Here is a 55,380-nt window from a genome sequence, read left to right as displayed (position 1 = left end):
CGGGTTGATGCCGGTTGCCGGCGGCCTTACCTGGCGTACCGACAGCCGCCTGACTCTGGCTACGCCGTTGCGCCTGACGGCAGCCCAGGCCCAGGCCTTCGTCAGCGCGCTGAGCTGCCCGGCTACCCTGGTATTGGCCGAACACGGCCTGCTGGTACAGCGTGACGGCCTGGATACCTTGCTGGCGCAGGCGGCGATCAATATCGAGCGGCTGCCGGGTGGCCACCACCTGCACCTGGATGACGAGCAGGGTGCGCAACTCGTAGCAGACTGTTTCAATCCATTCCTGAGCGCGCCTTGACGGCCCGTTGCAACTGGGGAAAGGTGTCGGGCACTGCCATGGAGATCTGCATGACCGACCTGTATACCGTCGCGCCGGATGCGCTGCCCGCTGAATTCGCCTGCCCGTTGATTCCTCTCGTTGCTGGGGTAAGTGGGGCTGCATGCGTCTGAGCTATCTGCTTGCGCTGATGGTGTTCAGCCCGCTGGCCAGTGCAGACCTGGCGGGCAGTAGTGATCTCGATGTGTTGCCGCGTTTCCCCGGTGCCGAGATCGTCCGTTTCAACCAGCAGGCCGAGCAGGAGCGGGTATACCCGCAAGGCACCGTGCGCCGTATCAGCGGGCGCCTGCGTTACGAGCGTGAAGTACTGGTGCAAGGCGCGCTGACCGCTGTCACCTACGAATTGCCGCGCACCCACAGCGCCAACGAAGTATTTTCCGCTGCCCGCGAAGCCCTGCAGGACAAGGACGCGCAACTGCTCTACTGGTGCCAGGGCCGTGAGTGCGGCTCCAGCAGCCTGTGGGCCAATTCGGTGTTCGGCAATTCCACCCTGTACGGTTCCGACGACCAGCAGGCCTACGCCTTGTTGCGTCTCGCCGAACCACGCCAGGACAGCCTCGTGGCCTTGTACAGCATCACCCGGGGCAATCGCCGTGCTTACCTGCATGCCGAGCTGCTGAAGGCCGACGAGGCCCTGGCGAAAGTGCTGCCAACCCCTGCCACCCTGTCGCGGCAGCTCAAGAGCACCGGCGAGCTGCGCCTTCCCGAGCAGGATGAGCCACGTCCGCAATGGATCGAATTGCTGGCGCGCAGCCTCAACCTGGACAGCACCTTGCGCGTCAGCCTGTCCGGCGCGAACGCCGAAGCCTGGCGTGAGGCGCTGATCGAGGCGCGGGTAAGGGCGGCGCGCCTGGAGGTCGGCGAAAGCAGCGGCGACGGTTTGCGTATCGACGTGCTACGTTGAGCGCACCCGTTCTGCGGGCTTGAGTCTGGCTTCCTGGAAATACTGAAAAATGCCGAATAACGACCGCTTGCTGGTGCAGATCCTGCTACTGGGGTTGCTGGGTGCCAGCCTCTGGGTGCTGGCGCCGTTCTGGTCGGCGCTGTTCTGGGCCGCAGTGCTGTCTTTCGCCAGTTGGCCGGTCATGCGCTGGCTGACGCGTTTGCTCAAAGGCCGTCAGTCGGTCGCCGCCGGTTTGCTGACCGGCGTGTGGATCGTGGCTGTGGCGGTGCCGCTGGTGATGCTCGGCTTCAACCTCGCCGATCATATTCGTGATGCCACCGCGATGATCAAGGGCTTCCAAGTCGAGGGCCTGCCGCCGCCGCCTGCCTGGCTGGCGTCCGTGCCGCTGGTCGGCGATCGTCTGGTGAGCATCTGGCAGACCCTGGATCAGCAGGGCTCGGCGCTGTTTGCCACGGTGCAGCCCTATCTCGGCCAGGTCGGTAATTTCCTGCTGGTGCGCAGTGCCAAGATCGGCGGCGGCATTCTCGAACTGGCCCTTAGCCTGATCCTGGTGTTCTTCTTCTACCGGGATGGCCCGCGCCTGGCGGCATTCGTCGAGAGCCTGCTCGAACGGCTGATCGGCGACCGCGCCCAGCATTACCTCGAGCTGGTCGCCGGAACGGTGCAACGGGTGGTCAACGGGGTCATCGGTACCGCCGTGGCGCAGGCGCTGCTCGCCTACATCGGGTTCATGATCGCCGGCATACCGGGCGCCTTGCTGCTGGGGCTGCTGACCTTCGCCTGCAGCCTGATCATGGTGCCGCCACTGGTCTGGGGCCCGGCGGTGGGCTGGCTGATCTGGCAGGGCGAGATCGGCATGGCGATCTTCCTCGGCGTTTGGGGCTTCTTCATCATCAGTGGCGTGGACAACATCCTCAAGCCCTACCTGATCAGTCGCGGCGGCAACCTGCCGCTGGTGGTGGTGCTGCTTGGCGTGTTCGGCGGCATCCTGGCCTTCGGCTTCATGGGCCTGTTCCTGGGGCCGACCTTGCTGGCCGTGGCCTACAGCCTGCTCAGCGACTGGGTGGCGCACAAGGCACCGGCCGGGCTGCCGTCTCGCGAAGAGCGACGGCCACCGTTGTGAATCGCCTCAGCGGTCGCCGCGTTCGTATCGGTCGAGGGTGTCGCGGGCGATCTGCCGGCCCAGCATGATCAGCTCCGGTGCCTTGTAGAACTCGAAGAAGCGGCATACCCGCTTGGGCACGTTGATCAGGATGTCCGGCGGATAGCCGGCGATCTTGTATTGCGAGAGCGAGGTCTGCATCACCTCGAAGCTCTGGTTGATCAGCTCCAGCAGCGAAGCCGGTCCGGCCATATGGGCGACTCGCGAGCCGCTGGCCGATTTGGGCGCGCTGTCGCCCTGGGGCGCGGCCGCCGGTTGCTGGCCATGGGGATCCGCCGGCTCCTGCAACCACAGATCGGGTTGCCGCGGCACTGCCGGTTCGGTTACTTCCAGCAGTAGCGGATCGTCCTCGCCGCCCTTGCGGCGCAGCGATGGCAGGTGCGAACCCAACGAGGTCATGATCTGATCGAAACGCCCCTTAAGGGCGGCAGGGCGTTCGATGACGGGCAACTGGTAGTGCTGTTGATGTGCCGAGTTGAGGTTGACGGCGATGATCAGGTCGCAGTGGCTGGATACCACAGGCACGATCGGCAGTGGATTGAGCAGGCCGCCGTCGACCAGCATGCGCTTGCCCTGAATCACCGGCGTGAACAGGCTGGGAATCGCTGCCGAGGCGCGCATCGCCTGGTGCAGGCAGCCTTCCTGGAACCAGATCTCCTGCTGGTTGGTGAGGTCGGTGGCCACGGCGGTGAAAGGAATGTCGAGCGCCTCTATATTGATCTCGCCGACGATTTCGCGGATTCGCCCGAAGACCTTTTCCCCGCGTATGGCGCCCAGGCGAAAACTGACGTCCAGCAGGCGCAGCACGTCCAGGTAGTCCAGGCTCTGGGTCCAGTCGCTGTAGTCCTTCAACTTGCCGGCTGCGTAGATGCCGCCGACCACCGCACCCATCGAGCAGCCCGCTATACAGCCGATCTGGTAGCCGCGTGCCTCGAGCTCCTCGATCACGCCGATGTGCGCATAGCCGCGCGCGCCTCCCGAACCCAGTACGAGGGCCACTTTCCTGTTCATTCAATTCTCCCTGATCCACAGCGGTTTACTGCGCATTTTGCGCCGTGCAGCACGCCGATAGTGGCACTTTTTCTCTAGCCTATCGTCATAAACAACACCGGTAACCTGATTGCCGGCCAACCTCTGGAGTATGCGACATGAAAGCCTGGATTCTCTTACCAATTGCGCTGTTGGCGGGCTGCTCTGCGACCACTTCGTACCGCGACAGCTGCGCGACCCAACTCGATGCCGCCTGGCAGGAGCTCGACCTGGCCAAAGCCGAGGGCTTTGCCGGTACGGTGAGCTATTCCAAGGCGGCCTCGCTGATGACCGCCGCGAAAACCCAGCAGCAATTCGAGGCCTATCGCGGTTGCACCAACAAGTCGGAGAAGGCCCGATTCTATATTCGCGAGTCCCGGGCGGGTCGCTAACTGCACATTGGGTTAAGCTTGCGGCAGCCTGAATGCCGGAGATTGCAATGCTGCTCGATTTCGCTGACCTGACGCCGCTGGACCGATACCGCTGGCTTGCCTCGACCGTCACGCCCAGGCCCATCGCCTGGGTGTCCAGTATCTCGGCGGAGGGCGTGACCAACCTGGCGCCCTTCAGTTTTTTTCAGGTGATCAGCGACGAGCCGGCCACCTTGCTGGTGAATATCGGAATGCGTGACGACGGTGCGCTTAAGGACACCTTGCGCAATGCCCAGGAAACCGGCGAGCTGGTCATCCACCTGGTGTCCTTCGCGCAATCCGAGGCGATGAACGCCAGCGCGGCGATCCTGCCGCGCAGTACCAGCGAATTCGTCCATTGCGGTATCGATTCGATCGCCGCCACCCGGGTTGCTCCGCCTCGTGTACGGGGCGCGGCGGTGGCATTCGAATGCCGGGTCGCACAGATCATGGGTTACCCGCAACAACAGCCCAACCACCACCTGATCTTCGCCGAGGTGCTGCTGGCGCATATCAGTGACGAGGTGCTCAACGAGAAAGGGCGGATCGATCCGCAGCGCCTCGACCTGGTCGGGCGTCTAGGCGGCACCGCCTATAGCCGGACACGCGATACCTTCGACCTGCAGCGCCCGCTCTGAGCTCCCAGCAACCGCTTATACGCCAGTGTTCGTCCGCTCTGGGATGGGCGGCGCGATGGCTTCACGGTCAACCTGCTAGCAGCATTCCGACAGTCAACTCGGCAATCGTGGTTGGCCTGCCGCAGGCTTTGCTGCTCGCTACCGTCAGGCTGGTCTCCGGTCAGACGATGCCCCTGCTTGCGCCGACCATCTCAGTGAAGTCTCGGCGTTCGTCGGCAGGCCATCCGCAAGCCGCGAGGTAGCCTGTTGCCAGACAAGGTAGGCCAGAAGGGGGCGAGACGGAGGATGCTGCAGACTTCCCGCAGACCGATGGCAGCAATGTCCATGCGATGATGTCTTTGCGCTACTGTCCTGCTAAGGTTTATCCGGCAATCGGCGATATCCTGAAAACGACGCTGCTTTAGCTAAAACCACCTGCCAGCCCGTTACTGGCTTGTCGCCATCAACGCGCTGTTTCACTGTTGCTTCCTGCGGGCGTTTGCCCAACTCGAGGGGGTCGGCAATGGTTTCTCTACGCTCACTGGCCAGTCTCGCCACAGCGGTCAAATTGTCCCTGGGGTTTGGCGTGGTGCTACTGCTTACCCTGGTGGTGGCCGCCACCGGTTTCTTCGCCCTGCATGACGTGGGCGCCAGGTTCTCGCTGCTCGAACGCTTCAGCGACATCAATGACCGAGTCGCGCAAATGCGCCGCACCGAGCAGGCGTTCATCATCACTGGCGATGCCGCGCACACGCAGCACCTGCACGAACAGGCCCAGGCCATTCGCGAGCAGGTCGAACAACTGGGCGAGGAGGTTACCGGCAGCGAGCATGATGGCTTGCAGCAGGTCGACGGCGACATTGCCGGGTACGTGCAGGCGTTCGACCGCTATGTGTCGCAAAGCGACAACATGCGTCTGGCGCTGGATGCCGCGAAGTGGCTGGTAGTGGGCGCTGCCAACAGCCTGGATCTGCTCAAGGATGGGCTGGCCGAGGACGGCGTGTATGCGCTCAAGGAGAGTCAGGGCAACCAGGGCGCCGATGCAATCACTCAGGCCGGACAGATTGGCAAGGTTCACGTCCTGCTTCTGCAGGCGCTGGAACAGGCGCGGGTACTGCTGGAAAACAGCCGCACCAGTGGTGAAGTACCGACAGCCACTATCCAGGAGGCGCTCGATGCCCAGAGCCAGGCCGCCGCACTGCGCGACGCCCTGGCTGATCCGGGATCGCGTGCGGTACTTGCCGAGGTGGTGGGCAATATCGACTCCTTCAACCAGCGGTTGCAGGAGTACACCGGGCTGTTGCAGCAACAAGGGGTGGAGCATGCACAGTTGCTCGAGCGCGCCGACCAGGTGGTTGCCCGGGTCGGCCAGATCTACGGTGCGCAGAAGGAAGCCGTGCACAAACGCGTGCGCAGCAGCGTGCAGCTGATCCTCGCCGCCGCCGCCGCCGCATTGCTGGTCGGCCTGCTGGCAACCCTGATCATCGCCCGGGTGATCGTGCGTCCGCTAAAGCAGGTGACCGTGGTGGCCCAGCGCATCGCCGCCGGGGATCTGAGCACCGAAATCGAGGTTCAACGCAGTGACGAGATCGGCCAGCTGCTGCTGGCCATGCAGGGCATGTCAAGGGATCTGCGCAGCATGGTCGCCCGCCTGCAGAATGGCGTGGCACAGCTGTCCACCTCGGCGCAGACGCTTTCGTCTGTCACCGAGCAGGCCCGCCAGGCGGTCAACGGCCAGAAGGAGGAAACCGATCAGGTCGCAACGGCGATCACCCAGATGACCGCGACCGTGCATGAGGTGGCGCAGAATGCCGAGCAGGCTGCAGCCTCTACCACCCAGGCCGACTCGCGGGTCGCCGCGGGCAGTGCGGTGGTACGGGAAACACTGCAGCGCATCGAGCAATTGGTCGCGGCCATGGCGGTGACGCGCCAGGGCATCGAACAGCTCAGCCAGGACACCCGGCATATCGATGCGGTGCTGGAGGTCATCAAGAGCGTGGCGCAGCAAACCAACCTGCTGGCGCTCAATGCGGCGATCGAAGCCGCGCGGGCGGGCGAGCAGGGGCGCGGCTTCGCGGTGGTTGCCGACGAAGTGCGCGCCTTGGCCAGGCGTACCCAGCAGTCCACCGAGGAAATCGAAGGCCTGCTTGGCGTGCTGCGCGCAGGCGCCAGTCGATCGGTCAGCGATATGCGCCAGAGCGACGGGCTGGTCGAGCAGGTGGTGCAGGATGCCCGGCATACCCAGCAGGCCCTGACCGGTATCACCGAAGCCGTGTCGGTGATCCACGGCATGAACCAGCAGATAGCCGCCGCGGCCGAGGAGCAGACCGCCGTGGCCGAAGATATCAGCCGCAGCGTGACGTCGATCCGCGACCTAGGTGAGGAATCGGCGGCGGCGATGGACAAGAATGCCGATTCCAGCCAGCAGTTGGCCGAACTTGGTCGTGAGTTGCAGGGCATGGCCGGACATTTTCGGCTTTAACGAAAACTGACGAGCCGATCGCAATTCTTTCCCAGGGCCCCGGCGCCAGGCACAGTTTCGTCAGCAAACATTACGTAACGCTTTGCCCGCTGCGATCAGGTCAGTAGCATCGAGCCACTTGCATGAGGAGTGGACGATGCACACGAAACTGGACGCCTGCCTGGATACCATCAACCAGGTGCTGCTCGGCAAGGAGGCGCAGGTGCGCCTGGCCCTGACCTGTCTGCTGGCCCGCGGTCATCTGTTGATCGAGGATCTGCCCGGCATGGGCAAGACCACCCTCAGCCACGCCCTGGCCAAGGTGCTGGGGCTGAGCTTCCAGCGCATCCAGTTCACTTCCGACCTGCTGCCGGGCGATATTCTCGGCACTTCGGTATTCGACAAGGACAGCGGGCAGTTCCTGTTCCACCCCGGCCCGGTATTCGCCGAGCTGGTGCTGGCGGACGAGATCAACCGCGCCACGCCGAAAAGCCAGAGTGCCTTGCTCGAGGCCATGGAGGAGGGCCAGGTCACCATCGAGGGCGCGACCCGGCCATTGCCGGATCCCTTTTTCGTCATCGCCACCCAGAACCCGATCACCCAAAGCGGCACCTTTGCGCTGCCCGAATCTCAGCTTGATCGCTTCCTGATGCGCCTGTCGCTCGGCTATCCGGCCCGCGCGGCGGAGAAAGCCTTGCTGCTGGGTGAGCCTCGCCGCTCGGTACTGCCGACACTGGACGCGGTACTCAATCACGCCGAACTGGCGAAGCTGCAGGCCGAAGTGCCCAAGGTGCGCGTCAGCGATGCGCTGGTCGATTACGTGCTGCGCCTGGTCGAAGCCACACGTACCCAGCCGCAGTTCTCCTGGGGCCTGTCGCCGCGCGGCAGCCTGGCGCTGCTGGCGGCAGCGCGCGCCTGGGCGCTGCTGGCCGAGCGTGACTACGTCATCCCCGAGGACGTGCAGGCCGTCCTGCCGTCAGTGGCCGGGCACCGCTTGCGTGATCAGGCAGACCCTGCCGGCCACGGCGGTGGCGCCCTGGTGCAGTGGCTGCTGCGCGAGGTGCCGGTACTTTGACCGGTGCTTTCAGGCAACACTGGAATCGCTGGTTGGCCAGGCGGATTCCGGCGGCCTCCAGCGTTCAGCTCAACCAGCGGCGGATCTTCATCCTGCCGACCCGGGTGGGCGTGGCGTTTCTGTTCGCCTTGCTGGTGATGTTGCTCGCCGCCATCAACTACCAGAACAGCCTGGCCTACGGGCTGACCTTCCTGCTTGGCTCGGTCTTCGTGGTGACCATCCTGCACACCTACCGCAACCTGGCCGGGCTGGTGCTGCATGCCGGTAGCGTCGGCGCAGTGTTCGCCGGCGAAGCGGCGCGCCTGCGGGTGCGCCTGGAAAGTCGCAGCCGGGCCCACGAGGCCATCGCGCTGGGTTGGCCACCGGCCGACCTGCAGCAGCAGGATGTTGCCGCGCAAGGCTCTGTGGAGTGCGAGCTGGGCCTGCAAACCGAGCGCCGCGGTTGGCTTCACCCCGGGCGCCTGCGGGTGGAGAGCCGCTTTCCCCTGGGGTTGCTGGTCGCCTGGAGCCATGTCGATCTCGATCAGGCGGTGTTGGTCTACCCGCGGCCACTGGAGGGCGAGCTGCCGCTGGCGCGCGGCGGCAGCGAGGACGACGAGCAGGCGGGGCTGATCAGCCAGGGGCGGGGCAGCGATGACTTCCAGGGGCTGCGAACCTACCAGCCGGGGGATTCGCGCCGGCGCCTGCACTGGAAGGCCTATTCGCGAGGCCAGGGTCTGCTGGTCAAGGACTTTGCCGCTCAGACGGGCCGTGACCTGCTGCTGGATTTCGACGTGCTCAGCGGCGATCGGGAAAGTCGGCTGTCGCTGCTCTGCCACTGGGTGCTGGTGCTCTCCGAACGTCAGCAGCCGTTCGCCCTGCAGCTGCCGAACGAGTCGCTGCCGGTGGCCATCGGTGAGCGCCACCGCGAGCAGTGCCTGCGTGCGCTGGCGCTGCATGGCGGTGGTGCATGAGCACCGTCGCGGGTATCCCGCGCATCAGCCTGACCTGGCTACTGGTCGCCCAGGCACTGGTGATTCTGCCGCACGTCTCTCACCTGCCGGGGTGGGTGATTGGCCTGTGGCTGGGCTGTGCGCTGTGGCGCGTCCAGATCTTGCGCATGCGTGCCGGCTACCCCAGCCTCGTCGTGCGCATCGGGTTGATCGCTCTGGCGGCGGCTGGGGTGTTTCTGTCCCGCGGCACCCTGGTCGGGCTGGATGGCGGGGTGGTGCTGCTGGTGGCAGCGTTCACCCTCAAGTTGCTGGAAATGCGTACTCGCCGCGACGCGCTGGTGGTGATCTTTCTTGGCTTCTTCGTGGTTGTCACCGCCTATCTGTTCGATGACGGCATGCTCGTGGCGATTTTCAGCCTGTTGCCGGTGTGTGCCTTGCTCGCCGCGTTGATCGGCTTGCAGCAGAGCGGCACGGCGACCCGGCCCTGGCGCACGCTGCGTCTGTCGGCCAGCCTGCTACTGCAGGCGCTGCCGCTGATGCTCCTGCTGTTCCTGTTCTTCCCGCGCCTCGGGCCACTGTGGTCGTTGCCGGTGCCCAACGAACGCGGCGCGGTCACCGGGCTAGCCGATAGCATGGCGCCCGGCGATATCGCCGAGCTGACCCGTTCCAGCGAGCTGGCCTTTCGCGCCAGTTTCGAGGGCCGGGTGCCGGCACGCAACGAGCTGTACTGGCGAGCGCTGACGCTCGATCATTTCGATGGCCGGCGCTGGTCGCAATCGGCGGGTGAGCAGTTTTCGCCGGCGCCGCAATGGCAACCGCGCGGCGAGGCGCTGCATTACAGTGTGGTGATGCAGCCGACCACGCGGCCATGGCTGTTCGCCCTCGACGTCGCCCGCATCGACTTGCAGGGCACGCGGCAAATGGGTGATTTCCGTCTGCAGCGCAATCGCCCGGTGGATCGAGCGCTGCTTTACGACGTCAGCTCCTGGCCTGACGCGCTACGCGAGCCGCAGGCGCCGCCCGACAGGATGCAGGCATTGCTGCGCCTGCCCCGTGAGGGCGATGCGCGCAGCCGCGCCTGGGCCCAGGAACTGCGCAGCCGGTATCCGCAGGATGAGCAGTTGGTCGAGGCGCTGCTCAGCCATTTCAATCACCAGCCCTACGTCTATACCCTGACGCCGACCCCCTTGGGTGACGACTCCATCGACCAGTTCCTGTTCGATACCCGCAGCGGCTTTTGCGCCCACTACGCCGGCGCCATGACCTTCGTGCTGCGCGCGGCCGGCATCCCCAGTCGCGTGGTGGCCGGCTACCAGGGCGGCGAACTCAGTGGCAATGGCAGCTACGTGCAGGTTCGTCAGTTCGACGCCCATGCCTGGGTCGAGTATTGGCAGCCGGGCAAGGGCTGGACGAGCGTGGATCCGACCTTTCAGGTCGCCCCCGAGCGTATCGAGCAAGGGCTCGAACAAGCACTGGCAGGTGAGCAGAGTTTTCTTGCCGACTCGCCCTTTTCACCGTTGCGCTATCGCAATCTGACCTGGCTCAACGAGCTGCGTCTGGCCTGGGACGACCTCAATTACGGTTGGCAGCGCTGGGTGCTGGGCTACCAGGGCGCCCAGCAGTTCGAGCTGTTGCAGCGCTGGTTCGGCCAGGTCGACGCAGGGCGGCTGATCCTCGCGCTGGTGGGCGGTGGCGGGTTATTGCTTGGCCTGCTGTCGCTGTGGCTGTTCAAACCATGGCGGGTCGAGCGCGACCCCTTGCTGCGCCTCTTTCAACGTTTCGAGCAGCTGTTGGCCCAGCATGGCGTGCGACGCCATGCTGGGGAGGGGCCACGGGCCTTCGCCCAGCGCGCTGGCGAAGCATTGCCCGCCCAGGCACAGACCATTCTGGCCTTCGTGCAGGCCTTCGAAACGCAGCGTTACGCGGGGCAGAACATTTCCCCCCGGGCGCTGCTCCAACAGCTGAACGCGCTGCGCCGCCAATTGCCCTGGCGCTGGAGCCGATCCCCTTGAACGGTTATTCAGGAGTTCCGTGATGAGTGGTTTTGTCGGTACGTTGCGCAGCGAAGTGCTGCGCCTGGAGGTTGCGCTCTATGCTTGCCGCGAGCGTCTGCAGGCGCAGACCGATGACGAGGCGCTGCATGATCTGCGGGTCTGTCTGCGCCGTTTGCGGAGCCTGCTCAAGCCGCTCAAGGGCGCTGCCGGGAGTGATCCGTTGCAGAACCGAGCAGCCGAGCTCGGGCGCCTGACAGGTCCATTGCGGGACCTGGAGGTGCTGATCGGCACCTTGCGCGCCGGCGGTGAGCATGCCGCCGCGCAGCGACGCCTGGCGCAGCGCCGCAAGGGTGATGCACTGGTGCTGAATAGCCGCGCGTTGCCTGCCCTGTTCCGCGCCCTCGACGAGTGGCCTCGGGAGCTGGCTGCCCAGCAGGCGAGTGGTGAACTCGAGGATTTGCACAAGAAGGTCCGACGCTACCTGCGCAAGCAGCTTGCCAAGCTGGTCGAGGCCCTGGGCGATGCCGAGCATGATCGCCACCGCGTGCGCCTGCTGATCAAGCGTGTGCGTTACACAGCCGAGGCTTATCCGCAGCTTTCAGCGCTGTCGGCTGCGCAATTGAAGCTGCTCAAGAAAGGTCAGGCGGTGCTCGGTGATTGGCACGACCACCTGCAGTGGCTGGCGACCGCCGAGCGCGAGCCCGATCTGCGCGGCTTCATCCCCGCCTGGCGCGATTCGATGCAGGCCGCCGAGTGCTCGGCGCAGGCCATCCAGGCACGCCTGCTGGCAGCGCTCGAGCCCCGACAATGACCGATCTGCCGCATGCGCCGGGCTCGCAGTAGCGCGGCTCGTCTCTTACCATCCATACGATGACAAGGGAGGTGAGCATGGATTTCTTCGAGCTACTGGAGCAGGTGCAGCGCACACCCGAGGCGCTGTCGATTCCGCCTGACTGGGGCCAGGGCCGTGCCAGCTTCGGCGGCGTGGTGGCGGCGTTGATCTATGCCGTGATGCGCGGCAAGGTACCGGCTGACCGCCAACCGCGGTCGTTGGCGATCACCTTCGTCGCGCCGGTGACGCCGGGGATCGCCACCAGCTTCGAGGCCGAGGTGTTGCGTGCGGGCTCGTCGGTCAGCCAGGTGCTGGGGCGTGCCGTGCAGAATGGCCAGGTGGTGGCGTTGATACAGGGCAGTTTCGGTACGCCGCGCAGCTCCTCGATCAGCGTGCCGGCGCTGCCGGCACCCGTGATAAAGGCGCCCGAGCAAAGCCAGGAGTTACCCTACATCCCCCAGGTTACCCCGGAATTCACCCGTCATCTGGTGCTGCGCTGGGGCCTGGGCGGCCTGCCATTCAGCGGTAACCCGTCACGGGAGATGGGCGGCTGGGTGCGTTTTCGCGACCAGCAGCGCGTCGAAATCCTCGATGAAGCGCACCTGCTTGGTCTGGTCGATGCCTGGCCGCCGGCAGTGCTATCGCTGCTCGACAAGCCAGCACCCGGCAGTTCGCTGACCTGGACCATCGAATTTATCCAGCCGCTGGGCAAGATTTCATCCGAGCAGTGGTGCCTGTACCGCGCCGAGATCGAACACGCCCGGGATGGCTATGGGCACGTGGCCGCGGCCCTGTGGAGTGCCGAAGGCCAGTTGCTGGCCATCAGCCGTCAGACGGTAACGGTTTTCGACTGATCGCTGCCCAGCAGCGCCTGTCGCGCCAAAGCGTAGGCGGCAATCGCGCCCAGGCCTGACAGCACCAGGGCCAGGGCGCCAGAACCGCTGCCCGCGAGAACCAGAGATACCAGGAGCAGGGGCATGGCGATGGCCAGCATCGGCAGGTCGAGCGTTTCGTTGTGGTGGGCGAGGGTGGCGGCTTGCGTGCTCATGGACGGTCTCCTGCATCAGATGGAGCCAGTCTATGGCGCACGCTGCGCTGCGGCGAATTGAACCGCCCTATACCGCAGATAGGGTTTCTACTATCTGACCAGGCTGGCAGGCCTCAGGGTTTGAGCTGGCGGATGGCTTTCGACAACTCACCGGCCAGCTCTGCCAACTGGCTGCTGGTGGTAGCCGACGCCACTGTCTGCTGGACGGTCTGCTCGGTAACGTCGCGGATGCCGATCACCGAACGGGTCATTTCCTCGGCTACCTGGCTCTGCTGCTGCGCCGCGACGGCGATCTGCGTATTGCTCTCGCGCATCTGCGCCACCGCGCCGGTGATCGCCGCCAGCGCATCGCCGGCCTCGTGGGCGGCGCGCACGCAATCGTCGGCCTTTAGCGTGCTTTCCTGCATGAACTCCACCGCATCACGGGTGCCCGCCTGCAACGTACCGATCATGCTGGTGATCTCGTCGGTGGAGTCCTGCACCCGTTTGGCCAGGTTGCGCACTTCATCGGCCACCACGGCGAAACCGCGGCCCATCTCGCCGGCCCGCGCCGCCTCGATGGCCGCATTGAGGGCCAGCAGGTTGGTCTGTTCGGCAATGCCGTGGATGACGTTCACCACGCTGCTGATTTTCTGGCTGTCGGCTGCCACCTGCTCGATCATGGTCGCTGTCTGTTGCACCCCACTGGAAAGCCCGGTGATGGAGTCGACGACGCGCGTGACCACGCTTCGTCCGGCCCCGGCCAACTGGTCGGCAGTCTGCGACTGGTCGCGTGTGCTGGCGGCATGCTCGGCGATATGGTGAACGGTGGTGGACATCTCGTTGATCGCGGTGGCGGCCTGATCCGTCTCACTCTGCTGGCCGAGCATGCCCTGGCGAACGTCCTTCATGCTTTGCGCCAGACGCGCCGTGCCCTCGTCGAGCCGAGAAGCGGCCTGGATGACGGCGCCGACCACCCGCTGATAACCGTCCTGCATGGCATTGAAAGCGCTGGCCATCTGGCCGACCTCATCGCGGCTCTGCAGAGGCACGCGGGCCGACAGGTCGCCGTGCTTCTCGACATGCAACATGACGTCCTTCAAGGTGTTGAGGTGGGTGAGCAGGAAGCGGATCAGCAGTTGCGAGGCGGCGAGCAGGACCAGCATCAGCACGGCGACCGCCAGGGCATAGCTGCCAGCCCGCTCGGTGAATACCTGGGCCAGACTGCGGCCGACGGCGAGTACGGCGACGCGCTGGTCGGCAGCGCGCTCGACGATCTGCGCGCCGAGCAGCGGATCGCTGCCAAACAGACCGTCGTGTTCGAGCGCGACCCAGCCGCGCCCGTTGCTCAGCGCTGCGGCATCGGCATCGCCGGGCAGCCTGGGCGTTTCCCCGGGCTTGAAGGCGATCAAGCCGGCGCTGGCAGGCAGTGCCTGGGCGGCTGGCCAGGCAGCGACCAGCTGCGCGTGTTTCTGGACATCGGCGCGGGCCGCCTCGGCAAAGGTGTCCTGCTCCTGAAGCATGGCGAACAGCACGAGCAGCAGGGTGGTGACGAAGGCGACGGCGTTCACCGCCCAGAACTTGTGTTTCAGAGATATATCGCGAATCCAGACGGGCATGTTTTTTTGCTCTCGACATGAATGGAATGCTGGCAAGGCGCCATTATTCTTTCACGGGCAAAGTGACCATCCCTTGATATGAGTCAAAGGCAGTCGACGAGTTGGCTACCCTGGCTCCGAAGCAGCGCGGTTGCAGACAGGTTAACGGCGTCGATCAGCCTGGCTTGAGGACTCGCGTGCATTTTCCTGGTCCTCGTCGCTCGGCTCGGCGATGGCCGGCAGGTCAAAGAATGCCCGGGCACATGCAGTGCTTTGCCTGGCCACCTGTTCCGGCGACTCCTGGCGGTGCAGGGCAACCTCGCGCAGCACGTGCGGTAGGAAAGCGGGTTCGTTGCGTCCGTTCTTCGGTTTTGGCCGCAAGGTGCGTGGCAGTAGATAAGGCGCGTCGCTTTCCAGCATCAAGCGGCCAGCCGGAATATCCCGGACCAGTGGGTGCAAGTGCGCGCCACGACGTTCATCGCAGATCCAGCCGGTGATGCCGATATGCAGATCCAGATCCAGGTAGTCGAACAATGCCCGTTGCTCGCCGGTGAAACAGTGCACCACCGCTGCCGGCAGGCGATCACGGTAATCCCGCAGGATCTGCACGAAGCGCGGGTGTGCATCGCGCTCGTGCAGGAACACCGGCAACTGCAGGTCGGCCGCCAGGCTCAACTGCTCTTCCAGGGCCTTTTCCTGCAGCGGGCGTGGTGAGAAGTCGCGGTTGAAGTCCAGGCCACACTCGCCTACTGCCTTCACCGGGGGCTCGGCAAGGATGGCACGCAGGCGCCGGGTGTCGTCACTGTTCCAGTTTCTGGCGTCATGCGGGTGCACGCCGGCCGTGCTGAAAAGTCGGTCACCCTGCGGGTCCAATTGCTGGCACAGGCTCAGGGCGTGATCGCTTTCGGCCAGGCTGGTGCCGGTCAACACCAGCTGGCAAACGCCTGCGCTAAAGGCGCGTTCGAGCAATGCCGGGCGCTGCTCGTCGAAGCTTGCATGGGTCAGATTGACGCCGATGTCGATGAGTTGCATGGTGTGACCCTGTGAAACTGGAGTTGCGCAGCATAACAGAGCTTGTTGTAGCGAATAAAAATGCAAAAATTACAAAAACTTGTGGCTGATTCATGAAGTAAACAAGCAACTGATGGTGTCAGAACGATGGCTATGCCACGCTTGACCCTCCACTTGTGAATCACCGCCTCCGGCTGTCAGCCGGCTTCCGCTATTGGAGCATCGATATTGCGCGTCCTCTTTATCCTGTGCCTGCTGCTTTCGCTGCCGTTGCCGGCAGTGGCGCGCATTGCCGGCCCGGTGGAGGTGAGCAAACCCGCCGCGGTGCGGGATCTGCCCGGCATTCGCAACAGTGGGGAGCTGCGAGTGCTGGTCAACCAGAGCCGTAACAGCTCTGGTGAAGTCAAAGGGCAGAGTATCGGCGTCGAATACCAGCGCCTGCGGGCCCTGGAGCAATACCTCAATCGCAATGCCCGGGATGGCCGCAACCTGCGTCTCAGCATCATTCCCAAAGCCAAGGATCAATTGCTCGCCGCCCTGCAGCGCGGCGAGGGGGATCTTGTGGCGCCCGGCGAGCTGCTTGGTAACCCGGGCGGCGGTAACCTGCTCGCCAGTGAGGCAATACGCCGTGACGTACCGGTGGTGATCGTCGCCCGCCAGGGCAACCGCCGTTATCAGCGCTTGGAGCAACTGGCCGGGCGCAGCCTGTCGTTGCCGGCTGGGAGCATTGCCAAGGACGCGCTGCACGAGATCAATCGCAAGCTCGTAGCACGCAAGCTGCAGCCCATCGTAGTCGAATGGGTGGATCCGACCCTGGCGGTCGAAGACGTGCTGGAAATGGTTCAGGCCGGAATTTTCGACTTCACCGCCGTTGAGCTGCACATCGCCGAGCGTTGGGCCAAGGTGATGCCCAAGCTGCGCATCGACCGCCATCTGGTGCTCGACGATCAGGGCGATATGCGCTGGTACATGCGGCGCGATGCGCCGCTGCTGAGCGCCAGTGTCGACCGTTTCCTGGAGAGCTATCGGGTACCCGACGACCAGGATGCTGCCTTCCAGCGCGTTTACCGGCGCCTATACAAGGTGCATTCGCCCATGGGCCGTGCCGAACGCCAACGTCTGGAACGCGTGCGGCCGGTGCTGCAGCGCTATGCCGAGCAAAACGACTTCGACTGGCTGGCGCTGGCGGCTCTGGCCTTCAAGGAGTCGACGCTCAATCCCACGGCACGGGGCAGCAGCGGGGCGACCGGGTTGATGCAGATAACGCCGGCGGCGGCGCGTAGCGTGGGCATCAACGACATTTCCAGGGTCGAGAACAACGTGCAGGCCAGTGCCAAGTATCTCGCCAAGATCCGCCGTGGCTTCTTCAACAGCCCGCGGCTTAACGAGCGCGAGCGCATGGCGTTCGTGCTGGCGGGCTATAACCTTGGCCCGCAGCGGGTACAGAGCCTGCGTGCCGAGGCGCGGCGACGCGGTCTCAATCCGGACCAGTGGTTCTTTCAGGTCGAGCGCGTAGCCATGGAAGAACTCGGCATGGGGGTGGTCAGCTACGTCAATGCCGTCAACAAGTACTACCTAGCCTATGCGCGTGAGCGTTATTCACTGGAGCCTGCGCAGAAAGTGAGCATGCGTAAATGATCGTTTTAATCGATTGTTTATAGCGATTTTATGCGGTTTTCATATTTGAAAATCAAATTAATATGGCGCCATCTCACTCATCCGGTAAAGGAAACGCTCCATGAACGCATTCATCAAATCCCTGGCAACCACGCGCGCCGGCTTTGGCCTGACCGTTCTGCGGGTGCTGGTCGGCATCACCTTCGCGGCCCACGGCTCGCAGAAACTGTTCGGCTGGTTCGGCGGCTACGGGCTGGCTGGCGTGGCCCAGTGGATGGAGAGCATCGGTCTGGCGCCCGGCTACCTGATGGCGTTGATGGCCGGCAGCGCGGAATTCTTCGGCGGCCTGGCGCTGGTCATCGGTCTGCTGGTGCGCCCTGCCGCAGCACTGTTGGCGGTGACCATGCTGGTGGCGATCTTCTCGGTGCATATCGGTAACGGCTTTTTCATGGCCGACAACGGCTACGAGTTCGCCCTGGCGCTGCTGGCCGCCACGCTGGCCCTGTTGATCGAGGGTGCCGGGCGGCTATCGCTGGACAAGCGCATCGCCGGCTAAGCGCTGCATCGCTTGCGAAAGCCCGCCCATGCGGGCTTTCCTGGTTATTGACAGGCTGATCGGCGACTCTCTAGGATTGTCATCTGCGCCGATTTAGACAGCTACTTGCGGGGCGCCTCAGGGATTCTTCAGCGAGTCCCGAAATTCCGCTAAAGCGCTGGTTCGGTGTTGCCTCTCACCGCTGCCCAGCGGGATTTCCGAGGCGGAGACAAACACCATGACCTGCTCCCAGGCTGCGCACCTTCGTATCCTTCCCATCACTAGCCGACTGGTTCACCGCAATCCGCGCATTCTGCTCGGTGGCGTTCACCAGCCGACGTTATTGCGCTATCTCGATGGCTGGCCCTCTCGCCGTGAGGGGCAACGCGCCTTTCTCGTGCAGTTCGCCGAGCAGGGCGACTCTCTGCAGCGCTTCGCCGATGACAGCTTCGATTTCGCCGTCCTGCAGCGCCCTGGTGCCGAAGCGCTTGGCCAGCTGACGCGCATTGCCCGGCAGGGGCTGATTACCCTGCGCTGAACCCTGTTTACGGATAGTCGATGGCGACGATGTACCAGTACTTGTCGCCGGTTGGCGTCTGTACCCGCACTTCTGCATCCAGGCCCTTGCCGACAAGGGCGCGGGCCAGGGGTGAGTCGATGCTGATCAGGTTCAGCTTGAGGTCGAGTTCGTCGGGGCCCACGATGCGATAGCGCGCCTCGACGCCGTCTTCGTCTTCCACCGTGACCCAGGCACCGAAGTACACCTTGTCTGGATCGCTGGGGCGAGTATCGACCACCTTGAGCTTTTCCAGGCGTTTGGTCAGAAAGCGCACGCGACTGTCGATCTCGCGCAGCATCTTCTTGCCGTAGGTGTACTCCGCGTTCTCCGAGCGATCACCCTGGGCCGCCGCCTCGCTGACCGAACGGGTCACCTCGGGCCGGCGCACGTGCCAGAGCTCGTGCAGTTCGGCGCGCAGGCGCGCCTCGCCTTGGGGGGTGATCAGGGGCGTACCCGCGGTGCGGGGTGGGCGGTATCGGCTCATGCTCGGCTCGGTCTATTGTGGGCGCGCAGTTTATCAACCCTCACGCAGAACGGTGAGCGGGCTGGCGTTGAGCGCGCGGCGGGTACCCAGCACGCCGGCAACGCCGACCAGCAGCGCGCCGATCAGAGGCAGCACCAGCAGCCAGGGATGGGGCTGCCATGCCATCTGAAAGGCGTAGCGGTAGATCAGGAAACTGACCAGTTCGCAGCCCAAGGCGGCCAGCAGGCCACTGGCGGCGCCCAGCAGGCCGAACTCGGCGCGCCTGGCCTGCACCAGCAGCTTGCGTTCGGCGCCCAAGGCGCGCAGCAGGGCGCCTTGGTGAATACGCTCATCCAACGTCGACTGCAGGCCGGCGAACAGCACGGCGAGGCCCGCGGCCAGCACGAACAGCAGCACGAACTCGATGGCGATGGTGACCTGGGCGAGGATGCTGCGCAGCTGGTTGAGCAGCGCCTCGACCTGCAACAGCGACACCGCAGGGAAGGCGCGGGACAGTTCCACCAGCTGCTGCTCGTGCTGCGGCGGCAGGTAGAAACTGGTCAGGTAGGTGACCGGCAGGTCCTTGAGGGTGCCGGGCTCGAAGATCATGAAGAAGTTGGGCTGAAAGTTGTTCCAGTCCACCGTGCGCAGGTTGGTTACCACGGCATCGCGATTGACGCCGCCGACATTGAAGGTCAGGCGGTCGCCGAGTTTGAGGTGCAGGCTTTGCGCCAGTTCGTCCTCTACCGACACACCAGGCAGTTCATGCTGCTTATCATCCGTCCACCACTGGCCGGCTGTCAGGGTGTTGCCATCGGGCAGGTCGGCGCTCCAGGTCAGGCTCAGGTCGCGGCGCACCGCCCGCTCGCCACGCGAATCCTCGGTGACGTACTGGCGAACCGGCTCGCCGTTGACCTGGGTCAGGCGCCCCGGCACCACGGGATACAGCGGCGCGGGATGGGGGGACAACTGCGCCAGGCGTTCAGCGAAAGCGGCGCGCTCGGCGGGTAGAATGTTGAGGGCGAAATGATTGGACGCATCGGCCGGCAGCTGCTCCTGCCAGTTGTCCAGCAGCTCGCCGCGCAGCAGGGCGATCAGCGCCATTGCCAGAAGAATCAGGCCGAAGGCCAGGGATTGCCCGGCCGCCGCGAGCGGGCGGCGCAGCAGCTGACCAAGGCCCAGGCGCCACGGCAAGGTGGCACCTGCCAGCAGGCGGCGCAGGCTCTGCAGGCCAAGCAGTAACAGGCCCCCCAGCAGCAGGGCGGTGACCAGCCCGCCGCCGAGCAGGGCCAGGGTCAGCACCAAGTCCAGGCTCAGGCGCCACATGATCAGGCCCAGGGCGAGCAGGGCGGTGCCGTAGACCAGCCAGGAGCTGGCCGGCACTGGCAGCATGTCGCGGCGCAGCACGCGCAGCGGTGGCACGCGGCCCAGCGCCGCCAGCGGCGGTAGTGCGAAGCCGGCCAGCGCTACCAACCCGGTGGCGATGCCGGCCAAGGCGGGCCAGACGCCGCCAGGGGGAATCTGTGCCGGCAGCAGGCCCTGCAGCAGGTGAAACAGCGTCTGTTGCGCAAGCCAGCCGAGCACGGCACCAACAAGGCTGGCCAGCACCCCAAGAATCGCCAGTTGCAGGCCGAACAGGCTTAGCGCCTGGCGCCGCGAAAGGCCCAGGCAGCGCAGCAGTGCGCTGGCGTCGAAGCGCCGGCTGGCGAAGCGCGCCGCCGACAGGGCGACCGCGACGCCAGCCAGCAGCACGGCGGCCAGGCTGGCGAGGCTCAGGTAGCGCTCGGCGCGATCCAGGGCTCCGCCGACGCGGCGGCTGCCGTCACGGGCATCATCGAAGCGCTGATGAGCCGCCAGGGCGGGTTCGGTGGCCTGCCGGTAGCTGGCCAGGGCATCGCTGGGACCGTTCCATTGCTCGATGTAACGCACCCGGCTGCCCGGCTGCACCACGCGGGTGGCCGGCAGGTCGTCGAGGTGCATCAGCACGTGGGGCGTCAGGCTGTAGAAGTCGCCGGCTTCGTCCGGCAGGTAGGTCAGCACCCGGGTGAGGCGCAGCCTCTTGGCGCCGACTTCGATCTGGTCGCCGGTTTTCAGGCCCAGCGCCACCAGCAGCCGGGATTCCGCCCACACCTCGCCAGGCCCTGGCCCTGGGCTGACGGTTTCTTCGGCATAGGGCGCGGCGGCGCTCTTGAGCTGGCCGCGCAGCGGATAGCCGTTGCCGGCGGCCTTGACGCTGGCCAGCTGGATGCCGGCGTCACTGGCGATCACGCTGGAAAACTCGACCACCTGGGCGTGCTGCAGCCCGCGCCCGGTGCCGGCCTCGATCTGCTCGGGGCTGGCCGGGGCGCTACCCCTGAGAATCAGGTCGGCGCCAAGAAATTCGGTGGCGCGCAAACTCATGCCCTCGTTCAACCGGGCACCGAAATAGCCGATGGAGGTGCTGGAGGCCACCGCTATCAGTAGGGCGAAGAACAGCACGCGCAGCTCGCCGGAGCGCGCATCGCGCAGCAGCTGGCGACCCGCTAATGACAGCAGGGCGAAAAAGGGCAGGGTGCGCATCAGGCGTTCACCGCCGCCACCAGGTGGCCGGCCTCCAGGCGGATGATGCGCTGGCAGCGCGCGGCAAGGCGCTCGTCATGGGTGACCAGCACCAGGGTTGTACCCCGTTCCTGGTTGAGTTCGAACAACAGGTCACTGATGCGCTCGCCGGTGTGGGTGTCCAAGTTGCCGGTGGGCTCATCGGCGAACAGCACATCGGGCTCCGCGGCAAAGGCCCGGGCGATGGCCACTCGCTGTTGTTCGCCACCGGAAAGCTGGCGTGGCGAGTGGCTCAGGCGCGCGCCCAGGCCGACGCGCTCGAGCAGTTCGCTGGCACGCTGGCGGGCATCGCTGCGGCCTTCGAGTTCCAGGGGCAGCATGACGTTCTCCAGAGCATTGAGGCTGTCGAGCAGCTGGAACGACTGGAACACGAAGCCCACGTGCTCGGCGCGCACCCGGGCGCGCGCGTCTTCATCCAGGCTGCCCAGGTCGTTGCCGGCCAGCAGGATGCGCCCGGTGCTGGGCAGGTCGAGGCCGGCCAACAGGCCGAGTAGGGTGGATTTACCGGATCCCGAGCTGCCGACGATGGCCAGGCTGCCACCTTTTTCCAGCTCCAGCGACAGATCATGCAGGATGGTCAACTCGCCTTCCGCGCTGGAGACCACTTTGTTAAGGTTCTGCGCAGACAGAATGCTTGAGCTCATGAGGAATCCGATGCGTGCGATAGTGAAGGGGGCCATTCTGGGCCTGCTGCTGATAGGGCAGATGGCGCAGGCGGGGACCGTGCTGGTCGTCGGCGATAGTATCAGCGCCGCTTTTGGCATGGATACCCGGCAGGGCTGGGTTCATCTGCTCGACGAGCGCATGCGCCAGGAGGGTTTCGAGCATCAGCTGGTGAACGCCTCGATCAGCGGCGACACCAGTGCTGGCGGTGCGGCGCGGCTGCCGGCGCTGCTCGCCGAGCACAAGCCGCGACTGGTGATCGTCGAGCTCGGTGGCAACGACGGCCTGCGTGGTTTGCCGCCAGGCCAATTGCAACAGAATCTTGCGTCGATGATCGATGCCTCCCGCGACGCCGGTGCCAAGGTGCTGCTGCTGGGCATGCGCATTCCACCCAATTACGGCGAGCGGTACACCACCGCGTTCGCCAAGGTGTTCGACGACGTGGCGGCGGACAAGAATGTGCCGCTGGTGCCCTTTCTTCTGGAAGGCGTGGGCGGCGTTACCAGCCTGATGCAGGATGACGGCGTGCATCCTGCCGTGGCGGCCCAGCCGCAGCTGCTCGAGAATGTCTGGCCGACCTTGAAACCATTGCTGTAACGGGCTTTTCCGCTGACGGTGTTTCGGCTAATGTGGCGCCCCCGTTCTGGAGCCCCCCATGTTGCGACCCGTCTGGTCTCTGTATGCCTACCAACTGATCGAGCCGGACGAGCAGCTGGACCTGTTCGCCTGCCGTGAAGTGAAGGTGCATCTGGTCGCTCGTCAGCTGGAGCTTGGCGGCCATGCCGACCGCACCCTGTGCGGAGGCCTGCTGCCCGCACAGCCGCTGTGGCGTGATCTGGAGCGGCCCATGCTGCAGGATCGACGCCTGTGCCGCGCCTGTCTGGCAACGCTCGAGGCGCAGCGGCGCGGTGATCGCCCCGCCTGGCCGGGGCGCTGACGGTCGCCACGGTATACAATCAGCTCCAGTCCTCCATACCACCTCAAGGGTTTTCTGCATGTCGCCGCGCGTTTCAGCTCTTGCCCGCTGTCTGTCGTTGGGTGCTGTCTGTCTGGCAGGCTCCGCCGCCGCACTGGAATTGCCGCTGCCGCCGCCCGGCGAGGATATCGTCGGCGAGATCCAGGTGATCAAGGCGCGCTACGAGGACACCTTCGCCGATATCGGTACGGCGAACGATCTGGGCTATCTGGAAATGGTCGCCGCCAACCCGGGTGTGGATGCCTGGTTGCCGGGCGAGGGCACCGATATCGTGCTGCCGACGCGCTTCATCCTGCCGCCCGGGCCGCGTGAAGGCATCGTGATCAACCTCGCCGAATACCGGCTGTACTACTTCCCGAAAGGGGAGAACGTCGTCCATACCTATCCGCTGGGCATCGGTCGCGAAGGCTGGAGTTCGCCGGTAACCCAGGCACGTATCACCGCCAAGACGCCGAACCCAGGCTGGTACCCGCCGCAGTCGATTCGCGACGAGCACGCCGCCGACGGCGACCCGCTGCCGAGTTACGTGCCGCCAGGCCCGGACAACCCGCTGGGCCCCTACAAGATGACGCTGTCGGTACCGGGCTACCTGATTCACGGCTCGAACAAGAAATTCGGCATCGGCATGCGGGTGAGCCATGGCTGCTTTCGCATGCTCAACAACAACGTGCTCGAGCTGGCCGACATGGTGCCGGTCGGCACACCGGTGCGTATCATCAACGAGCCGTACAAGTTCGGCGTGAGCGGTGGCAAGGTGTATCTGGAAGCCCATACGCCGCTGGGCGAGGAGGACGCCCCGGTGGTCGATCACCACACCGAGGTGGTCAATGCCCTGATACGGCGTAATGATCTCAGCGCCGACAGCCTGGACTGGGATGTGGTGCGTGAAGTGGTCGCCGCCCATGACGGTCTGCCGGTAGAGATCGCCTCGCCCCGTGATGCGGTCATCCAGGCCCAGTCGCCCGCGTTCTGACGGCGGCGCACGGCGCTCTGGGGAGCGCCCGTGCAGCACTTCATGCAGACATAAAAAAGCCGGCTCGGGAGCCGGCTTTTTTATTGCCCGGAGGCTATTACTTGCGGCTGGCTTTTTCCAGCATACGCAGAGCGCGCTCGTTGGCTTCGTCAGCAGTTTGCTGAGCCTTCTGAGCGGCAGCCAGTGCTTCGTCAGCCTTGCGGTAGGCTTCGTCGGCACGAGCTTGAGCGCGAGCTGCTGCGTCTTCGGTTGCAGTCAGGCGAGCTTCGGTTTCTTTGGTGACGCTGCTGCAACCGGTAGCCAGAACTGCGGCCAGAGCCAGAGCAGAGAATTTCAGAACGTTGTTCATCGTGTTCCCCTTAGGGTCAGTTTTTTGCTTATTGAAGCCCTTTCCCGAACCCGGAAAATGGCCGGCGTACATACTACCTGTAACTTCTAGTAAGTAAACGGACGACGGGCAAGGGTTCCGAATTTTTCTTGCAGATTAACCCGCCATTACCGGTATGCGAGGCCGGCCTTTCCAACTGCCTGGGCACAGTTGCGTGTATGACCCATGTCGCCAGATTGGCAATTTCAGGCAGCGCGGATTTTGCCTTGCCCTTTACCGACTAGAATGGCTTTATATCGCATTGTTACCGGATGTACGCAGGCCCCGTCGGGGGATGTCGTGTCCGGCCCATCCAGAGGAGTAGTAATGAGCGAGCCACTGTCTATTCATCATGACCTTGACGGTCACCAGTTCGAGACCACAGTGGATGGGGATCGTGCTTATCTTTCCTATATGGACCTGGGCAAGCAGACGCTGGATATCTATCGCACCTTCGTGCCCAACTCGCTGCGTGGTCGTGGCATCGCGGCGGCCCTGACCAAGACGGCCCTCGAGTATGCCGATCGCATGGGCTATACAGTGATTGCCTCCTGCTCCTACGTGGAGCGCTATATGGCGCGCACCGAGGGCCCTGCCGAGCAGGACTGATCGACTGGCCCTGAACAAAAACGCCGAGCATATGCTCGGCGTTTTTCATGGCTGGTGGTTAACCGCGCTGGCGCGTGGGCAGCACGTCCTTGAGCTTGGCGTGCATGCTGCGCAAAGTCTTCTCGGTGCTTTCCCAGTCGATGCAGGCGTCGGTGATCGATACACCGTACTTGAGCTGTTGCAGATCCTTGGGAATCGACTGGTTGCCCCAGCCCAGGTGGCTCTCGACCATCAGGCCGACGATCGACTGGTTGCCTTCGAGAATCTGGTTGGCGACGTTGTCCATAACCAGGGGTTGCAGCGCCGGGTCCTTGTTGGAGTTGGCGTGACTGCAGTCGACCATGATGTTCGGCTTGATCGATGCCTTCTTCAGTTCCTGCTCGCAAATGGCCACGCTGACCGAATCGTAGTTCGGCTTGCCGTTGCCGCCGCGCAGCACCACGTGCCCGTAGGCATTGCCCTTGGTGGTGACGATGGATACACCGCCTTGCTGGTTGATCCCCAGGAAGCGGTGCGGGCTGGAAACCGACTGCAGGGCATTGATGGCCACCGTCAGGCCGCCATCGGTGCCGTTCTTGAAGCCGACGGCCGAGGAGAGGCCCGAGGCCATTTCCCGGTGGGTCTGCGATTCGGTGGTGCGTGCGCCGATCGCCGACCAGCTGATCAGGTCCTGCAGGTACTGCGGGGAGATCGGATCCAGCGCTTCGGTGGCAGTGGGCAGGCCCATTTCCGCGAGATCCAGCAGCAGCTTGCGACCGATATGCAGGCCATCCTGGATCTTGAAGGAGTCGTCGAGATACGGGTCGTTGATCAGCCCTTTCCAGCCGACGGTGGTGCGCGGCTTCTCGAAGTACACGCGCATGACCAGGTACAGCGTGTCGGAGACTTCTTCGGCAAGCACTTTCAGGCGCTCGGCGTATTCGTGGGCCGCCTTGATGTCATGGATGGAGCAGGGGCCGACCACCACGAACAGGCGGTGATCCTTGCCATCGAGAATGTCGCGCACCACCTGCCGGCCAGCCGACACGGTGCGCTCGGCGCGTTCGGTCAGCGGAATCTCGAGCTTGATCTGTTCGGGGGTGATCAGGGTTTCGTTGGAGGCGACGTTGAGGTCGTTAATCGGTAATTCAGCTATCGTGCTTTTCATCGGGTGGGTCATCGGGTCACGGGAGCCGGCCGCCAGCGATCCCCGTGCAGCGGGCACAGCGGTATGGGCACAGCGGGGAAGCCGAACCTTATCGCGTTAGCGCCTGCCGAGACAATGATATTTAGGCCGGGGGCGGGTTAAAGATGGCCAGTCGCTGTTCGCGCCATTCCCTCGCCACGACGTCCAGCGGCAGGGCCTGGCCAGCCTGCTGCTCCCGGTGCCGGACATAGCGCTGGAGATTGCAGATATCCTCGACTATCTGCGCGCGCAGGGCTGGGTGGTGCTAGCTGGACGCGACGCCGCAGATAGTGATCGGACTGCCGCGCGCACCAGGCCACTTGGCCTGGGCTGTTGCCTGCTCATCCAGCAGGGGTATATGCCGGGTTACCGGCGTGCCCTGATGCAGGGCATGACCTGGATGGCGCGTCACGCCCCCAGGCTGATATCGTCCAGGCGCTGGTTGGCACTGGCGAATGGCGACGTAGCCTCAACTCCACCGGCAGGTTACTGCTATGACGAAGAAAACGACGCATGACGACCGCCCCGGTTGCTGTCACAATGATATTTCCTTGCCGAGCGTCGCCACCCAATTGGAATTGACCGATTTTGATGCCGATCAGCGATTACTCGGCCTTTGCGGCACCTCGTTGGTGATATTCACCAGCCAGGGCTGTTCGGCCTGCCGCTATGCACGCCAGCAGCTTGCCCACATGGCACTGCCGATCGAGCGATTGGCCTGGATCGATGCGGGTGAGAACTTCGGCCTGGTACAGCGCTACGAAGTGTCACGATTGCCGGCACTTTTCGTCGTGCGCGATGGCCATTTTTTCGGCGCGCTGCACGCTCGCCTGCTGGCTGCCGATCTGCAGCAGGCGCTGGCCGAGGTGCTTGCCAGAGCGCCTGAGGACTTGCCTTGAAGCCTACCGAGCGGTTGTCAGGCCAGCCACGGGCTTGCCTTTTACGGTGGCTTTGCAAAGGCGCTGCTAAGCTCAAGCCAGGCCCCGCCGTGCCGGCAGTCGAGGAGGCCGCATGATTCGTTCGATTCTTTATGCCACCGATCTTGGTCTGTATGCGCCTTATGTACTGCAACATGCGCTGGCGATGGCGCGCAGTTTCAAGGCCAGCCTGCATGTCGTGCATGTGGTGGAACCCATGGGCCTGTTCGCCGAATCGGTGCTGCAAACCTATGTGGATGAGGCGCGGTTGAAGGAGTTGCGCAGTACCGGCCTGGAGACGGTGATGAGCAATATCGAGCTGCGCGTGCTCGAGGGGTTCCGTGATGAGCTGGGTGACAATCACGACGATGTCGAGCTGATCGGCTCGGTCAGTGTATTGCGTGGTGATCCGCCGATTTCCATTCTCGAGCACGCCCAGAAACTCGCTGTGGATTTGCTGGTCGTAGGCAGTCATAGCCATGGTGCAGCGCTTGAGGTGCCGATGGGGCGCACCGCTGCCAGATTGCTGCAGCTATGCGATGTGCCGGTTTACCTGGTGCCCATGCTGCAGCATCGCTCGCGCCATGATTAACAGGCGCTACCCAGATAAATAATCTATATATACCGCTTCAACCATTAATATGGTTATATAGCTGATCGATGATCAGGCGGCGGCCTTTCCGCTTTGAGGGATTTCTATGAAGCTTCAGCAACTGCGCTACATCTGGGAAGTTGCGCACCATGACCTCAACGTTTCCGCCACGGCGCAGAGCCTCTATACCTCACAGCCCGGGATCAGCAAACAGATTCGCCTGCTCGAGGACGAGCTGGGTGTCGAAGTATTCGCCCGCAGTGGCAAGCACCTGACCCGCGTGACCCCGGCAGGTGAGCGGATCATCACCACCGCCGGGGAAATCCTGCGCAAGGTGGAGAGCATCAAGCAGATCGCCCAGGAGTTCTCCAACGAGAAGAAGGGCACCCTATCTATCGCCACCACCCACACCCAGGCGCGCTACGCATTGCCGCCGGTGATCAGCAGCTTCATCAAGCAGTACCCGGAAGTCGCCCTGCACATGCACCAGGGCACGCCGACGCAGATCGCCGAAATGGCCGCCGACGGCACCGTGGACTTCGCCATCGCCACCGAAGGCCTGGAGCTGTACAACGATCTGGTGATGATGCCGTGCTATCGCTGGAACCGCTGCGTGATCGTGCCCCAGGGGCATCCGCTGAGCAAATTGCCGAAGCTGACCCTCGAAGCCCTGGCCGAACACGAAATCGTGACCTACACCTTCGGCTTCACCGGCCGCTCCAAGCTCGACGAGGCCTTCAGCCACCGTGGCCTGACGCCCAAGGTGGTGTTCACCGCCGTCGATGCCGACGTGATCAAGACCTACGTGCGCCTTGGCCTGGGGGTCGGCATCGTGGCCGGCATGGCGGTCAATCCGAAGCTGGATCCGGATCTGGTGGTGCTCGATGCCAGCGAGCTGTTCGAGTCCAGCGTGACCCGTATCGGTTTCCGCCGTGGCACCTTCCTGCGCGGCTTCATGTGCGACTTCATCGAGACCTTTGCCCCACACCTGACCCGTGATGTGCTTGCCAAGGCCGTGCAGTGCCACAACAAGGTCGAGCTCGAAGAACTGTTCAAGGACGTCAAGCTGCCGCTGCACTAAGCGGCACGGCAGAAGCGAAAAATGGCGCCCTGAGGCGCCATTTTTTTCGAGCCCGGATCAGTGGCTCAGGTGCAGGCCACACTCGCGGTTATCTTCGCCCTTGGTGGGGTCGAAGTAGTCGAAGTTGTTGGGCAGGCCATGGGTGGTCAGGTACTGGTACAGATCCTTGGAAGACCAGTGCAGCAGCGGCGCGACCTTGATCAGGCCGTCCGGGTTGATGCTCACCGGCTGCATCTGCGCACGTACCGCGGTGTCGGTGGCGCGCAGGGCGGTGAACCAGACACTCGGTGCAGTTTCGCGCAGGGCGCGGGCGAAGGGCTCCAGTTTCACTTCTTCGGTGAACGCAGCGTGGCGTGGGTCGTCCAGCCCTGGCGTCGGGCCATCGATGGCCTCGCGATGGGCACGGCTGCGCTTGGGCAGGTAGGTGATCAGGTTGAGGCCCAGTTGCTGAGTGACTTCATCGGCGAACCGGTAAGTAGCCTCGGTGTTGTAGCCGCTGTCCATCCATACGATGGGGATATCGGCCTTGGCCTGGCTGACCATGTGCAGGATCACCGCTTCGAAGGGGCGGAAGTTGGTGGTGCAGATGGCGGGTTTGCCCAGGCCGATCGCCCATTCGATCAGCTTTTGCGGCTGATTGGCGAATTCGGCGTTGAGGCTGTCCAGGTCGAGATCCATTGCGGGCTCCGAGGCGTGTGGGTGAGAAGGGCGATGGTAGCAAATCTGCGCGATAGCCGTGGCGGCGGCGGGCAGTGATCGAGGCTGAGCGAGCCTGCTACCGGGTGGCCGGCAGCAGGCGGCTTGATCAGATTTCCGCGGGCGGAATGTGGCCGAACAGCTCCTGGGAGAAGCGCGTGCGCTCCTCTGCGTTTTCCTGGATGCCCTTGGCAGCCAGTTCTGCCAGGCGCGCTTCCACGGCGTGGGCGCGATGGGTCAGGCCGCAGTCGTTGGCGATCTGGATGTTCAGGCCGGGGCGGGCGTTGAGCTCGAGAATCAGCGGGCCCTTGTCCTGGTCGAGCACCATGTCGACACCGATGTAACCCAGGCCGCACAACTCGTAGCAGCCGGCGGCAAGCTTCATGAAGCCGTCCCAGTTGGGCAGTTGTACTCCATCCACCGCGTTGGTGGTGTCGGGGTGCTTGCTGATCTTGTTGTTCAGCCAGGTGCCACGCAGGGTCACGCCCGTGGCCAGGTCTACACCGACGCCGATGGCGCCCTGGTGCAGGTTGGCCTTGCCGCCCGACTGGCGGGTCGGCAGGCGCAGCATGGCCATCACCGGGTAGCCCATCAGCACGATAATGCGGATGTCCGGCACGCCTTCGTAGCTGATGCTCTTGAAGATGCTGTCCGGGGTGACCCGATACTCGATCAGCGCGCGGTCACGGTGGCCACCCAGGGAGTACAGGCCCGAGAGGATGCTGGAGATCTGCTGCTCGATTTCCGAGTGGCTGACGATCTTGCCCGATACCGTCTTGAAGCGATCCTCGAAGCGGTCGGCGATCACCAGGATGCCGTCGCCGCCAGCGCCCTGGGCCGGCTTGACGACGAAATCGCTGCGCTCGCCGATGATCTTGTCGAGATTATCGATCTCCTTCTCGGTGGAGATCACCCCGTACATTTCCGGCACGTGTATGCCGGCTTCGATGGCGCGCTGCTTGGTGATGATCTTGTCGTCGACGATCGGGTACAGGTGGCGCTTGTTGTACTTGAGCACGTAGTCCGCGTTGCGGCGGTTGATGCCCATGATGCCCTTGGCTTCAAGGGCCTTCCAGGTTTTCCAGAGACCTAGCATTGGCTCAATCCTTCAGGAAGGCTTTGAAGCGGAACAGTTCGGTCAGGCGGTAGCCGCGATAGCGACCCATGGCCAGCATGAAACCCACCAGCACCAGCAGCACCGCCGGGAAGGTGAACACGAAGTACACCAGCTCCGGTACGGTCATCAGCAGGTGGGCGATGGTTGCCGCGAACAGGGTGCCGATGGCGACCTTGAAGGCGTGGCTGCCGCCGCGTTCTTCCCAGGTGATCGACAGGCGTTCGATGGTCATGGTCAGAATCACCATCGGGAACAGGGCGACGGACAAGCCGCGCTCCAGGCCCAGCTTGTGGCTGAACAGGCTGATGGTGGCGATCAGGACCACCACGAAGGTCAGCACTACCGACAGGCGTGGCAACATCTGCAGCTTCAGGTGTTCCAGATAGGACCGCAGGGACAGACCCAGGGCGGTGATCACCGTGAACAGGAATATCCCGAAGCCCAGCTGGGTTTCACGGAAGGCCAGGGCGATCAGCACCGGGGTGAAGGTACCCAGGGTCTGCAGGCCGCCGAGGTTGCGCAGGATGAGGATCACCAGTACGCCGATGGGGATCATCACCATGATCATGAAGGTCTGCTGGGTCTGCAGCGGCAGGCCGTACAGCGAATACTCCAGGAAGTCGGCGTCGGTGTTCTCGTCGGTCAGCTGGGCGAGGCGAATGGCGTTCATCTCGCTGTTGTTGAGGGTGAAGGTGGTGGTGGCCTGACGACCGCCATCGAGGGTGATCAGTGGCTCGTCACCGGTCCACCAGACCAGGCGATCGGCCGGCAGGCCCTGCTCGCCGGTTTCCGGGTTGAAGTACAGCCAGCGGTCGCCATTGAAGCTGCGCAGCCACAGCTCCGGGCTCTGCTGGATGTCGGCAGCCAGGCGGATGGTGTGTACGCGCTCCATTGGCACGTGGGCAATGGACAGCAGCAGCTCTACGGCCTGGGCCTTCTTGGTGGTCGAGGCATCGCCGCCAAGCAGCAGCTTGGCGTTGTCGTCGTTGGTGTTGTTGACGCGCTTGATGGTCTCGCTGATGAAGGTCTCGACGTCGGCCGAGTGCTGGCGGATCGGCGCCAGCAGCGCCTCGGCGGCGATCTTCTCGGGGCCTTCGACCGGAATGCTGTCACGGAAGATCGGGCCCTTGGCCTTGGCCTGCTCACCGCTGTAGCGCTTGGTCAGCACCAGTCGGTAGTAGAGGGTCTGCTTGCCACTGGCGCGACGCGCCGACCAGGTGACCTTGCGGTTGCCATCGGCACGGTTGACGCTCACCCCATAGTTGTTGGAAATGAAGCTCTCGTTGAGGCTGACATAGTCCTGGTTCAGCGGCGGTACGAACATCTGCAGCTTGATCGGATCGCGACCATTGGCCTGGAATTCGACCCGGGTGTCGATGTTCCAGAGGTCGTCGGTTTCGTCACTGCTGACCGGAATGCCGAGAATGAAAATCTGATAGGCCGTAATCAGAACGCCCAGGCTCACCAGAATGGTGATCAGGATTTTCAGATGCAGGGTAAGAGAGCGCATGGGGATTACTCGCCGGATTTTGCGTTGGAACAGTCAGGTTTCCCTGCTGCGTATTTTAGGCTGGGGTCGACCAGCGCATCGAAGCGCTTGAGCGCGTCGGAGCCGATCAAAAGCGGGTATTGGAAGGCACTGCGATCGGTAAGGTTCACTTCGATCTGGCGCTTGACGTTACCCATGCACACGTCCAGTTCGATGACCGGGCGCGCGGTGTAGGTCTTCTCGTCATCCTCGTCGACGTCACCGGCGCGGCGCTTGATCTTGCTGATGCGTGCCAGCGGGCGCTCGATCGGGTGCGCATGGGCATCGTCGATCGCCAGGTAGAAACGCACCCAGCGTTCGCCGTCGCGCTTGAAGCGCTCGATGTCGCGGGCGCTGAGCGAGGCGGTCTGGGCACCGGTGTCGAGTTTGGCCGCCACTTGCACGTCGATGTCGAGGCTGACGTGTTCGTTTAGACCGTAGATGGTTTTGTCCGCGGCGATGGCGTGGCAAGACAGCGCCAGCAGGCAGGGCAGAGTCGTTGGGAAATGAAGTCTCATGGGTCCTTGAGTCGATGAAGCGATGGACGATCCATGCGCCATTGAAGACGGCCCTCACACCCGCTGCAGCAGCGGCCGGAGGGCGAAATGAGGCGAAGTCTAGCATGGCCGACGAAGCTGCCGACAGTTGCTTGTACGGCGTGGCACAGGCGCGCGCCGCGGGATTGGCTGTGGCAAGTGGGTTCGTTGGAAAAATCGCTTTGCTGCAGCCTGCGCTTCGGTAAGAGCTGTGCCGCGAGAGGCCGCCAGCGGTTCCAGAGTGCCGCAGCTACCATTGATAGCATCTGCTGATCAGGTGAGCGCAGCCCCGCATGGGCTTGTAGGTCGGCCAGATAGCCACTCTTAGTGCGTATTGTCGACAGCAGTGCTTGAAGTTTACGCTTATATCGATTTATCTAAGCGTAATCCGATACGAGTGTCGACAATATGTTGCATGCAGCTGAGGGCATTGAAACTTACGAGGACGCTGGAACCCTGGCCGAGCATGTCTTCCGCCAGATCCAGCTGGCCATCGTGCGCGGCGAAATGGCACCCGGCAGCAAGATTTCCGAGCCCGAGCTGGCGCGTACCTACGGCATCAGCCGTGGGCCGCTACGTGAGGCGATCCATCGCCTGGAAGGGCAGAAGCTGCTTGTGCGCATTCCCCATGTGGGCGCCCGGGTGGTGTCGCTCAGCCATGCCGAGCTGATCGAGCTGTACGAGATCCGTGAGTCCCTGGAAGGCATGGCCTGTCGCCAGGCGGCCGAGCGCATGACCCAGGAGGAAATCGACGATCTGCGCCGGGTGCTGGACCTGCACGAGCAGGATGCCGCATTCCAGGCCGGCGTTGGCTACTACCAGCAGGAAGGCGACTTCGATTTCCATTACCGGATTATCCAGGGCAGCGGCAACCGCACGCTGGCCAAACTGCTGTGCGACGAGCTGTATCAGCTGGTGCGCATGTATCGTCTGCAGTTCTCCGCCGTGCCCAACCGCCCGCACCAGGCCTTTGCCGAACACCACCGCATCCTCGACGCCATCGCCGAGCGTGACGGCGAACTGGCCGAACTGCTGATGCGCCGTCATATCGGCGCCTCCAAACGCAATATCGAGCGCCACTATAAAGAGACGCTTACCACTTCATCCAAGACTCGAGGTGATTCATGACCCAGCTTTCCGCCGGCCAGCGTTTCCGCCAGGCCCTCGCCGAAGAGCAACCGCTGCAGGTAATCGGCGCGATCAACGCCAACCATGCGCTGCTGGCCCAGCGTGCCGGTTTCAAGGCGATCTATCTGTCTGGTGGCGGGGTGGCGGCCGGTTCCCTGGGCCTGCCGGATCTGGGCATCAATACCCTGGAAGACGTGCTGATCGATGTGCGGCGCATCACCGATGTCTGCGACCTGCCGCTTCTGGTGGACATCGACACCGGCTTCGGCCCTTCGGCCTTCAATATCGAACGCACCATCAAGAGCCTGATCAAGGCAGGTGCCGCCGCCGCCCATATCGAGGATCAGGTCGGCGCCAAGCGCTGCGGCCACCGCCCGGGCAAGGAAATCGTTTCCTGCGGGGAGATGGTCGACCGGGTCAAGGCGGCCGCCGATGCCAAGAGCGATCCGGAGTTCTTCCTGATCGCCCGCACCGACGCCATCCAGGCCGAGGGCGTGGACGCCGCCATCGAGCGTTGCCTGCGTTATGTGGAGGCGGGCGCCGACGGCATCTTCGCTGAGGCCGCCTATGACCTGCCGACCTATCAGCGCTTCGTCGAGGCACTGAAGGTGCCGGTACTGGCCAATATCACCGAGTTCGGTGCCACGCCGCTGTTCACCCGCGACGAACTGGCCTCGGTCGGCGTGGCCATCCAGCTTTACCCGCTGTCGGCTTTCCGTGCGGCCAACAAGGCGGCGGAAAGTGTCTACACCTCGATTCGCCAGAACGGCCACCAGCAGGACGTGATCGAGCTGATGCAGACCCGCGCCGAACTCTATGACCGCATTGGCTACCACGCTTTCGAACAGAAGCTCGACGCGCTGTTCGCCGCCAACAAGTGACCCTCTGGCGGGCCGCGCAGCGGCCCGAACATAACAAGAAATCGTCCCCTCGCGGATGAAAGGAGAGACTGATGAGCACCACCGACACCAGCGTTGCGGGCTTCAAACCGAAGAAATCCGTAGCCCTCTCCGGCACCGCCGCCGGTAATACCGCCCTGTGCACCGTCGGCCGCACCGGCAATGACCTGCACTACCGTGGCTATGACGTGCTCGATTTCGCCAACCGCTGCGAATTCGAGGAGATTGCCCACCTGCTGGTGCACGGCAAACTGCCGACCGTGGCCGAACTGGCCGCCTACAAGACCAAGCTCAAGGCCCTGCGCGGCCTGCCGGCCGGGGTGAAGGCGGCGCTCGAGCAACTGCCGCCCTCGGCGCACCCGATGGACGTGATGCGCACTGCGGTATCCGTGCTCGGCTGCTTGGCGCCGGAGAAGGACGACCACAACCATCCGGGCGCCCGCGATATCGCCGACAAGCTGATGGCTTCCCTCGGTTCGGCACTGCTGTACTGGTACCACTACAGCCACAACGGCAAGCGCATCGAGGTGGACACCGACGATGACTCCATCGGTGGCCACTTCCTGCACCTGCTCCATGGCGAGAAGCCGCGCGAGTCCTGGGTGCGCGCCATGCACACCTCGCTGAACCTGTATGCCGAGCACGAGTTCAACGCCTCGACCTTCACCTCGCGGGTGATCGCCGGCACCGGCTCCGACCTGTTCTCCTGCATCGCCGGCGCCATCGGCGCACTGCGTGGTCCGAAACACGGCGGCGCCAACGAAGTGGCCTTCGAGGTGCAGAAACGCTACGACAGCCCGGACGAGGCCGAGGCCGATATCCGCGAGCGGGTAGGGCGCAAGGAAGTGGTGATCGGCTTCGGCCACCCGGTCTACACCGTCAGCGATCCGCGCAACAAGGTGATCAAGGAAGTGGCGCGGGAGCTGTCCGTGGAGCAGGGCAATACCAAGATGTATGACATCGCCGAGCGCCTGGAAAGCGTGATGTGGGACATCAAGAAGATGTTCCCCAACCTCGACTGGTTCAGCGCCGTGAGCTACCACATGATGGGCGTGCCCACCGCCATGTTCACCCCGCTGTTCGTCATCGCCCGTACCGCCGGCTGGTCGGCGCACGTCATCGAGCAGCGCATCGACGGCAAGATCATCCGCCCGAGCGCCAACTACACAGGCCCCGAAGACCTGAAGTTCGTGCCGCTCAAGGACCGCAAATAATCAATCATGGAAAACACCATGAACGACACCGTGAATAGCCAATACCGCAAGCGCCTGCCCAGCACCGCACTGGATTACTTCGATGCCCGCGAGGCGGTCGAGGCGATCCAGCCCGGCGCCTGGGCGAGGCTGCCCTACACCTCGCGCGTGCTCGCCGAGCAACTGGTGCGCCGCTGCGCCCCGCAGGACCTGAGCGCCGCGCTGGAGCAACTGGTCTACCGCAAGCGTGACCTGGACTTTCCCTGGTACCCGGCGCGGGTGGTCTGCCACGACATCCTTGGCCAGACCGCCTTGGTCGACCTGGCCGGCCTGCGTGACGCCATCGCCGAACAGGGCGGTGACCCGGCCAAGGTCAACCCGGTGGTGCCGACCCAGTTGATCGTCGACCATTCCCTGGCCGTCGAGGCGCCGGGTTTCGACCCGGACGCCTTCGAGAAGAACCGCGCCATCGAGGATCGCCGCAACGAGGACCGCTTCCACTTCATCGACTGGACCAAGACCGCGTTCAAGAACGTCGATGTGATCCCGGCCGGCAACGGCATCATGCACCAGATCAACCTGGAGAAGATGAGCCCGGTGATCCAGGCGCGCGGCGGCATCGCCTTCCCCGACACCTGCGTCGGCACCGACTCGCACACCCCGCACGTGGACGCCCTGGGCGTGATCGCCATTGGCGTCGGCGGCCTGGAAGCCGAGACGGTGATGCTCGGCCACCCCTCGATGATGCGCTTGCCGGATATTGTCGGCGTCGAGCTGACCGGAAAGCGCCAGCCCGGCATCACCGCCACCGATATCGTGCTGGCGCTGACCGAGTTCCTGCGCAAGGAGCGGGTGGTGGGTGCCTGGGTCGAATTCTTCGGTGAGGGGGCGGACAGCCTGTCCATCGGTGATCGCGCCACCATCTCCAACATGTGCCCCGAGTATGGTGCCACCGCCTCGATGTTCTATATCGACGGCCAGACCATCGACTACCTCAAGCTCACTGGCCGTGAGCCGGAGCAGGTGGCGCTGGTGGAAACCTACGCCAAGACCCTCGGCCTGTGGAGCGATGCGCTGAAAGCCGCCGAGTACGAGCGCGTGCTGCGTTTCGACCTGGGCAGCGTGGTGCGCAATATGGCCGGCCCGAGCAACCCGCACCGCCGCCTGCCCACCTCGGCACTGGCCGAGCGCGGCATCGCCGACGAAGCCAAGCTGCAAGCCGGCAAGGGCGAAGAGGCCCAGGGGCTGATGCCCGATGGTGCGGTGATCATCGCCGCCATCACCAGTTGCACCAACACCTCCAACCCGCGCAACGTCATCGCCGCCGGGCTGGTGGCGAAGAAGGCCAACGCCCTGGGCCTGGTGCGCAAGCCCTGGGTGAAGACCTCCTTCGCGCCGGGCTCCAAGGTCGCCAAGCTGTATCTGGAAGAAGCCGGCCTGCTGCCGGAACTGGAGAAGCTCGGCTTCGGCATCGTCGCCTATGCCTGCACCACCTGCAACGGCATGTCCGGCGCGCTCGATCCGGCGATCCAGAAGGAAATCATCGACCGCGACCTGTACGCCACCGCCGTGCTCTCGGGCAACCGCAACTTCGACGGGCGCATCCACCCCTATGCCAAGCAGGCCTTCCTGGCCTCGCCGCCACTGGTGGTGGCCTATGCCATCGCCGGCACCGTGCGATTCGATATCGAGCAGGACCCGCTGGGCTTGGATAGTGCTGGCAACCCGATCACCCTCAAGGATCTTTGGCCGAGTGACGAGGAGATCGACGCCATAGTCGCCGCCTCGGTGAAGCCCGAGCAGTTCAAGCAGATCTATATCCCGATGTTCGACCTGGGCAACGTGCAGGAGGCCGAGAGCCCGTTGTATGACTGGCGCCCGATGAGCACCTATATCCGCCGCCCGCCTTACTGGGAAGGCGCCCTGGCCGGTGAGCGCACGCTCAGGGGCATGCGCCCGCTGGCGATCCTGCCGGACAACATCACCACCGACCACCTGTCGCCGTCCAATGCCATCCTGGCCGACTCGGCCGCCGGCGAGTATCTGGCGAAGATGGGCCTGCCGGAAGAGGACTTCAACTCCTACGCCACCCACCGCGGTGACCACCTCACCGCGCAGCGCGCCACCTTCGCCAACCCGCAACTGGTCAACGAAATGGCCGTGGTCGACGGCCAGGTGAAGAAGGGTTCGCTGGCACGCATCGAGCCGGAAGGCAAGGTGATGCGCATGTGGGAAGCCATCGAAACCTACATGAAGCGCAAGCAGAACCTGATCATCATTGCCGGTGCCGACTACGGCCAGGGCTCGTCGCGCGACTGGGCGGCCAAGGGCGTGCGCCTGGCTGGGGTGGAAGTGATCGTCGCCGAAGGCTTCGAGCGCATCCACCGCACCAACCTGGTGGGCATGGGCGTGCTGCCGGTGGAGTTCCAACCGGGCACCACGCGCCTGACCCTGGGTCTGGATGGCACCGAGACCTATGACATCGAGGGCGACATTTCGCCGCGCTGCGACCTGACCCTGGTGGTCAATCGCCGCGACGGCGAGGTGCTGCGGGTGCCGGTGACCTGCCGACTGGACACCGCCGCCGATGTCAGTGTGTACAACGCAGGTGGCGTGCTGCAGCGCTTCGCCAAGGACTTCCTCGAAGGCGCGGTGGCTTGATCGCGTAGGGTGGATCACGCCTCATCGATCCACCGTGGAACCCGCCGCGGTGGATGGGAAAAGCGCCAGCGACGCGTTCCTATCCACCCTACGATTCATTGAGCGCTTAGCCCGGATGCAATCCGGGAAAAACCAGCACCATCATTTCCTATCAGGACTGCACTCATGGCTTATCTGCCGCAAGTGAAAATCCCCGCCACCTATATGCGTGGCGGCACCAGCAAGGGCGTGTTCTTTCGCCTGCAGGACCTGCCCGAGCCCTGCCAGGTACCAGGCGAGGCCCGTGACCGGCTGTTTATGCGGGTGATCGGCAGCCCCGACCCGTATGCAGCGCAGATCGACGGCATGGGCGGCGCCACCTCGAGCACCTCCAAGTGCGTGATCCTGTCGAAAAGCCGCCAGCCCGAGCATGATGTCGACTACCTCTACGGCCAGGTTTCCATCGACAAGGCCTTCGTCGACTGGAGCGGCAACTGCGGCAACCTGTCCACGGCGGCGGGCGCCTTCGCCATCCATGCCGGGCTGGTCGACCCCGCGCGGATTCCCGAGAACGGCACCTGCGTGGTGCGCATCTGGCAGGCCAACATCCAGAAAACCATCATCGCCCATGTGCCGGTCACGGGCGGGCAGGTGCAGGAAACCGGCGACTTCGAGCTCGATGGCGTGACCTTTCCGGCGGCGGAGATCGTGCTGGAATTCCTCGACCCGTCCGACGACGGCGAGCAGGGCGCCTCGATGTTTCCCACCGGCAACCTGGTCGATGACCTCGAAGTGCCCGGTATCGGTACTTTCAAGGCGACCATGATCTCTGCGGGTATTCCGACCATATTCGTCAATGCCGCGGACATCGGCTATCAAGGCACCGAGCTGCGCGAAGACATCAACTCGGACCCGGAGCAATTGGCGCGTTTCGAGCGGATTCGTGTGGCTGGGGCATTGCGAATGGGCCTGATCAAGACGCCCGAGGAGGCGTTGACTCGCCAGCATACGCCCAAGATCGCCTTCGTTAGCCCACCGAAAAGCTACACGGCCTCGAGTGGCAAGCCGGTCGAGGCGGGCGAGATCGATCTGCTGGTGCGGGCGCTATCCATGGGCAAGCTGCATCACGCCATGATGGGCACCTGCGCGGTGGCCATCGGCACGGCGGCGGCGGTTCCGGGCACCCTGGTCAACCTTGCCGCTGGCGGCGGCGAGCGTGAGGCGGTGCGCTTCGGCCATCCCTCCGGCACCTTGCGGGTCGGCGCCCAGGCCAAGCTGGTAAATGGCCAATGGACGGTGACCAAGGCGGTGATGAGCCGCAGCGCGCGGATCCTGATGGAGGGCTGGGTACGCGTGCCGGCCTAGCGTTAATGCTGAGTCGTACTGAGCAGCAAGCCGCCAGCGCCCATAAAAAAGGCGCCGGTGGTACGGTTCAGCCGCTGCGCGCCTTTGCGGGTGCGGATGAAACGGCGGATCTGCCGGCCGAACAGGGCATAGACCAACGACGCCGCATATTCGGCCAGCAGGTAGGTGGCGCCCAGGTATATGAACTGTTCGCTTGCCGGCTCGCCGGGCTTGATGAACTGCGGGAAGATCGCGGCGAACAGAAGAATCGCCTTGGGATTGCTGATGCCGATCAGAAACTCCTGCAGCATCAGCCGGGTTACCTGCCGTTGTGGCTGCACGGCCGGCACCGCGCCGTCGAGGTCCAGGCCGCTGAACTCCCGGCTGCGCCAGGCGCTGATACCGAGATACAGCAGGTACAGCGCGCCTACCCACTTGATCACCGTGAAGGCGGTTTCCGAGGCCAGCAGCATGGCGCCCAGGCCTACGGCGGAAATGCTCAGGAAGATGGCGAACGCCGCTACGCGCCCGGTGGTGGCCAGCAGGGCCGCAGCGATGCCGTGGCGGATGCCGTTGTTCATCGCGCAAAAGTTGTTCGGCCCCGGCGTCAAGGCGATCACGAAGGCCAGCGGGGCGAACAACACGGCATCGGACAGCGTCATGGCAGGTGCCTCAAGGGGGCGGTTATTTGAAGCGTCGTTCGACGCCTTTTTCCACCAGGATCTTGGCGGAGATCTCTTCCACCGAGAAATGGGTGGAATCGATGAAGGCGATCGATTCGCGGCGAAACAGGCTTTCCACCTCGCGCACCTCGAATTCGCACTGAGCATAGCTGGCGTAGCGACTGTTGGGTTTGCGCTCGTGGCGGATGGCCGCCAGGCGGTCGGGGTCGATGGTCAGGCCGAACAGCTTCTCGCGGTACTTCTTCAGCGAGGCCGGCAGCTGCAGGCGCTCCATGTCGTCCTCGGTGAGCGGGTAGTTGGCAGCGCGAATGCCGTATTGCATGGCCATGTACAGGCAGGTGGGCGTTTTGCCGCAGCGCGAGACACCAACCAGGATCAGGTCGGCCTTGTCGTAGTAATGGGTGCGGGCGCCGTCGTCGTTATCGAGGGCGAAGTTGACCGCTTCGATACGTTCCATGTAGTTGCTGTTGTGCATGATCGAATGCGATTTGCCTACCGAATACGACGAGTGGGAGGCGAGTTCCTGCTCCAGCGGCGCCAGGAAGGTCGAGAAGATATCGATCATGAAACCCCGCGACTCGGCCAGGATGTCGTGGATCTCCTGGTTGACGATGGTGGCGAAGATAATCGGGTTGGCGCCGTCCTTGTCGGCGGCATTATTGATTTGTTGTACCATGGCGCGCGCTTTTTCCACGCTGTCCACGTAGGGCCGCGTGAGCTTGGTGAAACCGATGGTCTCGAACTGGGCCAGCAGGCTCTGCCCCAAGGCCTCCGCAGTGATACCGGTGCCGTCGGAAATGAAGTACGCGGTTCGTGTCATTGCGCAAATGGCCTATAAGCTGGGAACGAATCTTGGCTATGATAGGTCGGTTTTTTGCCGGCCCTGATGGGTTTGCATTGTTACTTATTTTCCAGGGCCAGGCCATTGTCCACCCGGCACATGCCGACGGCGTTTCCAGCCCATGAGCTTTTCCAACACTGAAGTGGAGAGATCACCTTGGCAGAGTACGTAGTTTCCCTCGATAAGCTCGGCAATCACGACGTCGAGCACGTAGGGGGCAAGAACGCCTCCCTCGGCGAGATGATCAGCAACCTGGCAGGCGCTGGCGTCTCGGTTCCCGGTGGTTTCGCCACGACGGCCCAGGCCTATCGCGACTTCCTCGAGCAGAGCGGGCTCAATGCGCAGATCCATGCGGCCCTGGATGCCCTGGATGTCGACGACGTCAATGCCCTGGCCAAGACCGGGGCACAGATTCGCCAGTGGGTGATGGAAGCTGAGTTTCCGGCCGAGCTCAACGAGCAGATCCGCAGCGCCTTCGCCGCCATGGCCAACGGCAATGACAACATGGCGGTAGCCGTGCGTTCCTCGGCCACCGCCGAAGACCTGCCGGATGCCTCCTTTGCCGGCCAGCAGGAAACCTTCCTCAACATCCGCGGCGTCGAGAACGTCATCCGCGCCGCCAAGGAAGTCTTCGCCTCGCTGTTCAACGACCGCGCCATCGCCTACCGCGTGCACCAGGGCTTCGACCACAAGCTGGTCGCCCTGTCTGCCGGCGTGCAGCGCATGGTGCGTTCGGAAACCGGTACCGCCGGGGTGATGTTCACCCTCGATACCGAATCGGGCTTTCGCGACGTGGTGTTCATCACCGGTGCCTACGGTCTGGGTGAGACCGTGGTGCAGGGCGCTGTCAACCCTGACGAGTTCTATGTCCACAAGCAGACCCTGGAGGCCGGCCGCCCGGCGATCCTGCGCCGCAATCTGGGCAGCAAGGCGATCAAGATGATCTACGGCGAGGAAGCCAAGGCCGGCAAGTCGGTCAAGGTGGTCGACGTCGAGCGCGCCGACCGTGCGCGCTTCTGCCTGACCGACGCCGAGGTCAGCGAGCTGGCCAAGCAGGCGATGATCATCGAGAAACATTACGGCCGGCCGATGGATATCGAGTGGGCCAAGGATGGCGACGACGGCAAGCTGTACATCGTTCAGGCCCGCCCGGAAACCGTGAAGAGCCGCGCCAGCGCCACGGTGATGGAGCGTTATCTGCTCAAGGAAACCGGCACGGTGCTGGTCGAGGGTCGCGCCATCGGCCAGAAGATCGGCGCCGGCAAGGTGCGTGTGATCAACGACGTTTCGGAAATGGACAAGGTCCAGCCAGGCGACGTGCTGGTCTCCGACATGACCGACCCGGACTGGGAGCCGGTGATGAAGCGCGCCAGCGCCATCGTCACCAACCGTGGTGGGCGCACCTGCCATGCGGCGATCATCGCCCGAGAACTCGGCATTCCGGCCGTGGTCGGCTGTGGCAATGCCACCCATGTGCTGCGCGATGGCCAGGGCGTAACCGTTTCCTGCGCCGAGGGTGATACCGGCTTCATCTTCGAGGGTGAGCTGGGCTTCGACGTGCGCAAGAACTCGGTCGACGCCATGCCCGAGCTGCCCTTCAAGATCATGATGAACGTCGGCAACCCGGATCGCGCTTTCGATTTCGCCCAGCTGCCCAACGCCGGCATCGGCCTGGCACGTCTGGAATTCATCATCAACCGCATGATCGGCGTGCACCCCAAGGCGCTGCTGAACATGGACGGCCTGCCGCCGGAAATCCAGGAAAGCGTCGAGAAGCGCATCGCCGGTTATCCCGACCCGGTGAGCTTCTACGTCGAGAAGCTGGTCGAGGGCATCAGCACCCTGGCTGCGGCGTTCTGGCCGAAAAAGGTCATCGTGCGCCTGTCGGACTTCAAGTCCAACGAGTACGCCAACCTGATCGGCGGCAAGCTGTACGAGCCGGAAGAAGAAAACCCGATGTTGGGCTTCCGCGGCGCGTCGCGCTACATCAGCGAGTCGTTCCGTGACTGCTTCGAACTCGAGTGCCGGGCGCTGAAGAAGGTCCGCAACGAGATGGGCCTGACCAACGTCGAAATCATGGTGCCGTTCGTGCGCACCCTGGGCGAAGCCAAGCAGGTGGTCGACCTGCTGGCCGAGAACGGCCTGGCGCGCGGTCAGGATGGCCTGAAAGTCATCATGATGTGCGAGCTGCCGTCCAACGCCATCCTGGCCGAGGAATTCCTCGAGTACTTCGACGGTTTCTCCATCGGCTCCAACGACCTGACCCAGCTGACCCTGGGCCTGGATCGTGATTCGGGGATCGTTGCGCACCTGTTCGATGAACGTAACCCGGCGGTCAAGAAGCTGCTTTCCAACGCTATCCAGGCCTGCAACAAGGCCGGCAAGTACATCGGTATCTGCGGCCAGGGGCCGTCCGATCATCCGGACCTGGCGCGCTGGCTGATGGAGCAGGGCATCGAAAGCGTGTCCCTGAACCCCGATTCGGTGCTGGAAACCTGGTTCTTCCTGGCCGAAGCCCAGCCCAGCTGATCGATTCGCGTTGAGGTGACCCGAGGGCAGGTTCTACCTGCCCTTTTTTGTGAGCAGCCGTTATGGCGGGCTAATCAGATTTAAAGTTGTTGGCTGCCGGCTGAACCCTTCCGGCAGGCAACTGTGGTGTCAGAGCGAAGAAGATGCAAAGCAGCAGTAAGTTGTTTCCCGTAGCGCTGATGAGTGCCGAGCTGCGTGGCGATTTGAGTGAAGATGTCTACCGCCTCAAACCCGGCAACAGTCCGGACTTTAGCGTCGAGCTGGCCGTGACCCGTCTTGGTCTGGCAGGGCAGGAGGACGTTCGTGGCGAGCCGGTGATCCTGCTGCATGGCAGTTTTTCCAACCGGCGTTTCTGGTACTCGCCTGGCGGCATTGGCCTGGCACCGTACCTGGCGCGTGCCGGTTTCGATGTATGGATCGCCGAGATGCGTGGCCATGGCCTGTCACCGCGCAACCTCGCTTACCGGCACAACAGCGTGGCGGACTACGCCCGTTACGACCTGCCGGCAATCGCCGCATTCGTTGCCGAGCAGAACCCTTTGCCGGCCCACTGGCTGGGCCACTCGCTGGGTGGTCTGAGCTTGGCGGCGGGCCTGGGCGGTGGTTACCTGCCGCAGGCTGGTATCGCCAGCCTCGGGCTGTTCGGTGCTGCGCTCGGCCGCCACTGGCTGCTCAAGGTGCCGCCCATCGAATGGAGCGCGCGTCTGCTGCTCAAGCGTTTCCCGGTACTGTCCGGATCGCGGCTCAAGCGCGGTCCGGAGGACGAGCCGGTCGGCATCGCCCTGGAAACCTTGCGTTGGCAGCGCTTGTTTGGTCGTTTCGGCGATGTCGAGCGAGACTGGTGGGCAGGGCTGCAGCAGGTCACCGTGCCGTTGCTGGCAGTGGCCGGCGAGGGAGATGTGCAGTGCACGCCGCAGGCCTGCCGCGGGTTGTTCGAGCAGTTCGCTGCGCCTGATCGCGAGTTTCTTAGCCTGGGTCGGGGCCAGGGCTTCCAGCAGGACTACGACCACGTGCAGATGCTGGTCAGCAAGCCCGCGCAGGAGGAAGTCTGGCCGCGGGTGCGCCGCTGGCTCGAGGGCGAACGGCAAGCGCCGCGTCACGAGGCGCAGGGGCAAAGCGGAGCGGCCATTCCTGCCGTGCCGTGATGCGGCTAAGATGAGGCTCCGCCGTCTGCGCTGCCTCGAATGTTCGAGGTGCCTTGGATAAGGCTATTCTGCAGGCTTCGAAGATCAACCAGGAGCATTGCCATGCACTACATCACGCCCGACCTGTGTGACGCCAACCCGGAGCTGGTCAGCGTCGTGGAGCCGATGTTCAGCAATTTCGGCGGCCGCGACTCGTTCGGCGGGCAGATCGTTACCGTCAAATGCTTCGAGGACAATTCCCTGGTCAAGGCCCAGGCCGACCAGCCCGGTGCCGGCAAGGTGCTGGTGGTTGACGGTGGCGCCTCGCTGCGCTGCGCATTGCTCGGCGACATGATCGCCGAGAAAGCGGCGAGCAACGGCTGGGAAGGCATGGTGATCTACGGCTGCGTACGTGACGTCGACGTGCTGGCGCAAACCAATCTGGGCGTGCAGGCGCTCGGTAGCCATCCGATGAAAACCGAGAAGCGCGGCCTGGGCGATCTCAATGTGGTGGTCACTTTCGGCGGCGTCACCTTCCGCCCCGGCGAATACCTGTATGCCGACAACAACGGCATCATCGTTTCACCACAGGCGCTGCAAGCCGAATAACCAGGTTCTTGCAGTTGCCTGGTGGTAGTCATCAAGGGGTATGGATGTTCGAGGAAGACAACGCGCAGTGGGGCCTGGTACATGGCTTCGTGCTGGACGGCAAGGGCGGGGCGCAGGCGGTGGCCCGCGAGCAACTCGACGGGCTGCAGCTCGAGCAGGGGCAGAGCTTGTGGCTGCACTGGGATCGCGGTCACCCGCAGACCCAGAGCTGGCTGCGCCGTGACAGCGGGTTGAGTGAGTTCGCCTGCGACCTGCTGCTGGAGGAGAACACCCGGCCACGAGCCTTGCCATTGCCCGACGACGAGTTGCTGCTGTTTCTGCGCGGGGTCAATCTCAACCCCGGGGCCGAGCCCGAGGACATGGTATCGGTGCGCATTTCCGCTGGCGCGCAGCGGGTGATTTCCTTGCGTCTGCGCCCGCTGCGGGCCACCGAGGATCTTATTGAAAGGCTGCAGGCGGGCAAGGGGCCGAGAACCCCCTCCGAGTTGATCCTGCAGCTCAGCGATTATCTGACCGACAAGGTCGAGGATCTGGTCACCGAACTTTCCGAGCGCGTCGACGAGCAGGAGGAGCGGGTAGATGGCAACGAGCGCACCTTGCCCGACCACGGCCTGCTGCTGCACATCCGTCGTCGCGCTGCGGGGCTGCGCCGCTTCCTGTCGCCGCAGCGTGACATCTACGCGCAGCTGACCCGCAGCCAGCTACCCTGGTTGAGCCACGAAGACGGCTTGTACTGGAACGAGCTCAATAACCGGCTGCTACGTTATCTCGAAGAGCTGGAGCTGACCCGCGAGCGTATCGGCCTGCTGCTGGAGACGGAAAATCGCCGGCTGGACGTGCGCATGAACCACATCATGTTTCGCTTCGGCATCATCACCTGCATCTTCCTGCCGATGAGTTTCGTGACCGGGCTGCTGGGTATCAACGTCGGTGGCATTCCCGGGGCAAAGAGCCCTTACGGCTTCCTGGTCGCCTGCCTGCTGATGGTACTGATCGGCTTTGGCCAGTGGTTACTGTTCCGCCGTCTGCGTTGGGTCTGATGTGACTCGACCTGCGGCCGCTTCGTCTAGCGGAGACGTTCTGTGAGGTCTGCCATGCACGATCCATTTGAAGAATCTCTGCGTGATTTGCTGAAAGCCTCGTCTTCGCCGGCGCGCGACGACGACGCCTGCCTGAACCGTGTCCTGAAAACCGCCAACCGCCAGGTGGGCGCGGGCGACCTGTTCGGCCTGATGGGGCATTGGGCTCGTGCCCTGATGATCGCCCTCAACAATGGCTCTTCCCATGTCGCACCGGTGTCACGCCGCCGTGCCTCTGCTCGTTCTTCCGATAAGGCTCAATGAAATGGAACTCGATCCCTGGACTCATAGCCTGGTCGCCGCGATGACGGCGCTGTGGACGAAAGTCGCCAGCTTCATTCCCAACCTGTTCGTGGCGCTGGTTCTGGTGCTGCTGGGTTTCATCGTCGCCAAGCTGCTCGACACGCTGCTTTCCAAGCTGCTCGGCAAGCTCGGCCTGGATCGCCTGATGGCCGGCACCGGGCTGACCAAGATCCTCGGCCGCGCAGGCTTCCAGGTGCCGGTTTCGACCCTGATCGGCAAGATCGTCTATTGGTTCGTGCTGCTGATATTCCTGGTCTCGGCTGCCGAGTCGCTCGGCCTGGAGCGCGTTTCGGCCACCCTGGATGTGCTCGCCCTGTATCTGCCCAAGGTATTCGGCGCGGCGCTGATCCTGCTCGCCGGCGTGCTGCTTGCCCACCTGCTCAGCGGCCTGGTGCGCGGCGCCGCCGAAGGTGTCGGGCTGGAGTACGCCCACGGGCTGGCGCGTCTGGCCCAGGGCCTGGTGATCATCATCAGTATCTCCGTAGCCATCGGCCAGTTGGAAGTGAAGACCGATCTGCTCAACAACGTCATCGCCATCGTGCTGATCTCCGTCGGCCTGGCAGTTGCGCTGGCGCTGGGGCTGGGCAGTCGCGAGCTGGCCAGCCAGATTCTCGCCGGCATCTACGTGCGCGAGCTATATCAGGTTGGCCAGGAAATCGAGGTAGGCGGCGTCGCGGGGCAGATCGAGGAAATCGGCACGGTCAAGACCACCGTGCTCACCGATTCCGGGGAACTGGTTTCGCTTTCCAATCGCGTGTTGCTCGAGCAGCGGGTTAGCAGCCGCTAGGGGGCATTTCTGCTACCCTATGCGTCCAGCCAGCGGCCTGTTCGAACAGGCGCTGGCTGTTTTCGTCCTGACCGTTGGCCCGACCTGTTTTGAACGCACCCCAGACACCGTCACTGCGCTATGACCCACGCGAGCTCTCCGACGAGGAGCTGGTGGCGCGTGCCCATGATGAGCTGTTCCATGTAACGCGTGCATACGAAGAACTGATGCGTCGTTATCAGCGCACCCTGTTCAATGTATGTGCTCGATATTTAGGGAACGATCGAGATGCCGACGATGTCTGTCAGGAGGTGATGCTCAAGGTTCTTTATGGGCTGAAGAACTTCGAGGGCAAATCGAAGTTCAAGACCTGGCTCTACAGCATTACCTACAACGAATGCATCACTCAGTACCGCAAGGAGCGTCGCAAACGTCGTTTGATGGATGCGCTGAGTTTGGATCCTCTGGAAGAGGCGTCGGAAGAGAAGGCGCCAAAGATAGAGGACCGAGGCGGACTGGATCGCTGGCTCGTGCATGTGAACCCGATCGACCGGGAAATTCTGGTGTTGCGTTTTGTCGCGGAGCTGGAGTTTCAGGAGATCGCCGACATCATGCACATGGGACTCAGCGCTACCAAGATGCGCTACAAGCGCGCGTTGGACCGATTGCGGGAAAAGTTTGCAGGTATTACCGAAAGTTAGTTCGGGGCAAGCTTTAACTGGCAAAGGTGAGTTTTGTTAAACTTACCGCAGACTCGCATGTCTACCTGCATGCGGATCAATCACTCATAGATGGGGATTTAACGGATGAAACTGAAAAACACCTTAGGCGTAGTCATTGGCTCCTTGGTAGCCGCTACCTCCATGGGCGTGCTGGCTCAAGGCCAAGGCGCTGTCGAGGTGGAAGGCTTTGCCAACCGCTACTTCACCGACGTTCAGCGTGACTTCGCTCATGACGAAGGCAACCTGTTCGGCGCAAGCGTTGGTTACTACCTGACCGACGATGTCGAGCTGGCACTGTCGTACGGCGAGTACCACGACCTGCGCGGCGAAGGCGCTGCTGGCAGCAAGAACATCAAGGGCAACCTGACTGATCTGAAAGCCCTCTACCACTTCGGCCAGCCGGGTGTAGGTCTGCGTCCTTACGTCTCCGGCGGCGTTGGTCACCAGAGCATCGGCGACGCCAACAAAGGCGGTCGTGACACTTCCACCCTGGCCATCGTTGGCGGCGGCGCGAAGTACTACTTCACCGAGATGCTGTACGCTCGTGCTGGCGTTGAAGCCCTGTACAACATCGACAAGGGTGACACCGAATGGCAAGCCGGCGTTGGTGTCGGTCTGAACTTCGGCGGCAGCACTCGTCAGGTTGCTCAGGTTACCGAGCCGGCTCCAGAGCCAGTTCCGGCACCGGCTCCGGTCGTTGAAGAAGCTCCGCAAGTCGTTCGCGTTGAACTGGACGTGAAATTCGACTTCGACAAGGCTGCTGTCAAGCAAGAAAGCTATGGTGACATCAAGAACCTGGCTGACTTCATGAACCAGTACCCGCAAACCAGCACCACCGTTGAAGGTCACACTGACTCCGTCGGTACTGACGCTTACAACCAGAAGCTGTCCGAGCGTCGTGCAAACGCTGTTCGTGACGTGCTGGTCAACCAGTACGGCGTAGGCGCTGACCGCGTCAACTCCGTAGGTTACGGCGAGTCCCGTCCGGTTGCTGACAACGCTACCGAAGAAGGCCGCGCTATCAACCGTCGTGTTGAAGCCGAAGTAGAAGCCCAAGCCCAGTAATAGGCTCAGGCGTCAGAAGAACCCGGCTCAGGCCGGGTTTTTCTTTGCCTGCAAAAAAGGGGGCAAATAAAAACGGCATCTACCAGAGCACCCGATGGGGGGAGGTGATCTGGCAGACGCCGTGTCCGTTACCTGGCTTCCCAGATGAGGGCTGCAAGGTGTTATTCATCATCCTGAAGCAAGCATCGCGCCATGTGCCCGGTGGCTAATCCACATGCGCTATCGACCCCGCCGGTCGACAAGCCCTGAACCATTGCGTGGCAACACGCCGCCACTGTGGTCGATCATGAAGCAGGGCAGGCTCGTGCTTCCTCGACATAGTCTCTGAGCCAGCGCAGCACCTCCACCGCCTCCCAGCGATTGGGGTCGAACATTGCGTAGGCCAACCCTTGGTAGCCAACCACATCCAGTTGGCGGTGATAGCCTGCTCGTTGCAGCAGCGCCTCGATCTCGGCGAAGCAGGTATTGAAGTGCAGGCGGTTGAATGGGGTTTTACCTTCGGTAACGATCCCCTCCAGATGCAACTCCTCGACGATGAGGCGCACCTTGTCCAGCGGCATCCGGTTGATCGTGTGTTTGAGTTGCAATACGTCCAGCATCGTTGGGCTCCCGCTATCGGCCTGATCTCACCTGGAATGTTCCGGGCCTGCGATCGTGTGGTGACGGCTGCTAGGGTAATTCAAAAATACTGTACAAATAAACAGTATTCGGTAATAGTGAGCCTCGACGCTTGCCGACTCCCATGTCACGCGGCGCTGCACAGCGCCGCTGATCGATGCCGAGGACTCCCTGTAATGCACCAGATACTCATGACAATTGTGCTGTTGGTAACATTGACCGGTTGCGTGCAACCCCAGGTCGAGCAACCCAAGGTCAATGCCAATTACCTGGTCATCGAGGACAACCAGGCCTGGGCGGTACTGGTTTCCGACGGCAAGCGCGTCGAAGAGCACGGCGTGGTGGTCGATGCCATCAAGCTGGCCAGCAACGATGCGCCCGTCGCAGCCAGCTACGTGATCGATACGCCCAATTGCGGCAAGCTGCAGTGGCTGGTCGAACGCCAGGACGCCGCCGATGGGGTTACCACCCGCATGACCCTGCACGACAACAAGCAACTGGGCGCATCCAATTGCGTGATCGGCGAGGGCCTGACGCGCATCTGGACGGTGCTGGATTACTCGAGCTGATGCTGGTCTCCAGCCTTGCGCTCCTCGGCCGTGATGCGCTGGCAGATCTCGATGATCTGCTCGCGCATCCAGCGATTGGCCGGGTCCTGATCGGTGCTTTCATGCCAATACAGATGGGTTTCCAGGGCTGGGATACCGGCAACCGGTAATTCGCTGAAGTACAGGTCGTTATCCCGTGCGTAGCGCTCCGGCACGGTGATCGCCATGTCGGTATCGCGCATCACCCGGCAGGCCATCAGGTAATGCTGCGAGCGCAAGGCGATACGTCGCTGAATACCCATTTTTCCCAAGGCCAGGTCGACATAGCCCAGGCCGCTGCGGCGGCTAGATATCTGGATGTGAGTCAGTGACAGGTAGGCCTCCAGGCTGAGCTTTTGCTTGGCCAGCGGATGCCCTGGCCGCATGGCGCACACATAGCGATCTTCCATCAGCTTGACGTGTCGCACCTGGGGATCGATGTTCAGCGGCGCATCCACGGCGAAGTCCAGCCGGCCCGCTGCCAGCTCCTTGGTGGTTTCCCGGCGGCGTACCAGCATGCTTTCGATGGTCACGCCCGGTGCCTGGCGGCGCAGGCGCTGAAACAGCGGCGGCAGCGTCACCGCTTCGGTCAGGTCGGTCATGCTGATGCGAAAACTCTTGGTTGCCTGCAGCGGATTGAAGGTGCGGCTTTCCTGTACCGAGATGCGCAGCTGCTGCAGGGCGTTGCGCACCGGCGTGATGATGTTCTGCGCCATGGGCGTGGGTACCATGCCCTGGGCGGTGCGCACGAACAACGGGTCATTGAAGGTTTCGCGCAGGCGGGCCAGGGCGTTGGATACCGCGGGCTGGGTGATACCGACGATCTGCCCGGCGCGGGTGAGGTTGGCTTCGCTGTAGATGGCGTCGAAGACCACGAAAAGATTGAGATCCACCTTGTTCAGGTTCATGCCCGAGCAGCTCCATACGTTGTTCTTGTGCGGTGATCTTATATCGGTGATGAATGTTTATACACGCCGAAAATAGCGTCGATAAATGACCCGGCGTCCACTAGCATCCTCCGCACATAGAACACAGCCGAGGTGCGCCGTGGATTTCGCCTATTCCCCCAAGGTTCAGCAGTTGCGCGAGCGCGTCACAGCGTTCATGCAGGCCCATGTCTATCCGGCCGAGGCCGAGTTCGAGCGCCAGGTCGGCGAAGGTGATCGCTGGCAGCCGACGGCGATCATGGAGCAGCTCAAAGACAAGGCCAAAGGCGAGGGGCTGTGGAACCTGTTCCTGCCTGACTCAGAATTGGGCGCCGGGCTCACCAATACCGAGTACGCTCCGCTGGCAGAGATCATGGGCAGCTCGCTGATCGGCCCCGAGCCGTTCAACTGCGCCGCGCCCGATACCGGCAACATGGAAGTGCTGGTGCGCTACGGCAGCCAAGCACACAAGCGTGAATGGCTCGAGCCGCTGCTCAGTGGCGAGATTCGTTCGGCATTCGCCATGACCGAGCCGGAGGTTGCCTCGTCGGACGCCACCAATATGCAGGCGACCGCAGTGCGTGACGGCGAGCACTGGGTGATCAATGGCCGCAAGTGGTGGACCTCAGGCGCCTGCGACCCGCGCTGCAAGATCATGATCTTCATGGGCCTGACCAATCCGGAGGGCCCGCGGCACCAGCAGCACTCGATGATCCTGGTGCCCATGGACACGCCCGGCGTGAAGGTGCTGCGCCCGCTGCCGGTGTTCGGCTATGACGACGCGCCCCACGGCCACGCCGAAGTGCTGTTCGATGACGTGCGCGTGCCTTACGAAAACGTACTGCTCGGAGAAGGCCGTGGCTTCGAGATCGCCCAGGGGCGCCTTGGCCCAGGGCGTATCCACCACTGCATGCGCTCCATCGGCATGGCCGAACGAGCCCTGAAGCTGATGTGCGAGCGCGCCCTTGGCCGTACCGCGTTCGGCAAGCCGCTGGCACGTCTGGGCGGCAATATCGACCTGATTGCCGAGTCACGCATGGAGATCAACATGGCGCGCCTGCTCACCCTCAATGCGGCGTACATGATGGATACCGTCGGCAACAAGGTGGCCGCCAGCGAGATCGCGCAGATCAAGGTGGTGGCGCCCAACGTGGCGTTGAAGGTAATCGATCGCGCCATCCAGATGCATGGCGGGGCAGGGGTCAGCGGCGACTTCCCGCTGGCTTACTGGTACGCCATGCAGCGCACCCTGCGCCTGGCCGATGGCCCGGATGAGGTGCACCGCGCGGCCATCGGCAAGTACGAGCTGGGCAAGTACATGGCAAAAGCCTAGGGGCCAGGCTCTGGGTCGGAGCCGGGTACCAGGCTCAGCTTGTCGCCATTCAGGCGCATATGCAGCTGGGCCGCGAAGGCGCGCGCGGCGCTTTCATCGTCGAACATCAGCGTGCGCTTGCCCAGGCGCACGCACCAGCGTACGCCGTCGGGCTTGTCGATTCGTTCGAGCTGCACATCTTGTCCGGTCACGTCGTCTCGGCAGGTTTCTTGTCACGGGTTTTCAGCAGCGACAGGATCACGCCGCCGGCCAGTACACCCATGGTAACGCCGAGCGACAGTAAAGCGGGTACCTTGATGAAGCCGTGCAGGAAAATCTTGCAGCCGATGAACATCAGCACGATGGCCAGTGCGTACTTGAGGTACACGAAGCGGTGCATCAGCGCGGCCAGGGCGAAGTACAGCGCGCGCAGGCCGAGGATCGCGAAGATGTTCGAGGTGTAGACGATGAACGGATCCTGGGTAATGGCGAACACCGCCGGCACGCTGTCCACCGCGAACACCAGGTCCGCCAGCTCGATCAGCACCAGGGCCAGCAGCAGCGGAGTGGCGAACAGCAGCATCTTGCCACTGGCCGGGTCCTTCTGACGCACCAGGAATTTACCGCCATGCAGGTCATCGGTGACCCGGATGTGTTTGCGCAGAAAGATCAGCAGCTTGTTCTGCGACAGGTCCGGGTGCTCGTCATGGTCCTTGCTGAACAGCATCTTGATGCCAGTGAACAGCAGGAAGGCGCCGAACACGTAGAGGATCCAGTCGAACTCCTGCACCAGGGCGGTTCCCAGGCCGATCATGATCGCCCGCAGCAGCACCACGCCGATGATTCCCCAGAACAATACGCGGTGCTGGTATTTGCGCGGGATGCCGAAGAAGCCGAGGATCATCGCCATCACGAACACGTTGTCCATCGACAGCGACTGTTCGACCAGAAAACCCGTGTAGAACTCCAGCGCCTTGGTAGCGCCCAGCTCCCACCACACCCAGCCGCCAAAGGCGACGCCCACGCTGAAATAGCCCGAGTAGAGCAGCAGGCTCTCGCGCATTTCGATTTCGTGTTGGTCGCGGTGCAACACGCCGAGGTCGAAGACCAGCAGCGCGATGACAATGACGATGAAGGCCAGCCAGAAGTAGTACGGAGTGCCGAGAAACGGCGTGAGCATAAAGGCATGTAGAGCTGTCATGGGCCCTCCCTGTCGATGCCTAAGTTGAGATTCAACTTAGCGACTCCGACATCACGATGAGGTGGGCTCATCGCCAGAGGGGCCCGGCGTCACATGTCTACAAGGCTAGGATGTATCCTGCGGTTCGGCAAGTACCTGCCGCGCCTGAAGAAATCAGTAGACCCAGACTTCCACGCGGCGATTCTTGATCCTGCCGCTGTCACCCCCGTTGTCGGCAACCGGCAGGTCGTCGCCCAGGCCGGTGACCTCGCGCAGCACCACGCCTTGGCGAACCAGCTCACGGCGTACCGCCATGGCGCGTAATTTGGAAAGCAGCTCGGCCCGGGCGGAATCCGCCTTGGGATCGCCAAAGCCGACCAGCACCACCTTGTTCTGCAGCTTGTCGTGCTGGCGCAGGTAGTCGAGCACGCGGTGCAGGTCCTGCTGAGCCTTGTTGTCCAGGCTGGCGCTGCCTTCCTCGAAGCGGAAGTTCACCGACAAGCGCTGGGCATCGCGGGCCAGGGCCTGGTAGGTCGCCGGCATGTCCGGGCTTGGCGTGATCTTCACGGCTTCGACGGTCTGCGCGATGAAACCGTTCTGCGCCACGATCGCCTGGCCCCTGGGGCTCTGGGTGAATTGCAGGAGGGCCTGGGCCCAGGGATTGGCATTCTTCGGTGGGCCGTACAGGAACAGGCGGCGGGACAGTGGGTAATCCTCGGTGGCAATCAGCGTCACGCTGGGCGCCATCGCCTGTGAATCGCCGGCGGCGATGGCCACTGCCTTCGCCTCGCGCACATAGGGCAGGCCGATAAAGCCGATGCCGTCGGCATCGCGGGCCACCGAGTCGGACAGCTGCTCGCTGGACTCGAAACGCTTGGCCTTGGCGGAGAGCTGCTTGCCATTGGCAGCCAGTACCAGTTCCTTGAAGGTATCGAAGGTGCCGGAGTTGTCGTCCCGGGCGTACAGGGCGATGGCGCCGGGGCGGCCACCCAGTTGCGCCCAGTCGCTGACTTCTCCGGAGAATATCTGTGCCAGTTGCAGGGTGCTCAGTTCGCCGATGGAGTTGCTGGGGTGCAGGATGATCGCCAGCCCGTCGATGGCGATGACCTGCTCGGCATCCCGGCTTTTCATGTTGCCGAGCGCCGCCAGGCTGGCGCTTTCGCTGTCCTTGATCGGGCGCGAGGAGGCAGCGAGCTCGGCGCTGCCCTGGCCAAGGGCGGTGAAGCCGGTTCCCGAACCGTGGGCGGCTATGCTCACGGTAATCTTGCGGCCCACGCCGTTCAGTGCGGTGACCGTCTGCTCGTTTTCCCCCGTGGCGCTGCTGCGGATGTCATTGAGCCCTTGCTCCTGCATGAGGCCCTTGACCAGAGCCGGGCCAAGCTTGGCGCCGATGGTGTTGGAGCCCTGGATGCGCAGCACCGGGCGGTCGTCGGTCGGCAGGGGCAGGG

56 protein-coding genes (2 of these 56 running past the window's edge) are annotated in these 55,380 nt (G+C 63.5%); 36 read left to right on the top strand and 20 right to left on the bottom strand.

The features are described 5' to 3' along the window. The 3 genes from BM154_RS20435 to BM154_RS20425 all read left to right on the top strand — a co-directional run. Positions 1-301: the 3' end of an alpha/beta fold hydrolase gene (locus BM154_RS20435; RefSeq protein ID WP_074888595.1), read on the top strand. 563 nt of this gene lie to the left of the window's left edge; the window shows 301 of its 864 coding nt (coding positions 564-864); the start codon falls outside the window, past its left edge; it ends in the stop codon at positions 299-301. 142 nt (positions 302-443) lie between these two features. Further along, positions 444-1,244, top strand: coding sequence for a DUF4892 domain-containing protein (locus tag BM154_RS20430; RefSeq protein ID WP_074888593.1), 801 nt, complete (start codon positions 444-446; stop codon positions 1,242-1,244). 49 nt (positions 1,245-1,293) lie between these two features. Continuing rightward, a complete protein-coding gene (locus BM154_RS20425; RefSeq protein WP_074888590.1) occupies positions 1,294-2,367 on the top strand; it encodes an AI-2E family transporter in 1,074 nt (357 codons plus the stop codon). 6 nt (positions 2,368-2,373) lie between these two features. On the opposite strand, the gene BM154_RS20420 is transcribed toward BM154_RS20425, so the two are convergent. Continuing rightward, positions 2,374-3,417 carry a patatin-like phospholipase family protein gene (locus tag BM154_RS20420; RefSeq protein WP_074888587.1) on the bottom strand — a complete coding sequence of 348 codons (1,044 nt, stop codon included), beginning with the start codon at positions 3,415-3,417 and terminating at the stop codon, positions 2,374-2,376. 137 nt (positions 3,418-3,554) lie between these two features. On the opposite strand from BM154_RS20420, the gene BM154_RS20415 reads away from it, so the two are divergent. The 8 genes from BM154_RS20415 (at position 3,555) to BM154_RS20380 (ending at position 12,610) form a co-directional block, all read left to right on the top strand. Further along, positions 3,555-3,827 (top strand): hypothetical protein, encoded by a 273-nt coding sequence (locus BM154_RS20415; RefSeq protein ID WP_013791667.1) that lies wholly within the window; start codon positions 3,555-3,557, stop codon positions 3,825-3,827. 47 nt (positions 3,828-3,874) lie between these two features. Then, a complete protein-coding gene (locus tag BM154_RS20410; RefSeq protein ID WP_074888579.1) occupies positions 3,875-4,483 on the top strand; it encodes a flavin reductase family protein in 609 nt (202 codons plus the stop codon). A 502-nt stretch (positions 4,484-4,985) separates the two neighbouring features. After that, a complete protein-coding gene (locus BM154_RS20405) occupies positions 4,986-6,944 on the top strand; it encodes a methyl-accepting chemotaxis protein (RefSeq protein ID WP_074888575.1) in 1,959 nt (652 codons plus the stop codon). Between the two features lie 136 nt (positions 6,945-7,080). Next, a complete protein-coding gene (locus BM154_RS20400) occupies positions 7,081-7,998 on the top strand; it encodes an AAA family ATPase (protein WP_074888571.1) in 918 nt (305 codons plus the stop codon). After that, positions 7,995-8,951 carry a DUF58 domain-containing protein gene (locus BM154_RS20395; protein ID WP_074888568.1) on the top strand — a complete coding sequence of 319 codons (957 nt, stop codon included), beginning with the start codon at positions 7,995-7,997 and terminating at the stop codon, positions 8,949-8,951. Before BM154_RS20400 ends, BM154_RS20395 begins: the two co-directional genes overlap by 4 nt. Further along, a complete protein-coding gene (locus BM154_RS20390; protein WP_074888565.1) occupies positions 8,948-10,942 on the top strand; it encodes a transglutaminase TgpA family protein in 1,995 nt (664 codons plus the stop codon). The genes BM154_RS20395 and BM154_RS20390 overlap by 4 nt, the downstream gene beginning before the upstream one ends. Positions 10,943-10,964: 22 nt before the next feature. Next, positions 10,965-11,735 (top strand): CHAD domain-containing protein, encoded by a 771-nt coding sequence (locus BM154_RS20385; RefSeq protein WP_074888562.1) that lies wholly within the window; start codon positions 10,965-10,967, stop codon positions 11,733-11,735. A gap of 77 nt (positions 11,736-11,812) precedes the next feature. After that, positions 11,813-12,610, top strand: coding sequence for an acyl-CoA thioesterase (locus tag BM154_RS20380; RefSeq protein ID WP_074888560.1), 798 nt, complete (start codon positions 11,813-11,815; stop codon positions 12,608-12,610). Here the strand turns inward: BM154_RS20380 and BM154_RS20375 are convergent. From BM154_RS20375 to BM154_RS20365, 3 genes are all read right to left on the bottom strand, one after another. Further along, positions 12,586-12,804 carry a hypothetical protein gene (locus BM154_RS20375; protein WP_074888557.1) on the bottom strand — a complete coding sequence of 73 codons (219 nt, stop codon included), beginning with the start codon at positions 12,802-12,804 and terminating at the stop codon, positions 12,586-12,588. The two genes, BM154_RS20380 and BM154_RS20375, sit on opposite strands and share 25 nt — an antisense overlap. 113 nt (positions 12,805-12,917) lie before the next feature. Continuing rightward, entirely contained in the window at positions 12,918-14,402 is a 1,485-nt protein-coding gene (locus tag BM154_RS20370; protein WP_074888551.1) for a methyl-accepting chemotaxis protein, read from the bottom strand. 141 nt (positions 14,403-14,543) lie between these two features. Then, the gene (locus tag BM154_RS20365) at positions 14,544-15,413 is read right to left on the bottom strand and encodes a TatD family hydrolase (protein WP_074888548.1); all 870 of its coding nucleotides are present in this window, start codon (positions 15,411-15,413) and stop codon (positions 14,544-14,546) included. A 204-nt stretch (positions 15,414-15,617) separates the two neighbouring features. On the opposite strand from BM154_RS20365, the gene BM154_RS20360 reads away from it, so the two are divergent. The 3 genes from BM154_RS20360 to BM154_RS20350 all read left to right on the top strand — a co-directional run bounded on the left by BM154_RS20360 (position 15,618) and on the right by BM154_RS20350 (position 18,082). Then, a complete protein-coding gene (locus BM154_RS20360; RefSeq protein WP_074888545.1) occupies positions 15,618-17,030 on the top strand; it encodes an MltF family protein in 1,413 nt (470 codons plus the stop codon). A gap of 100 nt (positions 17,031-17,130) precedes the next feature. Continuing rightward, on the top strand, positions 17,131-17,565 hold the full coding sequence (locus BM154_RS20355) for a DoxX family protein (protein ID WP_074888543.1): 435 nt from the start codon (positions 17,131-17,133) through the stop codon (positions 17,563-17,565). A 217-nt stretch (positions 17,566-17,782) separates the two neighbouring features. After that, positions 17,783-18,082, top strand: a complete 300-nt coding sequence (locus BM154_RS20350; RefSeq protein WP_074888540.1) for a hypothetical protein — start codon at positions 17,783-17,785, stop codon at positions 18,080-18,082. A gap of 7 nt (positions 18,083-18,089) precedes the next feature. Here the strand turns inward: BM154_RS20350 and greB are convergent, their stop codons facing one another. The 3 genes from greB to BM154_RS20335 are packed head-to-tail and all read right to left on the bottom strand — an operon-like array spanning position 18,090 to position 21,808. Then, positions 18,090-18,587: a transcription elongation factor GreB gene (greB, locus tag BM154_RS20345; RefSeq protein ID WP_074888537.1), complete on the bottom strand. Its 498-nt coding sequence runs from the start codon at positions 18,585-18,587 to the stop codon at positions 18,090-18,092. 33 nt (positions 18,588-18,620) lie between these two features. Next, complete coding sequence (locus tag BM154_RS20340) at positions 18,621-21,125, bottom strand: ABC transporter permease (RefSeq protein ID WP_074888534.1); 2,505 nt, start codon at positions 21,123-21,125, stop codon at positions 18,621-18,623. Next, positions 21,125-21,808, bottom strand: a complete 684-nt coding sequence (locus BM154_RS20335) for an ABC transporter ATP-binding protein (protein ID WP_074888531.1) — start codon at positions 21,806-21,808, stop codon at positions 21,125-21,127. The genes BM154_RS20340 and BM154_RS20335 overlap by 1 nt, the downstream gene beginning before the upstream one ends. A 10-nt stretch (positions 21,809-21,818) precedes the next feature. Between BM154_RS20335 and BM154_RS20330 the strand changes: the two genes are divergently transcribed. The 3 genes from BM154_RS20330 to BM154_RS20320 are packed head-to-tail and all read left to right on the top strand — an operon-like array spanning position 21,819 to position 23,776. Continuing rightward, entirely contained in the window at positions 21,819-22,424 is a 606-nt protein-coding gene (locus BM154_RS20330) for an arylesterase (RefSeq protein ID WP_074888528.1), read from the top strand. Between the two features lie 58 nt (positions 22,425-22,482). Continuing rightward, on the top strand, positions 22,483-22,764 hold the full coding sequence (locus tag BM154_RS20325) for a hypothetical protein (RefSeq protein WP_074888525.1): 282 nt from the start codon (positions 22,483-22,485) through the stop codon (positions 22,762-22,764). 58 nt (positions 22,765-22,822) lie between these two features. Further along, a complete protein-coding gene (locus BM154_RS20320) occupies positions 22,823-23,776 on the top strand; it encodes a L,D-transpeptidase family protein (protein WP_074888522.1) in 954 nt (317 codons plus the stop codon). Between the two features lie 97 nt (positions 23,777-23,873). Here BM154_RS20320 and oprI read toward each other — a convergent pair whose 3' ends face one another. Beyond that, a complete protein-coding gene (oprI, locus tag BM154_RS20315; RefSeq protein WP_013791646.1) occupies positions 23,874-24,125 on the bottom strand; it encodes an outer membrane lipoprotei OprI in 252 nt (83 codons plus the stop codon). A gap of 345 nt (positions 24,126-24,470) precedes the next feature. Here oprI and BM154_RS20310 point away from each other — a divergent pair, with 345 nt between their 5' ends. Continuing rightward, positions 24,471-24,752, top strand: a complete 282-nt coding sequence (locus BM154_RS20310) for a GNAT family N-acetyltransferase (protein ID WP_074888519.1) — start codon at positions 24,471-24,473, stop codon at positions 24,750-24,752. A 58-nt stretch (positions 24,753-24,810) separates the two neighbouring features. Here the strand turns inward: BM154_RS20310 and BM154_RS20305 are convergent, their stop codons facing one another. Further along, a complete protein-coding gene (locus tag BM154_RS20305; protein WP_074888782.1) occupies positions 24,811-25,887 on the bottom strand; it encodes a 3-deoxy-7-phosphoheptulonate synthase in 1,077 nt (358 codons plus the stop codon). A gap of 524 nt (positions 25,888-26,411) precedes the next feature. Between BM154_RS20305 and BM154_RS20300 the strand changes: the two genes are divergently transcribed. From BM154_RS20300 to cysB, 3 genes are all read left to right on the top strand, one after another. Then, a complete protein-coding gene (locus BM154_RS20300) occupies positions 26,412-26,816 on the top strand; it encodes a thioredoxin family protein (protein ID WP_074888515.1) in 405 nt (134 codons plus the stop codon). 112 nt (positions 26,817-26,928) lie between these two features. After that, the gene (locus BM154_RS20295) at positions 26,929-27,426 is read left to right on the top strand and encodes a universal stress protein (protein WP_074888512.1); all 498 of its coding nucleotides are present in this window, start codon (positions 26,929-26,931) and stop codon (positions 27,424-27,426) included. 106 nt (positions 27,427-27,532) lie between these two features. After that, positions 27,533-28,507 carry an HTH-type transcriptional regulator CysB gene (gene cysB, locus BM154_RS20290; RefSeq protein WP_074888509.1) on the top strand — a complete coding sequence of 325 codons (975 nt, stop codon included), beginning with the start codon at positions 27,533-27,535 and terminating at the stop codon, positions 28,505-28,507. 57 nt (positions 28,508-28,564) lie between these two features. On the opposite strand, the gene BM154_RS20285 is transcribed toward cysB, so the two are convergent. The 4 genes from BM154_RS20285 to rloA all read right to left on the bottom strand — a co-directional run bounded on the left by BM154_RS20285 (position 28,565) and on the right by rloA (position 32,366). After that, positions 28,565-29,185 carry a phosphoadenosine phosphosulfate reductase domain-containing protein gene (locus BM154_RS20285; protein ID WP_074888506.1) on the bottom strand — a complete coding sequence of 207 codons (621 nt, stop codon included), beginning with the start codon at positions 29,183-29,185 and terminating at the stop codon, positions 28,565-28,567. 127 nt (positions 29,186-29,312) lie between these two features. Beyond that, the gene (locus BM154_RS20280) at positions 29,313-30,299 is read right to left on the bottom strand and encodes an alpha-L-glutamate ligase-like protein (RefSeq protein WP_074888503.1); all 987 of its coding nucleotides are present in this window, start codon (positions 30,297-30,299) and stop codon (positions 29,313-29,315) included. A 4-nt stretch (positions 30,300-30,303) separates the two neighbouring features. Further along, positions 30,304-31,830: an osmotic stress tolerance membrane protein RloB gene (rloB, locus tag BM154_RS20275; RefSeq protein WP_074888500.1), complete on the bottom strand. Its 1,527-nt coding sequence runs from the start codon at positions 31,828-31,830 to the stop codon at positions 30,304-30,306. A 5-nt stretch (positions 31,831-31,835) separates the two neighbouring features. Further along, positions 31,836-32,366, bottom strand: a complete 531-nt coding sequence (rloA, locus tag BM154_RS20270; RefSeq protein ID WP_074888498.1) for a retropepsin-like aspartic peptidase RloA — start codon at positions 32,364-32,366, stop codon at positions 31,836-31,838. 426 nt (positions 32,367-32,792) lie between these two features. On the opposite strand from rloA, the gene BM154_RS20265 reads away from it, so the two are divergent. From BM154_RS20265 to prpF, 5 genes are all read left to right on the top strand, one after another. Continuing rightward, positions 32,793-33,512 carry a GntR family transcriptional regulator gene (locus BM154_RS20265; RefSeq protein ID WP_074888494.1) on the top strand — a complete coding sequence of 240 codons (720 nt, stop codon included), beginning with the start codon at positions 32,793-32,795 and terminating at the stop codon, positions 33,510-33,512. Continuing rightward, positions 33,509-34,393, top strand: coding sequence for a methylisocitrate lyase (prpB, locus tag BM154_RS20260; protein WP_074888491.1), 885 nt, complete (start codon positions 33,509-33,511; stop codon positions 34,391-34,393). The genes BM154_RS20265 and prpB overlap by 4 nt, the downstream gene beginning before the upstream one ends. A gap of 71 nt (positions 34,394-34,464) precedes the next feature. Next, on the top strand, positions 34,465-35,625 hold the full coding sequence (prpC, locus tag BM154_RS20255; RefSeq protein ID WP_074888488.1) for a bifunctional 2-methylcitrate synthase/citrate synthase: 1,161 nt from the start codon (positions 34,465-34,467) through the stop codon (positions 35,623-35,625). Positions 35,626-35,643: 18 nt separating this feature from the next. Beyond that, a complete protein-coding gene (gene acnD / locus BM154_RS20250; protein WP_074888484.1) occupies positions 35,644-38,265 on the top strand; it encodes a Fe/S-dependent 2-methylisocitrate dehydratase AcnD in 2,622 nt (873 codons plus the stop codon). A 165-nt stretch (positions 38,266-38,430) separates the two neighbouring features. After that, a complete protein-coding gene (gene prpF, locus BM154_RS20245; protein WP_074888481.1) occupies positions 38,431-39,609 on the top strand; it encodes a 2-methylaconitate cis-trans isomerase PrpF in 1,179 nt (392 codons plus the stop codon). Positions 39,610-39,611: 2 nt separating this feature from the next. Here prpF and BM154_RS20240 read toward each other — a convergent pair whose 3' ends face one another. Together BM154_RS20240 and ppsR are read right to left on the bottom strand one after the other, a co-directional pair. Continuing rightward, positions 39,612-40,250, bottom strand: coding sequence for a LysE family translocator (locus tag BM154_RS20240; protein ID WP_074888477.1), 639 nt, complete (start codon positions 40,248-40,250; stop codon positions 39,612-39,614). A gap of 22 nt (positions 40,251-40,272) precedes the next feature. After that, positions 40,273-41,091 carry a posphoenolpyruvate synthetase regulatory kinase/phosphorylase PpsR gene (ppsR, locus tag BM154_RS20235; RefSeq protein WP_074888474.1) on the bottom strand — a complete coding sequence of 273 codons (819 nt, stop codon included), beginning with the start codon at positions 41,089-41,091 and terminating at the stop codon, positions 40,273-40,275. Between the two features lie 177 nt (positions 41,092-41,268). Here ppsR and ppsA point away from each other — a divergent pair, with 177 nt between their 5' ends. The 8 genes from ppsA to BM154_RS20195 all read left to right on the top strand — a co-directional run bounded on the left by ppsA (position 41,269) and on the right by BM154_RS20195 (position 49,309). Continuing rightward, entirely contained in the window at positions 41,269-43,641 is a 2,373-nt protein-coding gene (gene ppsA / locus BM154_RS20230; RefSeq protein ID WP_074888471.1) for a phosphoenolpyruvate synthase, read from the top strand. A gap of 143 nt (positions 43,642-43,784) precedes the next feature. Then, the gene (locus BM154_RS20225) at positions 43,785-44,786 is read left to right on the top strand and encodes an alpha/beta fold hydrolase (protein WP_074888469.1); all 1,002 of its coding nucleotides are present in this window, start codon (positions 43,785-43,787) and stop codon (positions 44,784-44,786) included. A 102-nt stretch (positions 44,787-44,888) separates the two neighbouring features. Then, the gene (rraA, locus tag BM154_RS20220; RefSeq protein ID WP_074888466.1) at positions 44,889-45,374 is read left to right on the top strand and encodes a ribonuclease E activity regulator RraA; all 486 of its coding nucleotides are present in this window, start codon (positions 44,889-44,891) and stop codon (positions 45,372-45,374) included. 44 nt (positions 45,375-45,418) lie between these two features. Then, positions 45,419-46,414, top strand: coding sequence for a CorA family divalent cation transporter (locus tag BM154_RS20215; RefSeq protein WP_074888464.1), 996 nt, complete (start codon positions 45,419-45,421; stop codon positions 46,412-46,414). Positions 46,415-46,468: 54 nt separating this feature from the next. Continuing rightward, entirely contained in the window at positions 46,469-46,717 is a 249-nt protein-coding gene (locus BM154_RS20210) for a CrfX protein (RefSeq protein WP_074888461.1), read from the top strand. 1 nt (position 46,718) lies between these two features. Next, positions 46,719-47,543 (top strand): mechanosensitive ion channel family protein, encoded by an 825-nt coding sequence (locus BM154_RS20205; RefSeq protein WP_074888460.1) that lies wholly within the window; start codon positions 46,719-46,721, stop codon positions 47,541-47,543. Between the two features lie 89 nt (positions 47,544-47,632). Beyond that, positions 47,633-48,223 (top strand): RNA polymerase sigma factor SigX, encoded by a 591-nt coding sequence (sigX, locus tag BM154_RS20200; protein WP_074888457.1) that lies wholly within the window; start codon positions 47,633-47,635, stop codon positions 48,221-48,223. Between the two features lie 105 nt (positions 48,224-48,328). After that, entirely contained in the window at positions 48,329-49,309 is a 981-nt protein-coding gene (locus tag BM154_RS20195) for an OmpA family protein (RefSeq protein WP_074888455.1), read from the top strand. A 284-nt stretch (positions 49,310-49,593) separates the two neighbouring features. Here the strand turns inward: BM154_RS20195 and BM154_RS20190 are convergent, their stop codons facing one another. Further along, a complete protein-coding gene (locus tag BM154_RS20190) occupies positions 49,594-49,908 on the bottom strand; it encodes a hypothetical protein (protein WP_013791620.1) in 315 nt (104 codons plus the stop codon). Between the two features lie 195 nt (positions 49,909-50,103). On the opposite strand from BM154_RS20190, the gene BM154_RS20185 reads away from it, so the two are divergent. Beyond that, positions 50,104-50,496, top strand: a complete 393-nt coding sequence (locus BM154_RS20185) for a hypothetical protein (RefSeq protein WP_074888453.1) — start codon at positions 50,104-50,106, stop codon at positions 50,494-50,496. On the opposite strand, the gene BM154_RS20180 is transcribed toward BM154_RS20185, so the two are convergent. Beyond that, on the bottom strand, positions 50,484-51,422 hold the full coding sequence (locus BM154_RS20180) for a LysR family transcriptional regulator (RefSeq protein ID WP_074888450.1): 939 nt from the start codon (positions 51,420-51,422) through the stop codon (positions 50,484-50,486). The genes BM154_RS20185 and BM154_RS20180 overlap by 13 nt on opposite strands. 139 nt (positions 51,423-51,561) lie before the next feature. On the opposite strand from BM154_RS20180, the gene BM154_RS20175 reads away from it, so the two are divergent. Next, entirely contained in the window at positions 51,562-52,773 is a 1,212-nt protein-coding gene (locus BM154_RS20175) for an acyl-CoA dehydrogenase (RefSeq protein WP_074888448.1), read from the top strand. Here BM154_RS20175 and BM154_RS20170 read toward each other — a convergent pair. The 3 genes from BM154_RS20170 to BM154_RS20160 all read right to left on the bottom strand — a co-directional run. Continuing rightward, positions 52,770-52,964, bottom strand: coding sequence for a hypothetical protein (locus BM154_RS20170; protein ID WP_074888445.1), 195 nt, complete (start codon positions 52,962-52,964; stop codon positions 52,770-52,772). The two genes, BM154_RS20175 and BM154_RS20170, sit on opposite strands and share 4 nt — an antisense overlap. Next, positions 52,961-53,953 (bottom strand): TerC family protein, encoded by a 993-nt coding sequence (locus BM154_RS20165; protein WP_074888442.1) that lies wholly within the window; start codon positions 53,951-53,953, stop codon positions 52,961-52,963. Before BM154_RS20165 ends, BM154_RS20170 begins: the two co-directional genes overlap by 4 nt. A 153-nt stretch (positions 53,954-54,106) precedes the next feature. Continuing rightward, on the bottom strand, positions 54,107-55,380 hold the 3' portion of the coding sequence (locus tag BM154_RS20160) for a substrate-binding domain-containing protein (RefSeq protein WP_074888439.1). The gene runs 106 nt beyond the window's last position; only the last 1,274 of its 1,380 coding nucleotides appear in the window; its start codon lies off the right edge, out of view — the gene reads right to left on this strand; it ends in the stop codon at positions 54,107-54,109.

This window comes from Phytopseudomonas argentinensis (assembly GCF_900113905.1).
GTDB classification, from domain to species: Bacteria; Pseudomonadota; Gammaproteobacteria; order Pseudomonadales; family Pseudomonadaceae; genus Aquipseudomonas; species Aquipseudomonas argentinensis.
The sequence above is the reverse complement of the archived record's forward strand: the minus strand, read 5'-3'. Positions and strand labels throughout refer to the sequence as shown.

Excerpts from the sequence above, each read along its gene's own strand:
- BM154_RS20350 (WP_074888540.1), top strand. The coding sequence starts at position 17,783 with ATGACCTGCTCCCAGGCTGCGCACCTTCGTATCCTTCCCATCACTAGC.
- rloA (WP_074888498.1), bottom strand. The coding sequence starts at position 32,366 with ATGAGACTTCATTTCCCAACGACTCTGCCCTGCCTGCTGGCGCTGTCT.
- BM154_RS20380 (WP_074888560.1), top strand. The coding sequence starts at position 11,813 with ATGGATTTCTTCGAGCTACTGGAGCAGGTGCAGCGCACACCCGAGGCG.
- BM154_RS20370 (WP_074888551.1), bottom strand. The coding sequence starts at position 14,402 with ATGCCCGTCTGGATTCGCGATATATCTCTGAAACACAAGTTCTGGGCG.
- BM154_RS20405 (WP_074888575.1), top strand. The coding sequence starts at position 4,986 with ATGGTTTCTCTACGCTCACTGGCCAGTCTCGCCACAGCGGTCAAATTG.
- BM154_RS20210 (WP_074888461.1), top strand. The coding sequence starts at position 46,469 with ATGCACGATCCATTTGAAGAATCTCTGCGTGATTTGCTGAAAGCCTCG.
- BM154_RS20195 (WP_074888455.1), top strand. The coding sequence starts at position 48,329 with ATGAAACTGAAAAACACCTTAGGCGTAGTCATTGGCTCCTTGGTAGCC.
- BM154_RS20340 (WP_074888534.1), bottom strand. The coding sequence starts at position 21,125 with ATGCGCACCCTGCCCTTTTTCGCCCTGCTGTCATTAGCGGGTCGCCAG.
- BM154_RS20355 (WP_074888543.1), top strand. The coding sequence starts at position 17,131 with ATGAACGCATTCATCAAATCCCTGGCAACCACGCGCGCCGGCTTTGGC.
- BM154_RS20425 (WP_074888590.1), top strand. The coding sequence starts at position 1,294 with ATGCCGAATAACGACCGCTTGCTGGTGCAGATCCTGCTACTGGGGTTG.
- BM154_RS20400 (WP_074888571.1), top strand. The coding sequence starts at position 7,081 with ATGCACACGAAACTGGACGCCTGCCTGGATACCATCAACCAGGTGCTG.
- BM154_RS20165 (WP_074888442.1), bottom strand. The coding sequence starts at position 53,953 with ATGACAGCTCTACATGCCTTTATGCTCACGCCGTTTCTCGGCACTCCG.
- BM154_RS20280 (WP_074888503.1), bottom strand. The coding sequence starts at position 30,299 with ATGCTAGGTCTCTGGAAAACCTGGAAGGCCCTTGAAGCCAAGGGCATC.
- BM154_RS20335 (WP_074888531.1), bottom strand. The coding sequence starts at position 21,808 with ATGAGCTCAAGCATTCTGTCTGCGCAGAACCTTAACAAAGTGGTCTCC.
- BM154_RS20325 (WP_074888525.1), top strand. The coding sequence starts at position 22,483 with ATGTTGCGACCCGTCTGGTCTCTGTATGCCTACCAACTGATCGAGCCG.
- BM154_RS20225 (WP_074888469.1), top strand. The coding sequence starts at position 43,785 with ATGCAAAGCAGCAGTAAGTTGTTTCCCGTAGCGCTGATGAGTGCCGAG.
- ppsR (WP_074888474.1), bottom strand. The coding sequence starts at position 41,091 with ATGACACGAACCGCGTACTTCATTTCCGACGGCACCGGTATCACTGCG.
- rraA (WP_074888466.1), top strand. The coding sequence starts at position 44,889 with ATGCACTACATCACGCCCGACCTGTGTGACGCCAACCCGGAGCTGGTC.
- BM154_RS20390 (WP_074888565.1), top strand. The coding sequence starts at position 8,948 with ATGAGCACCGTCGCGGGTATCCCGCGCATCAGCCTGACCTGGCTACTG.
- BM154_RS20185 (WP_074888453.1), top strand. The coding sequence starts at position 50,104 with ATGCACCAGATACTCATGACAATTGTGCTGTTGGTAACATTGACCGGT.
- acnD (WP_074888484.1), top strand. The coding sequence starts at position 35,644 with ATGAACGACACCGTGAATAGCCAATACCGCAAGCGCCTGCCCAGCACC.
- BM154_RS20330 (WP_074888528.1), top strand. The coding sequence starts at position 21,819 with ATGCGTGCGATAGTGAAGGGGGCCATTCTGGGCCTGCTGCTGATAGGG.
- prpF (WP_074888481.1), top strand. The coding sequence starts at position 38,431 with ATGGCTTATCTGCCGCAAGTGAAAATCCCCGCCACCTATATGCGTGGC.
- cysB (WP_074888509.1), top strand. The coding sequence starts at position 27,533 with ATGAAGCTTCAGCAACTGCGCTACATCTGGGAAGTTGCGCACCATGAC.
- BM154_RS20190 (WP_013791620.1), bottom strand. The coding sequence starts at position 49,908 with ATGCTGGACGTATTGCAACTCAAACACACGATCAACCGGATGCCGCTG.
- prpC (WP_074888488.1), top strand. The coding sequence starts at position 34,465 with ATGAGCACCACCGACACCAGCGTTGCGGGCTTCAAACCGAAGAAATCC.
- BM154_RS20310 (WP_074888519.1), top strand. The coding sequence starts at position 24,471 with ATGAGCGAGCCACTGTCTATTCATCATGACCTTGACGGTCACCAGTTC.
- greB (WP_074888537.1), bottom strand. The coding sequence starts at position 18,587 with ATGAGCCGATACCGCCCACCCCGCACCGCGGGTACGCCCCTGATCACC.
- BM154_RS20410 (WP_074888579.1), top strand. The coding sequence starts at position 3,875 with ATGCTGCTCGATTTCGCTGACCTGACGCCGCTGGACCGATACCGCTGG.
- BM154_RS20385 (WP_074888562.1), top strand. The coding sequence starts at position 10,965 with ATGAGTGGTTTTGTCGGTACGTTGCGCAGCGAAGTGCTGCGCCTGGAG.
- BM154_RS20205 (WP_074888460.1), top strand. The coding sequence starts at position 46,719 with ATGGAACTCGATCCCTGGACTCATAGCCTGGTCGCCGCGATGACGGCG.
- BM154_RS20240 (WP_074888477.1), bottom strand. The coding sequence starts at position 40,250 with ATGACGCTGTCCGATGCCGTGTTGTTCGCCCCGCTGGCCTTCGTGATC.
- BM154_RS20430 (WP_074888593.1), top strand. The coding sequence starts at position 444 with ATGCGTCTGAGCTATCTGCTTGCGCTGATGGTGTTCAGCCCGCTGGCC.
- oprI (WP_013791646.1), bottom strand. The coding sequence starts at position 24,125 with ATGAACAACGTTCTGAAATTCTCTGCTCTGGCTCTGGCCGCAGTTCTG.
- BM154_RS20300 (WP_074888515.1), top strand. The coding sequence starts at position 26,412 with ATGACGAAGAAAACGACGCATGACGACCGCCCCGGTTGCTGTCACAAT.
- prpB (WP_074888491.1), top strand. The coding sequence starts at position 33,509 with ATGACCCAGCTTTCCGCCGGCCAGCGTTTCCGCCAGGCCCTCGCCGAA.
- BM154_RS20295 (WP_074888512.1), top strand. The coding sequence starts at position 26,929 with ATGATTCGTTCGATTCTTTATGCCACCGATCTTGGTCTGTATGCGCCT.
- BM154_RS20365 (WP_074888548.1), bottom strand. The coding sequence starts at position 15,413 with ATGCAACTCATCGACATCGGCGTCAATCTGACCCATGCAAGCTTCGAC.
- BM154_RS20285 (WP_074888506.1), bottom strand. The coding sequence starts at position 29,185 with ATGGATCTCGACCTGGACAGCCTCAACGCCGAATTCGCCAATCAGCCG.
- rloB (WP_074888500.1), bottom strand. The coding sequence starts at position 31,830 with ATGCGCTCTCTTACCCTGCATCTGAAAATCCTGATCACCATTCTGGTG.
- BM154_RS20215 (WP_074888464.1), top strand. The coding sequence starts at position 45,419 with ATGTTCGAGGAAGACAACGCGCAGTGGGGCCTGGTACATGGCTTCGTG.
- BM154_RS20180 (WP_074888450.1), bottom strand. The coding sequence starts at position 51,422 with ATGAACCTGAACAAGGTGGATCTCAATCTTTTCGTGGTCTTCGACGCC.
- BM154_RS20265 (WP_074888494.1), top strand. The coding sequence starts at position 32,793 with ATGTTGCATGCAGCTGAGGGCATTGAAACTTACGAGGACGCTGGAACC.
- BM154_RS20320 (WP_074888522.1), top strand. The coding sequence starts at position 22,823 with ATGTCGCCGCGCGTTTCAGCTCTTGCCCGCTGTCTGTCGTTGGGTGCT.
- BM154_RS20415 (WP_013791667.1), top strand. The coding sequence starts at position 3,555 with ATGAAAGCCTGGATTCTCTTACCAATTGCGCTGTTGGCGGGCTGCTCT.
- BM154_RS20420 (WP_074888587.1), bottom strand. The coding sequence starts at position 3,417 with ATGAACAGGAAAGTGGCCCTCGTACTGGGTTCGGGAGGCGCGCGCGGC.
- BM154_RS20375 (WP_074888557.1), bottom strand. The coding sequence starts at position 12,804 with ATGAGCACGCAAGCCGCCACCCTCGCCCACCACAACGAAACGCTCGAC.